The organism is Streptomyces sp. MspMP-M5 (assembly GCF_000373585.1).
Lineage (GTDB): Bacteria > Actinomycetota > Actinomycetes > Streptomycetales > Streptomycetaceae > Streptomyces.
In genome coordinates this window covers 57,672-110,291 of sequence record NZ_KB891889.1, presented here as the reverse complement: position 1 = coordinate 110,291, position 52,620 = coordinate 57,672, and the positions used below count along the sequence as shown (strand labels likewise).

Here is a 52,620-nt window from a genome sequence, read left to right as displayed (position 1 = left end):
ACCCAGTCCATCAGCACCCCGATCCCGGCCCGGTGCAGCGCGTCGATCAGGTACCGGAAGTCGTCGGGGGTGCCCATCCGGGCGGTGGGCGCGTAGAAGCCGGTGACCTGGTAGCCCCAGGAGCCGCCGAAGGGGTGCTCGGCCACCGGCATGAACTCGACGTGGGTGAAGCCCAGGTCCTTGACGTAGGCGGGCAGCTGATCCGCCAGCTGACGGTACGTCAAACCAGGGCGCCAGGACGGCAGGTGCACCTCGTAGACGGAGAACGGCGCGGTGTGCACGGGGCGTTCGCCGCGCCGGGCCATCCAGTCGGCGTCCCGCCAGGTGTGGTGCGAGGCGTCCACCACCGAGGCGGTGGCCGGCGGGCACTCGGTGCGCCGGGCCATCGGGTCGGCCCGGACCGTCGTCGAGCCGTCCGGCCGGGTGATCTCGAACTTGTACAGCTCGCCCTCGCCGAGCCCCGGCAGGAACAGCTCCCACACCCCGGACGAGCCCAGCGACCGCATCGGGGTGCCGGTGCCGTCCCAGTGGTTGAAGTTCCCCACCACGCGGACCCCCCGGGCGTTGGGTGCCCACACGGTGAAGCGGGTGCCGGCCACCCCCTGGTGCGTCATGACCCGGGCCCCGAGCGCCCGCCACAGCTCCTCGTGCCGGCCCTCGCGGAACAGGTGCAGGTCCAGCTCCCCGACCGAGGGCAGGAAGCGGTACGGGTCCGGCACGGTCGACGCGGTGTCGCCGTAGTCGACCAGCAGCTCGTAGTCGGGGATCTCGGCGAGCGCCAGCACCCCCGCGAACAGCCCGTCCTCCTCGGAACGCAGCGCCGCCCGCAGCCCCGGCGCCACCACCGTGACGCCCCGCGCGAACGGCCGCAGGGCCCGGAACAGCAGTCCGCCGGGCACCGGATGCGCGCCGAGCAGGGCATGCGGATCGTGGTGCGCGCCGGCCAGCAGCCGCCCGCGGTCCTCGGCGGAGAGCGGTGCGGCCGGCCGCGCCACGCGGTCCTCGGCCGCCGGGGGCGCCGGACGGGCGGTGCCGGGGGGCGGGGTGGCGGCGGGCGCGGGGGAGGGGGCGGGACGCCGGGACGGGGACGCGGCGGAGCGGGTGCCGTCCTGGCGGGTGGCGGGCGACGGGCGGGCGGTCACGGGTGGGGCCTCCTCGGGCGGGGGTCGGACGGTCGGTTACGGGCCGACGGCGGGCAGCGGGCGGCGGACGGTGTACGGGGCCGGGGCCGCCCCACGGGCACGGCTCAGCCGGCCCCCGGTTCCGCGCAGGCCGCCAGCCGCCGGATCGCCGCCATCGGCACCGCCAGCCAGTCGGGCCGGTGCCGCGCCTCGTACAGCACCTCGTAGACGGCCTTGTCGGTCTCGTAGGCCCGCATGAGCTCCGGGGCGGAGCGCGGGTCCAGGCCGCCGGCCTCGGCGTAGCCCAGGCAGTACGCGGCACGGGTGCGGCGGGCCCAGTCCAGCGCCCACGGGTCGCCGCCGGCCGGGCCGCTGCGGGCGGCGTAGTCGAACGAGCGGAGCATCGCGGCGACATCGCGCACGGCCGGCTGCGGGCGGCGCCGCTCGGCCAGCGGCCGGGCCGGCTCGCCCTCGAAGTCGATCAGCGCCCAGCGGCCCCCGTCGGCGGAGCGCAGCGTCTGCCCCAGGTGCAGATCGCCGTGGATGCGCTGGGCGGCCCAACTGCGGCCGTCGTGCCCCATCGCGGCCAGTTCGTCGAACGCGGTCCGCAGCCGCCCCCGGTAGGGCTGGAGCACCGGCACCGCGCGGGCGGTGGCCTCCAGGCGCTCGTTCATCTGGGCCGCGATCGCGTCCAGCTGCGGGCGGCGCAGCTCGGTGGTGGGGAGGGCCTGGGCGAGCGCGGTGTGCACCTCGGCGGTGGCGTGGCCCAGCGCCCGCGCGGAGCGGGTGAAGTCGGCGCGCACCGCCAGCGCGTTGAGGGCCAGCTGCCAGCCGTCGGTGGAGCCGGCGAGGAACGGCTGCAGGACGCCCAGCGTCGTCGCCTCGCCGCCGTCCCCGGGCGTCGCCGACTCGAACCACGCGGCGGGCGCCGGCACCCGTGCGCACCGGGCGCCGGCCAGCGCCCGCGGCAGCTCCAGATCGGGGTTCACCCCCGGCTCGATCCGCCGGAAGACCTTCAGGATGAACGTATCGCCAAAGACGACGGAGGAGTTGGACTGCTCCACCGCGATCGGCCGGGCGGACAGCCCCGAGGGGATGTCGGCGTCCGGCTCGCGGCAGAAGCGCAGCGCCCCGATCCGGCCCGGGACCCGCAGCCGCTCCAGCAGCAGCCCGCACAGCCGGTTGTCCAGCAGCGCGTCGTAGACCGTGCGGCCGCGCAGCGGGCCGCCGGCCGGGCACCCGATCACCGCGGGCGCCAGGTGTGGCGGCGGCGCGGGATGGGTGCCCAGCAGCAGCTGGTAGCAGTCGCCGCCGGCCGGGGTGCGGCTCGGCGGGGCGCTCTGCTGGGTGCGGACCAGCATCTGGAGCAGGCCGGGCGTGCCGCCGCGGTCGGTGCCCGGCAGCAGTTCGGTCGCCGCGACCAGCGTGAAGCCGGTGAGCAGCCGTCCCTTGCCGGCGAACCAGCGCTGCCGGGGCACCCATGCGGCCAGCAGCGGTGCCAGTGAGGAGAGCAGGTCGGGTGCGGTGACCGGCGAGCGGTCGGGGGCGTGGCGGGTGGCACGGGTCGAGGCGGTGTCCGACATGGCGTCGCGTCCTTTCCCCGGGCACACGACAGACAGGCAAAGTGTCCCGGAATGCGGCCTTTACGATGCTGCGGTGTGGGACGTGTCGGGCGAGATCGTCCGTACGGCGTGGCGTTTCGGCGGTTCTCGGCGTGCACTTCGTGCGCACTGCGCTGCGCGGCGGTGCCGCCCCGGCTCCGTCGAGCAGGGGCCCGTCCCGGACCGGGAGCCGGCCGTGATCCCGCGACCACCGGCCACCCGGCCCGTGCGGTAGTAGGGAGGTTGCCCGAGCCAAAGGTCGAAAAACGCCCGTACGCGCCGGGCGGTCGCGTACGGGCGTCCGGTGCCTGATGGCGGCACGCGCGCTAGTCGGGGGCGTGGTGCGGGTTCCTGCGGAGCCGGAACCAGTAGAAGCCGTGGCCGGCGAGGGTCAGCAGGTACGGCAGGGTGCCGATGGGCGGGAAGCGGACGCCGCCGATGAGTTCCACCGGGTGGCGGCCGTTGAACGCCTGGAGGTCGAGTTCGGTGGGCTGCGCGAAGCGGGAGAAGTTGTTCACGCACAGCACCAGGTCGTCGTCGGCGCCGTTCCGGCCCGGGGATTCCCGGAGGTAGGCCAGCACCGCGGGGTTGGACGACGGCAGCTCGGTGTAGCTGCCGAGTCCGAAGGCGGGGTTCTGCTTGCGGATCTCGATCATCCGCCGGGTCCAGTGCAGCAGCGAGGACGGCGAGCTCATCGCGGCCTCGACGTTGGTGACCTGGTAGCCGTAGACCGGGTCCATGATGGTCGGCAGGAAGAGCCGGCCGGGGTCGCAGGAGGAGAAGCCGGCGTTGCGGTCCGGGGTCCACTGCATCGGGGTGCGCACGGCGTCCCGGTCGCCGAGCCAGATGTTGTCGCCCATGCCGATCTCGTCGCCGTAGTAGAGGATCGGCGAGCCGGGCAGCGAGAGCAGCAGGGCGGTGAACAGCTCGATCTGGTTGCGGTCGTTGTCCAGCAGCGGGGCCAGCCGGCGGCGGATGCCGATGTTGGCGCGCATCCGCGGGTCCTTGGCGTACTCCGCGTACATGTAGTCGCGTTCCTCGTCCGTGACCATTTCGAGGGTCAGCTCGTCGTGGTTGCGGAGGAAGATGCCCCACTGGCAGCCGGACGGGATCGCCGGGGTCTTGGCGAGGATCTCCGAGACCGGGTAGCGGGACTCGCGGCGCACCGCCATGAAGATCCGCGGCATCACCGGGAAGTGGAAGGCCATATGGCACTCGTCGCCGCCGACGGCGTAGTCGCCGAAGTAGTCGACCACGTCCTCCGGCCACTGGTTGGCCTCGGCCAGCAGCACGGTGTCGGGGTAGTGCGCGTCGATCTCGGCGCGGACCCGCTTGAGGAACGCGTGCGAGGCCGGCAGGTTCTCGCAGTTGGTGCCCTCCTCGGCGTAGAGGTAGGGCACCGCGTCCAGCCGGAAGCCGTCGATGCCGAGGTCGAGCCAGAAGCGCAGCGCGGAGATCATCTCCTCCTGGACCGCCGGGTTCTCGTAGTTGAGGTCCGGCTGGTGGGAGAAGAAGCGGTGCCAGTAGTACTGCTTGCGGACCGGGTCGAAGGTCCAGTTGGAGCCCTCGGTGTCGACGAAGATGATGCGGGCGTCGGCGTACTGCTTGTCGTCGTCCGCCCAGACGTAGTAGTCGCCGTACGGGCCCTCGGGGTCGGTGCGGGACTCCTGGAACCACGGGTGCTGGTCGCTGGTGTGGTTCATCACCATGTCGATGATGACCCGCATGCCGCGGTGGTGCGCGGCGTCCACGAACTCCACGAAGTCGGCCAGGTCGCCGAACTCGGGGAGGACCGCGGTGTAGTCCGCGACGTCGTAGCCGCCGTCCCGCAGCGGGGACTTGAAGAACGGCGGCAGCCAGAGGCAGTCCACCCCCAGCCACTGCAGGTAGTCGAGCTTGGCCGTGATGCCCTTGAGGTCCCCGATCCCGTCGCCGTTGCTGTCCTGGAACGAGCGGACCAGGACCTCGTAGAAGACCGCCCGTTTGAACCATTCGGGATCGCGGTCCTTCGCCGGGGTGTCTTCGAACGTGTCGGGAACAGGCTCATTGACGATCAATTGGGTGACCCTCCGATCGGTGAGGACGGTCGCAGCGACAGCACATGAGCCGGCGCGGGTGGGCTGCCCGGCTCCAGGCGCACATAGTTGTCCCTGCCCCAGTGGTAGGTGTCGCCGGTGAGCTCGTCGCGCACCGGGAAGGACTCGTGCCGGCCGAGGCCGAGTTCCGGCATGTCCAACGACACCGTCGCCTCGTGGGTGTGGTGCGGGTCGAGGTTGACCACCGTGAGCACCGTGTCGGTCCCGTCGCCGTTTCCCGCGCGCTTGGAGTACGCGAGCACGGCGTCGTTGTCGACCTGGTGGAAGTGCAGGTTGCGCAGCTGTTGCAGGGCGGGATGGCGGCGGCGGATGCGGTTGAGCGTGGTGATCAGCGGGGCGATGGTCCGCCCCTCGCGGGCCGCGGCGTCCCAGTCGCGCGGCCGGAGCTGGTACTTCTCGGAGTCCAGGTACTCCTCGCTGCCGGGCCGCAGCGCGGTCCCCTCGCACAGCTCGTAGCCCGCGTAGACGCCCCAGGTGGGGGAGAGGGTCGCGGCCAGCACGGCACGGGTCTCGAAGGCCGGGCGGCCGCCCTCCTGGAGGTGGGCGTGCAGGATGTCGGGGGTGTTCACGAAGAAGTTGGGCCGCAGGTAGGCGGCGCTCTCGCCGGACAGTTCGGTGAGGTACTCGGTCAGCTCCTGCTTGGTGTTGCGCCAGGTGAAGTAGGTGTACGACTGCTGGAAGCCGATCTGGGCGAGGGTGTGCAGCATCGCCGGGCGGGTGAACGCCTCGGCCAGGAAGATCACGTCCGGGTCGGTGCGGTTGATGTCGCTGAGCACCTTCTCCCAGAACGCCACCGGCTTGGTGTGCGGGTTGTCCACCCGGAAGATCCGTACGCCCCTGGCCATCCAGAAGCGCAGCAGCCGCTCGGTCTCCCGGACCAGCCCGCGGAAGTCGGTGTCGAAGGCGAGAGGATAGATGTCCTGGTACTTCTTCGGCGGGTTCTCCGCGTAGGCGACGGAGCCGTCGGCACGGTGGTGGAACCACTGCGGGTGCAGGGCGACCCAGGGGTGGTCCGGGGAGCACTGGAGGGCGAAGTCCAGCGCCACCTCCATCCGCAGGTCGCGGGCGGTCCGCACGAAGTGGTCGAAGTCCTCGAAGGTGCCCAGGTCCGGGTGGAGCGCGTCGTGCCCGCCGGCCGGCGACCCGATGGCCCAGGGGGAGCCGACGTCGCCCGGGCCCGCCGAGAGCGCGTTGTTGGGGCCCTTGCGGTGGGTGGTGCCGATCGGGTGGACGGGCGGGAGGTAGACCACGTCGAAGCCCATCGCGGCGACCGCGGGGAGCCGTTCGGCGGCGGTGCGCAGGGTGCCGGGGACGACCGTGCCGTCCGGGCCGGCGACGGCGCCCTCGGAGCGCGGGAAGAGCTCGTACCACGAGCCGTACAGGGCCCGGCGGCGCTCGACGACCAGCGGCATCGGGCGGGAGACGGTGAGCAGTTCGCGCAGCGGGTGGCGGTCCAGCGCCTCGGTGACCTCCGGGGCGAGCGCGGTGGCCAGGCGGGCGGCGGCCGGCAGGGTGGTGTCGCGCAGCGCGTCGACGGCGGCCAGCACCGCCTCCCGGCCGTCGCTCTTGGGGACCTCGCCGGCGGCCCGTTCGTGCAGCGCGGCGCCCTCGGCCAGCACCAGCTCGGTGTCGATCCCGGCCGGGACCTTGACCCCGGCGTGCCGGCGCCAGGTGGCGACCGGGTCGGACCACGCCTCCACGGTGAACGTCCAGCGTCCCTCGACGTCCGGGGTGACCTCGCAGATCCAGCGGTCGGTGCCCGGTGCCCGCTCCCGCATCGGGGTCCACGGGCCGCAGCGGCCCGCCGGGTTGCGCAGCACCACGTTGGCGGCGACCGCGTCGTGGCCTTCGCGGAAGACCGTGGCGGAGACCTCGAAGGTCTCGCCCACCACGGCCTTCGCCGGGCGGCGGCCGCAATCGATCTGCGGGCGGATGTCCAGAACAGGGATGCGACCGATCATGGGCTCACCTGGGCTTGTGGTGCTTTGCGGGTTTTTGTCCTTTGTATCCGCTCCATAGCAGGGGGACGGGTCGCGGGCAGGGGCGCTCCGGTCCGCTTTCACTCTGCTGGCGGAGGGTACGGGGACCCGGATCGGGGCCCGCCGGCCGGGTGCGCGGAACGGCGTACCGGGTGAGGCTTCCCGTGCGCGGCGGCCGGGAAAGCCACGGGCGTGTGAACTACCGATACGTAACCGCTCACGCCGTGCGCTGGGCTGGGCAGGGGCCGTCGCCCTGGCGGGCGGCCGCGGCTCGGTGCTGACACGGTCGGCGTTCGCCTCCTCAACTCGGTGTGAACACAGCGGAGTTGCGGTGTGCGGAAGTCCGTTGCCGCGCCGGGGCCCGTCGGCGCACCACCGCAGCCTCTCGCCGCGCGGGGGCGTGGACAAGAGCGCCTGAGGGGGTGGAATCGGCCATATCGGCGGACCGGCCGGTACGGGGCGGGCGGACGCCGTGCCGTGGCCGAAAAACAGGCCGGCGTGGCCGGGGAGGGTGTTCCCCCGGCCACGCCGGTCGCCGCTGCGGCCAACCGGCCGCGGCGGTACATCTCCTGACGGAGCGTTACTTCACGTTCACGCCGGTCCAGGCCGACTCCACGCCCTTGACCTCGGCGCTGTCCTTGCCGTAGAGGTCGGTGGCCGCCTTGACGGTCGCCACGCGGGCCGCCTTGTAGTCGGTGGTCGAGGTCATGTACGTGGTCAGCGCCTTGAACCAGATCTTCTCGGCCTTGTCGCGGCCGATGCCGGTGACCTTGGAGCCGTCCGCGGTCGGGCTGTCGTAGTGGTCGCCGTTCGCGTCCTTCGGGCCGCTGCCCTCGGACAGCAGGTAGAAGAAGTGGTTGGCGATACCCGAGGAGTAGTGGACGTCCACGTTGCCGGCGTCCGCGCTCCAGTTGTCCAGGGACTGGCCGTCCTTGGAGGGCTTGTCCATGTAGCGCAGCGGCTTGCCGTCACCGTTGATGTCGATCTTCTTGCCGATGAAGTAGCTGCCCGGCTCGGCGGGGTTCTTGGCGTAGAACGCCACGGAGGCGCCGAAGATGTCCGAGGTGGCCTCGTTGAGGCCGCCGGACTCGCCGCTGTACTCCAGGCCCGCGGTGGCGGAGGTGACGCCGTGCGACATCTCGTGGCCCGCGACGTCGAGGGCGGTCAGCGGCTTGTTGTTGCCCTGGCCGTCGCCGTACGTCATGCAGAAGCAGCTGTCGTCCCAGAAGGCGTTGACGTAGTCCTTGCCGTAGTGCACGCGGGACGTGGCGCCCTTGCCGTCGCCCTTGATGCCGCTGCGGCCGTGCACGTTCTTGTAGTAGTCCCAGGTCTGCTGGGCGCCGTAGGCGGCGTCCACCGCGGCGGTCTGCGGGTTGCTCGGCTTGCCGTCGCCCCACGTGTCGGTGGAGTTGGTGAAGAGCTTGCCGTCGCCGCTCTCACTGCCGCTCAGGTCGAACGTCTTGTGGCCGCCGCGGGAGTCGTCGGTCAGCTCGTAGCCGCTGCCGCCCTTCTTGGACGCGAGGTCGACCTTGCCGGCGTACATGCTGTTGCCGACGCCGGTCTCGATGCCCTGGTACTGGAAGAGCTTCTTGCCGGTGTTGGCGTCGGTGATGACGTGCAGCTGGTTGGGCGTGCCGTCCTTCTGGACGCCGCCGACCACGGTCTCGTACGCCAGCACCGGGGTGCCCTTGGCGGCCCAGATCACCTTGCGGGGCGCGGGCGCGTCGACCTTCTTGGCGCCGATGGTCTTCGTCGCGGTCGACTCGGCGGCCAGCGCGGCGGCCTTCGGGGCGATCTTCGCGGTGGTGGAGGCGACCTTGACGTCCGCCTCGGCGGCCTTGGTGACGCCCTTGACGGCGCCGCCCTTGGCGCTGTGCACGACCAGGTCGCCGCCGAGCACCGGGAGGCCGGCGTAGGTGCGGTCGTAGCGGGTGTGCGTGGTGCCGTCCGCGTCCTTGATGACGTCCTTGACGACCAGCTTCTCCTGGGAACCGAGGCCCAGCGCGTGGGCGGTCTGCGCGGTGGCCGCGGTGGCGGCCTGGAGCAGCTCCGCGTGGTGCGAGGTGCTGAGCGCGAGCGGCGCGCCGCCGTGGGGGGCGGCGGTGGGGGCGGGCGAGGCGCCGGCCGTGCCGGCCGCGGTGATACCGGCGACGAGCAGGGCCGCCGCGGCTGCGGTGGCACCGGCCACACGGGTCTTGCGGGATATGTGGGGGGTCACGCGTGCTCCTTCAACTTTGCCAAGTGGTGGGGGTGCAAAGCGATGCGGGTGTGACATGCGTCGGGAAGACTGCCAGTTGACCGCGTGCATGTCAGTGGGGTGATCGGAGGTTGGCCGGAAATCGTCCGTAGAGGGGTGCACGTTGTCCGGATAACGGAGCGGGGCGCCGCCCCCGGGAAGATCCGGGGACGACGCCCAACTCGGGTGTGCGGTGGAGCGGTTGCGGTGATCCGCCGGAATCGTCCCGCCGGGGGTCCCGCTGTCTCACATCAGGATGAAGCGCGGATGAACGGCTCCTGTCAGAACGTCAGCTTCCAGCCGTTGAGGGTGCCGGAGTCGCCGGCGTAGACGTCCCGGACCCGCAGCTTCCAGGTGCCGGTGGCCGCCTTCGCCGAGGCGTTGACGGTGTACGTCGCCTTGACGTCGGCCGCCGAGTCGCCCGTGCTGGAGTTCTTCAGCCGGTACGCGGTGCCGTCCGGGGCCAGCAGGTCGATGACCAGGTCGCCGCGGTAGGTGTGGGTGATGTCCACGGCGACCTTCAGCGCGCTGGGGGCGTTGCCGCTGCGGCTGACGGTGATCGGTGAGGTGACCGCGGCACCGGCGTCCGGGATCGCGACCTTGGTGTTGTTCTCGTAGACGCTGTCGCCGCCGTCGCCCACCCGGGAGCCGACGTTCACCGCCGCCCAGGTGTTGGCGACCGTGTTGTACGTGGCGCTGCCCTGGCCGAAGAGGTCCGCGGCGGCCTGGAGGGTGGCGGTGCGGGCGCCGGCGTAGTCGGTGTTGGCGTTCATGTACTGGCTGAGCGCCTTGAACCACACCTTCTCGGCGTTGGCCCGGCCGATGCCCGGCACCGGCAGGTTGTCGGAGGTGGGGCTGTCGTAGTGGACGCCGTTGATGTCCTTCGGGCCGCTGCCCTCGGACAGCAGGTAGAAGAAGTGGTTGGCGACGCCGGAGGAGTAGTGCACGTCGAGGTTGCCGACGTCGCTCGACCAGTAGTCGGCCGAGGCGCCGTCCTTGGACGGCTTGTCCATGTAGCGCAGCGGAGTGCCGTCCCCGTTGATGTCGATCTTCTCGCCGATGAGGTAGTCACCGGGGTCGCCGGGGTTGTTGGCGTAGAACTCCACGGCGGTGCCGAAGATGTCCGAGGTGGCCTCGTTGAGGCCGCCGGACTCACCGCTGTACTCCAGGCCGGCGGTGGCCGCGGTGACACCGTGGGACATCTCGTGGCCCGCGACGTCGAGCGCGGTCAGCGGCCTGCTGTTGCCCTGGCCGTCGCCGTACGTCATGCAGAAGCAGCCGTCGTCCCAGAAGGCGTTGACGTAGCTGTTGCCGTAGTGCACGCGGGAGTAGGCGCCGACGCCGTCGCCGCGGATGCCGGTGCGGCCGTGCACGTTCTTGTAGTAGTCCCAGGTCTCCTGGGCGCCGTAGGCGGCGTCCACGCCCGCGGTCTGCGGGTTGTTGGTGGTGCCGTCGCCCCAGGTGTCGTCGGCGTCGGTGAACAGCGAACCGGTGCCGGACGAGCCGTGGTTGAGGTTGTAGGTCTTGTGGCTGCCGCGGGTGGTGTCGGTCATCGTGAAGTTCGGTGCCGAGCCGGACGTCCCGATGGTGACCTTGCCGCTGTACTGGCTGTTGCCGATGCCGTTCTCGATGCCCTGGTACTGGAAGATCTTCTTGCCGGTGGTGGCGTCGGTGATGACGTGCAGCTGGTTGGGCGTGCCGTCGTCCTGGAGGCCGCCGACGACCGTCTCCCAGGCCAGCCGCGGGGTGCCGTCGGCGGCCCAGACCACCTTGCGCGGCGCCCGGTCGGCCGCGGTCCTCGTCGAGCCGAGGGACTTGGCGGCGGAGACCGCCTTGGCCGCGGCGGCGGCCGGGGCCACCTCGGCGGTGGTGGACGCGAGCGTGAGGGCGGCCCTGGTGGCCTTGGTGGCGCCCTTGACCGCACCGCTGCCGGCGGTGTGCACGACGAGGTCGCCGCCGAGCACCGGCAGCCCCTCGTAGGTGCGCTCGTAGCGGGTGTGGGTGGTGCCGTCGGCGTCCCTCTCGACGTCCTTGACGACCAGCTTCTCCTTGGCGCCGAGGTGCAGTTGCCGGGTGGTGGCGGCGGTGGTGGCGTTCGCCTTGCGTATCAGCTCGGCCCGCTGGGACGGGCTGAGCTTGGCCGGCAGCGCACCGGCGAGCGGGGCCGCGTGCGGGCCCGGGCGGGCGGCGGGGGTGCCCTGCGGGCTGGCGGCCGCGCCGGTGCCGGCCTGGACGCCGACGGCCAGCAGCGCGGTGACCGCGACCAGCGCGCCGGTCGCCACGGCGCGCCGCTGCGGGGTGGGTCTGGCGGCTCTGGTGGGTCCATGGGGGGTGTGTCTCACACTGGCTCCTTCTGCGGGGCCGCACGAGCGGAGCGGCCAAGGGGGGACCGGGCGGCTGAGCGCCGTCCGGGCAGAGCGAGGCAGAACTCGTGGAGCGTGTGGGGGGAACGAGCTGGTGGAGCTCGGGGCGCGGCCCACCGGGGCGGTGCCGTGGGGTCCGGGGGCGGTTGCCGGGAAGAGTGCCACCACTGACGAATGGTTGTCAGGTGCTGTTCAACTAATTGGCCGGAAAACGTCCGTTGGGCGAAATCCAGGTCCGGAAACCGGACGACCGGCCGGTGCGAGCCCGCGGGTGATCAGGTGAGGAGCCTCGACGGAACGGTGCCGCGCGCCCGCTCGTACAGCGCCCGCGCGGCGGCGTTCTTCAGGTACGGGCGAAGGTGGCCGAACATGGCCTTGATCCGGTCGTCGGCACGGCCGGACTGCACCATGGGGTAGTCGTCCAGGGCCTGATGCCAGGTGGCGCAGGCGACTTCCAGGTGACCGATGGCCAGTTGGCGTTCCGCGAGCATGCCTCGTCGGTGTACTCGCGTACGCCGGTAGATGCTGAAACGCAGTCGGTCGGCCTGCTGCAACGCCCCGACGGCTCCACGTGCGTCACCGAGTTCGTGACGCACCTGGCTGATGTGGTAGTTGAGCGCCGCCGGGTCGTACGAGCCGAACGGCTTCCCTCTCGACTCGGCCTTCTCCATGGCCACCTCGGCTTCCCGGAGGTGCAGCAGGGCGTTACCGCGCTCGCCGATCTGCGCATACGCGTGCGCCTGCTGCCCGGCGAGGAACGCCCGCATCCGTGGTCCGGCCTGCGGAGAGGCGGCCGAAGCGGCGTCGGCCAACCGTGCCGCCTTCGCGCCGTGACCCAGATCGACGGCCTGAACGCTCATACCGCGCAGCGTCGTGCAGTACGTCAGATGGTCCTCGGATGCTCCGGCAAGCTCCAGGGCCTTGACGTAGTAGCGCTGGGCCAGCCCGTGCAAGCCTTCGTCAACGGCCATGTAGCCGGTGAGATAGCACAGGTCGGCGGCGGCCGACAGCATCGCCTTCCGGACGTGCTCCGCCGCTCCGGCCCGGAGGTACGGGGCCACGCTGTTCACCAGAAAAGACGCGGCCATCGGGCGCGCATGACGCCCCCCGAACTGGTCGTCCAGTTCCGAGATCCGCTCGGTCATGGCGATGACCATGTCGACCTCGGGCATTCCGATGCGCTGTGTCGCTCCGGTCTGCACGGCTTCCATCCGGCCCACGACATCCGGCCAGTTGGGCACCGCGAGTGCGACGGTGAAGAGGCTGGCTCCTATCACGCTTCGGCGTGAGGGGTCCATGTCGTGCCGGCCGAGATCGATGATCCCCTCGACGGTGCCCGGGCCGGCGTCCGACGTGTCGGCGGGCGTCGGGAGGCCGGCCTCGGCGTGCGTGACCGGACGTGCGAGCCGCCGCGACAGGGCTTCGACGACCAAGGGGCGCACCGCCTGTTTCGGCGTGTGCCCCTTGAGCCACTGGTGAACAGACGGTTCCCGGTATTTCAGCGGAGTTCCGCGCTCGGTGCCGATGCGGTTGATTTCCTGGGCGAACCGACGCAGCGTCCAGCCCGTCTCGCGAAACAGTCGTTCCAGGGCCCTGTTGGGTTCCGGCGTCTGCACTCGCCTTCAACTCCCTCGGCGGGTAGCGCACTTAAATCTCTTAACTCCTGCTGCTGTCGTAACGGTACCGCTGTCCGTAGCGGCGCGGTTGCCTAGAGCGAGAAGCGAAGACCCTCGCCGACTGAGGCACCACATGGAGGTAGTGCGCCGATGGCCCGTATGTGCCGTCCTGTTCACTTGGGCGAAGCGGCGTCGAGGCCGGATCCCGAGCCGGTCGCCGGGTGCGATGTGTGCGGGGCGTTGGCCCGGCAGCGCGCGGGGGCGTACACCATCGGGGACAGGTCCAGGGCGACCGACTGCAACGTCGAGATCCGCCGTCACCCGCATGTGAAGGGCGAGGAGCGATGACGACCGGGGGCGCGTGGCTGGACGGGCTGACCGAGGAGGAGCTGGCGGAGCTGCTGTGCGGTCTGGCCGAGTGCCTCGACGCCATGTGGGCGGCGGGCGGCGACGCCGTGGACGGCCCGGAGGGCACGGAACTCCCCTGACGAGTGCGGCGCCCCCGGGGTGTTGCGGTCCGGGGCCCGGCTGCCCGGCCGACGTGCCGTTTCGGCATAGTAGAGGGCGGCCCCGGCAGGGGCATGTCATTTGCGGCGCGTGCAAGCGCAGCCGGCGCCGCTACGTACGTACCTAGGGGGAACCGCTCCATGCCGTCCAAGTCGCCCACACCATCCATGCCGTCGGCACCGACCGCGTCCCGTCGCCGCCGGATGCGCCGTTCCGCGGCGACCGCCGTCGCGACGGCGGCGCTGCTCGCGTTCACCGCCACCGCCTGTGGCCCCAGCGACAGCAAGACCTCGGCGGCGTCGGGTGGTTCGTCCGCCACCGGCGGCTCGCACCTCCCCGGCTCCCTCCCGACCAGCCTCGACGCCCTGAAGAAGTGGAAGGACGGCGGCTGGCAGAATTGGGACAAGTGGGCGCGTAAGGCGCAGGACTTCACCAACCCGATTATCAAGGGGCACTGGGGGCAGAAGCGGCTGGCCCAGGCCAAGGCCGCGCCGGACGTCGGCTTGCGGGACGCCGCACTGGGTAGTGGGAACGGCGTCAGCAACCCGATGCCGCGGCCGGTGAACGCCCGTGAGGTCGCCCAGCCGTACCACCGCAACATGGCCCCGGTCGGGAAGATCTTCTTCGACAGCCCCCAAGGTGCGATGGTCTGCTCCGGCACGATCGTCGAGGATCCGGCGCACCCCGGGAAGTCCAACCTCGTCTGGACCGCGGGCCACTGCGTCCACTCCGGCAAGCGGGGCGGCTGGATGCGCAACACCATCTTCGTCCCGTCGTACAACGACAACGGCGTGCCGATGAGTCGGGTCGGCCGCACGTCCTCCCGGCAGATCACGCCGTACGGCAAGTTCTGGGCCGACTGGGTCATCACCTCCAATGAGTGGATCAACCAGGGCGAGGAGAGCGACGCCGGCTGGCCGTACGACTTCGCCGTACTGCACGTCAAGCCGGAGGACGGCGGCGGCAAGTCCCTCCAGGAGACCGTCGGCGCCGCCGCCCAGGTCTGGTTCAACGCCCCCACCGGCCAGGGCTTCAGCTCGCTGCAGGCGTTCGGCTACCCGTCCGCCGCGCCGTACGACGGTGCGCGGATGATGGGCTGCCTGGACCGGCCGGTCAGCTACACCGTGGCGCAGGGTACGCCCGCAATGGACCGCATCGGCTGCACGATGACCCCCGGTTCGTCCGGCGGCGGCTGGTTTGTCAACCGCGGTGGCAAGCTGACCCTGGTGTCCAACACCTCCATCGGCCCCAAGGGCGGTTCTGGCTGGCTGGCCGGCCCGCACCTGGGCCCGGAGGCGCAGCAGGTCTTCGAGACCATGAGCCGGAAGTTCGCGAACCAGTGAACAGGTAGGGCGCGTTGGTGACCGGCCGGTAGGCCGACGGCGCGGACCAAGGGGCCATCGGACCCGGCTGTTCCAGATGCGGGTGTGGCCGACCTGCAGGTGGACGCGAAACCGGCCTGATCCGGCGGGAGTTCGCCGTCGCCGTCGTATCGACCGAGGTGTCCACCAGGAACGCGTACGATCCGGTCCAGGGCGGGCCGGGCGGCACCGGCGTCAGGCAGCCCGGCGTCACCCGGAACGTCACCCCGGAACGCCACCCTGCCTCACCCCGGCACCGCCCGGAACAGCAGTACCGTCCGTCCCGGCACGGTGAGTTCGGCCCCGGCTGCCAACGTCCCGTGTTCCGGCGGGCGTTCGGCCTCCCCGTCCGGCGGCGGCTCCACCGAGGTGTCCACCAGGAGCTCGTACGATCCGGCCCAGGGCAGGCCGGGCAGCACCACTTCCAGGGGGCCGGCGCCGGCGTGCAGGACGACGAGGAAGCTGTCGTCGGTGACCCGGACCCCGCGGGCGTCGCGCTGCGGGATGTCGTTGCCGGAGAGGTACATGGCCAGGGTGGCGCCGGGGGCGTACCAGTCCTGTTCGGCCATCTCCGTGCCGTCCGACCGGAACCACGCCAGGTCCCGCAGGCCGCCGCGGCGCTGCGGGCGCCCGGAGAAGAACGCCCGGCGGCGCAGCACCGGATGGGCCCGGCGCAGCGCGATCAGCCGGGCGGTGAGGCCGGCCAGCGCGCGCCAGTGCGGATCCGCCAGCAGCGACCAGTCGACCCAGCCGACGGGGTTGTCCTGGCAGTAGGCGTTGTTGTTGCCGCCCTGGGTGCGGCCCATCTCGTCGCCGGCCACCAGCATCGGCACGCCGGTGGACAGCAGCAGGGTGGTCAGCAGGTTGCGCAGCTGGCGGCGGCGCAGCGCGGTGACGTCCGGGTCGTCGGTCGCGCCCTCGGCGCCGCAGTTCCAGGACCGGTTGTCGTGGGTGCCGTCGCGGTTGTCCTCGCCGTTGGCCTCGTTGCGCTTGTGCTCGTAGCTGACCAGGTCGCGCAGAGTGAAGCCGTCGTGCGCGGTGACGAAGTTGACCGAGGCGTACGGGCGGCGGCCGCCCCAGGCGTAGAGGTCGCTGGACCCGGAGAGCCGGTAGCCCAGGTCGCGGACGTCGTGGGTGGCGCCGCGCCAGAAGTCCCGGACGGTGTCGCGGTAGCGGTCGTTCCACTCCGTCCACAGCGGCGGGAACGCGCCGACCTGGTAGCCGCCCGAGCCGACGTCCCACGGCTCGGCGATCAGCTTGACCCGCCGCAGCACCGGGTCCTGGGCGATCACCGCCAGGAACGGGGAGAGCATGTCCACGTCGTGCATGGAGCGGGCCAGCGCGGCCGCCAGGTCGAAGCGGAAGCCGTCCACGCCCATCTCGGTGACCCAGTAGCGCAGCGAGTCGGTGATCAGCCGCAGTACGTGCGGCTGGACGACGTGCAGGGTGTTGCCGCACCCCGTGTAGTCGGCGTAGCGGCGGGCGTCCCCCGGGAGGCGGTAGTAGCCGCGGTTGTCGATGCCGCGCAGCGAGAGGGTGGGGCCCCGTTCACCGGCCTCCGCCGTGTGGTTGTAGACGACGTCGAGGATCACCTCGATGCCCGCGTCGTGCAGCGCCCGGACCATCCGCCGGAACTCGCCGACCTGCTGGCCGCGGGTTCCGGTGGCGGCGTAGCCGGCGTGCGGCGCGAAGTAGCCGATGGAGTTGTAGCCCCAGTAGTTGCGCAGGCCCCGGCGCACCAGGTGGTCCTCGTGCGCGAACTGGTGCACCGGCAGCAGCTCGACCGCGGTCACCCCCAGCCGGGTCAGATGCGCCAGCGCCGCCGGGTGGGCCAGCCCCGCGTAGGTGCCGCGCAGCCGCTCCGGGATGCCCGGGTGGCGCATGGTGAACCCCCGGACGTGCAGCTCGTAGAGGACGGAATCCGGCCAGGGCGTCTTGGGCCGCCGGTCGTCCTGCCACTCGTCCGCCCCGTCCGCCCCGTAGCCGTCGTCGCCGACCACCACCCCCTTGGGGACGTACGGCGCGGAGTCGCGGTCGTCCCGCACGGTGTCGGCGACCTGCTGCTCGGGCCAGTCCCGGACGTGCCCGTAGAGCTGGACGGGCAGTGCCGGACCGGTGGGCCCGGTCTCCGTGCGGGTGCCGAAGTCGCCGTCCACGGCCCGGGCGTACGGGTCGAGCAGCAGCTTCGCGGGGTTCCAGCGGGCGCCGGTCCACGGGTCCCAGCGGCCGTGCACCCGGTAGCCGTAGCGCTGCCCGGGGCGGACGCCGGGCAGGAAGCCGTGCCAGATCTCGTGGGTCAGCTCGGTGAGGGAGCAGCGGGTCTCCTGGCCCTCGTCGTCGAACAGGCACACGTCGACGGCCTCGGCGCCGCCCGCCCACAGGGCGAAGTTGGTGCCCTCGACACCGCCCACCCCGGTGCGGTAGCGGGCCCCCAGGGGCGTCGGGCTGCCGGGGCGGACGTCCGCGGGCGGGGCGAGCGGTTCGTCCGCCACCGCCTCCTGCTCGGGTGCGCTGGACACGTGCCGGCCTCCTGCGGCTCGGGGCTGGGGCCTGCGTCACCGGACAGGCCCTGGGCCGGGCGGCGGCGCCCGGGCACGGCGTCCCGGCCGGGCGCGGGGCCGCCGCCCGCGGTGCACGATGGTTCACCGTTCTTCTGCCCGCAACCGGGCGTTGCCTCACGCTTCCCGCGGCCGCGGGCCCGGTCGGCCGGGCGGCACGGCATGACATTGCTCTTCGCGGCATACCGTCCAACTTGCGAATTATCCGTCACAATCCGGGATATGACCGGCCATCAGCATCTTCGACCAGGGGGCGACACCGGAGGCCGCACCGCGGACCGCGCACCGGGGGGCGGCCCGGCGGCCCGCCGCGCGCCCCGGCCGCGCCGCCCGCGCCGCGCCGTCCGCGCGCTGCTGGGCGTGCTCACCGGCGCGGCGGCGCTGGCCGGCTGCGCCGAACGGGACCTCCTCGGTGGCGGGCCGCCCACCCCCGAGGAGGCGATCCGGATCGTCCCCGGCGACGGCGCCCGCGGCGTACGGGCCAACGGCCGGCTGGAGGTCCGGGCCCCGGCGGGCCGGCTGGAACGGGTGGAGGTCAACCGCACCGGCGGCAGCGGCCGGCAGCCGGTCGCCGGCCGGATCTCCCGGGACGGCACGATCTGGCGGCCGCTCTCCGCCTCCCTCGAACTCGCCTCCCGGTACACCGTCGACGCGGTCGCGGTGGACGACGCCGGCCGCCGCACCACCCGCCACACCGCCTTCAACACCTTCGCGCCCCCGCACCGCGTCATCGGCTTCTACTCGCCGGAGAGCGGCGCCACCGTCGGCACCGGCCTGATCTTCTCGCTGGTCTTCAACCGCCCGGTCCTCGACCGCGCGGCCGTCGAGCGCGCGGTCACCGTGGGCGCCCGGCCCGCCGTCGAGATCGCCGCCCACTGGTTCGGCCACCGGAGGCTGGACTTCCGGCCCCGGAACCGCTGGCGGCCGGGCACCCGCCTCACCGTCCACCTGCGGCTGCGCGAGGTCCGCACCGGCCCCGGCGCCTACGGGATCCAGCTCAAGACGCTCCAGTACCAGGTGGGCCGGGACCAGGTCAGCACCGTCGACGCCGCCCGGCACACGCTGACCGTCCGCCGGGACGGCAAGGTCGTGGCCACCCTGCCGGTCACCGCGGGCAACACCGCGAACCCCACCTACAACGGGACGATGGTGATCCTGGAGCGGCACGCGGTGACCCGGATGGACGGCGACACCGTTGGCTTCGGCGCCGAGTACGACATCCCGGACGTGCCGCACGCCATGCGGCTGACCCGCTCCGGGACCTTCCTGCACGGCAACTACTGGGCGCCGCGGGCGGTCTTCGGCGGCCTGAACACCAGTCACGGCTGCGTCGGGCTGCAGGACGTCCGGGGCGGCGGCCCGGACACCCCGGCCGGCTGGCTCTACCGGAACTCGATCGTCGGCGACACCGTGGAGGTCCGCAACTCCCCGGACCGCACGGTCGCCCCCGACAACGGCCTGGGCGGCTGGAACATGCCCTGGGCGGCCTGGCGGGCGGGCAGCGCGCTGCGCTGAACCGGGCGCGGCCCGCGCGCCCGCGGGGCACCGCCCGGCGCTCGTACGCATGCCCGCGCACCCACCCCGCCGCCGGTGACTAAACAGCGTCCTCCGGGGGGAGTTGACTGTCGGTGCGGTGTGGTTGCCTGGAGGTACGGACCCGGTCGAGGGCGCCCGGGCGTCGGACCGCCGGCCGTGCGAGGGGGAAGGGGCCAGTCGTGTACGTCCAGCCGATGGCGGGGGAGCCGGTGCGCCGGCGGCGGGTGCGCCGCGCGAGCGCGCCGCTGGTCCTGCTGCTCGCTCCGCTGCTGCTGCTCGTCGCCGCCTGCGGCGGTGCGGGCGGCACCGCGCCCGGCCGGGGGCCGGACACCGCCGCCTCGCAGGCCGCCGTGGTGATAGCGCCCCGGGACGGCGCCCGGGAGGTGGCCACCAGCGGCGCCCTGAAGGTGACCGCCCGGCGCGGGCGGCTGAGCTCCGTCAAGGTCACCGACGCCAAGGGCAACGAGGTCGACGGGAGGATATCCGGCGGCGGCGCCCTCTGGCGGCCCGACGGCCACCTCGGCGCCTCGACGCGGTACACCGTCGACGCGGTGGCGGTGGACGCCCGCGGCCGGCAGGCCGCCGAGCACACCACGTTCACCACCCTCGTCCCGAAGAACACCTTCATCGGCCAGTACAGCCCCGAGAACGGCCAGCGGGTCGGCGTCGGGATGCCGGTCTCGATCCGTTTCACCCGCGGCATCACCCGCCCCGGGGCCGTCGAGCGGGCCGTCACCGTCACCGCGCGCCCCGCCGTCCCGATCGCCGGCCACTGGTTCGGCAACGACCGCCTCGACTTCCGCCCCGAGAAGTACTGGGCGCCCGGCACGAAGGTCACCCTCCGGCTCGACCTCGACGGCGTCGAGGGCCGCCCGGGCGTCTACGGCACCCAGGCCAAGGAGGTCTCCTTCACCGTCGGCCGCAGCCAGATCAGCACCGTCGACGCCCGGACGAAGCAGATGACGGTGGTCCGCGACGGCCGGACCCTGCGGACGGTCCCGATCACCGCGGGCGCCCCGGGCACCGAGACCTACAACGGCCGGATGGTGATCAGCGAGAAGCACCCGGTGACGCGGATGAACGGCGACACCGTCGGCTTCGGCGGCGAGTACGACATCAAGGACGTCCCGCACGCGATGCGGCTGAGTACGTCCGGCACCTTCATCCACGGCAACTACTGGTCCGGCCGCGCCGCGTTCGGCACCCGCAACGCCAGCCACGGCTGCGTCGGCCTCTACGACGTGCGCGGCGGCGGCGACCCGGACACCCCCGCGGCCTGGTTCTACCGCAACTCCCTCATCGGCGACGTGGTCGTCGTCCAGAACTCCCACGACCGCACCGTCCAGCCCGACAACGGCTTCGGCGACTGGAACCTCTCCTGGGACCGGTGGCGGTCGACGTAGCGCCGCGGACCGGGCGGAAGGACGGCCGGGGGCGGGGCGGCGCACCGCGTTAACGCGTACTAACCTGCCCGGCATGACTGTGCATCTCGAGGTCGCCGACGGCGTCGGCACCATCCGCCTGGACCGCCCGCCGATGAACGCCCTGGACATCGCCACCCAGGACCGGCTCCGTGAACTCGCCGAGGAGGCCGGCAGTCGCGACGACGTCCGCGCCGTCGTGCTCTGGGGCGGCGAGAAGGTGTTCGCGGCCGGCGCGGACATCAAGGAAATGCAGGCCATGGACCACGCGGCCATGGTCGTCCGGTCCAAGTCCCTGCAGGACTCCTTCACCGCGGTGGCCCGGATCCCCAAGCCGGTGGTCGCCGCGGTCACCGGCTACGCCCTCGGCGGCGGCTGCGAGCTGGCGCTCTGCGCCGACTTCCGGATCGCCGCCGACAACGCCAAGTTGGGCCAGCCGGAGATCCTGCTCGGCCTGATCCCGGGCGCCGGCGGCACCCAGCGGCTGGCCCGGCTGGTCGGCCCGTCCAAGGCCAAGGACCTGATCTTCACCGGCCGCCATGTGAAGGCCGACGAGGCGCTGGCCATCGGGCTGGTGGACCGGGTGGTGCCCGCCGACGAGGTCCATGCGCAGGCGCACGCCTGGGCGGCGCGGCTGGCGGCCGGGCCGGCGCTGGCGCTGCGGGCCGCCAAGGAGTCCGTCGACGCGGGCCTGGAGACCGACCTCGACACCGGGCTGACGATCGAACGCACCTGGTTCGCCGGGCTGTTCGCGACCGAGGACCGGGAGACCGGGATGCGCAGCTTCGTCGAGGAGGGGCCGGGCAAGGCCAAGTTCCGCTGAGGCGACTGGTGTTGACGGGGCGGATGGGGTTTGGCCGGTACACCATGCCTCGTGTGGGCGAATTGCGGAAAACCTCGTCACACCGTGACGGGGCCGCGCCGGCGGCTCCCATCGCCCCGTCGTACGCGGGGAGTTGTCGCAGGTCAGCGCGGTAGGGCCGAGCCTGTGCTGCCGTTGGCATATGTCGTCGGGGAGGCGCGGAGGCCATGATTCCGGACAAGGGATTCCACGGGTTCCGTCCCCCGACGCGACCGCGAACGGTCATCATGGGGGGCATGGCGGGCCTCGATGGAACGGAGCAGCCGCGGCCGCGGAGCGGCGCGGCCCCGCACTGGGGAACCCCCGGCGCGGACGGGGAGACGACCCCGGCTCCCGTGGAACCGGCGCCGGCCGCCCGGCCACCCGGCGGGCCCGGCCTGGTCGGGGACCCGACCCTGGGCGAGGTCCGGCTCCCCTCGCGCCCGCAGTCCGCGCGGACCGCGCGCCGGCTCACCGCCGCGATCCTGCTCCGCCAGTGGTCCCTCTCGCCGCAGCTCGCCGAGCACTCGGTGCTGCTGGTCTCGGAGCTGGTCGGCAACGCCGTACGGCACACCGGCGCCCGGACGTTCGGGCTGCGGATACTGCGCCGCCGCGGCTGGATCCGGGTGGAGGTGCGCGACCCCTCGCGCGGTCTGCCGTGCCTGATGCCGGTGCAGCCGATGGACGTCAGCGGACGCGGCCTCTTCCTCGTCGACAAGCTCTCGGACCGCTGGGGCGTGGATCTGCTGCCGCGCGGCAAGACGACCTGGTTCGAGATCCGGGTCGGCGACCGCTGAGCGCGCCCGCGCGGCCCGGCCCGTAAGCCTCCCCGGAGACGGGACTGGGGCCCGCCCGCGGGTGCCGCGGGGTGAGCCCCAGTACCCGGCCGCCCACGGGCGGAAGGGGGGTGCCCGCGCGGCCGGCGGCGGCCGGCCCCGCCATCGGCAGGGACCACCTCCCGCGCCCTTGGGGCAAGGGGGCCGCCGCGGACGACTATGGCAGGCCGGGCCACCCGCGGCCAAAGACCGCAAAACGGAAATCACCGGAAGTTCCGCCATCAAAGGAAGGGTGTGCCCGGGGTGACCTATGCCACCGCGATGGCTGTCGTTCGGGCGATCCGTAGGATGGGACGTTCCGAACGAAACGGCCCGACGGCAAAGGGGGGACCATGCACCGGCTGCGCCGCTCGGCGACGCTGACCCTGCTGCTCCTCCTCGCCGTCGCCTTCGGGCCGCTGCTCTGCCGGATCGGCGGCGACCAGGCATGGCTCGCCGGTCGCGCGGCGGCCGCCGCCGAGATCTGGCGGAGCGGCCCCGCGGGCCCGGCCGCGGCGTCCGCCGCGCACCCCGATGCCACCGCCCCCGTCGCGGTGGCCGACGGCGTCAAGAACTGCTCCGGCCGCCATGCGCCGAGCCCCGGCGAGGGCGCCCCGCTGCCCGCCCCGCACCGCGCCGAGCCGCTCGCCGCGGACGTCACCGCGCCCGGGCCGCTCGCCGCCGACCTGCCCCACCGGTTCGCGCTGGCCCGCCCGCCCACCGGCGGCGCCCCCGTTCCGGACCGCACCGCGCTCCTGCCCGTACTGCGGATATAGGCCGCCCGGACCCACCCCCGGCTGCCCTCTTTCCCGTACCTCCGCACCTCAGGAGCTTCCGCATGCCCGCTTCCGCCTCCCCTGCCCGCAAACTCGCCGCCGTCGGCGCGGTCCTCGCGCTCGTGGTGGCCGTGATCGCCATCGCCGTCGCGGTCGGCAAGACCGTCGAGAACGGCCGGGACACCACCGCCTCCGCCACCGCCCAGGACGGCGGCGCCTCCGCCGCACAGCAGGAGGACCCCGCCCAGCAGAAGCTGTACGACGAGCTGGCGAACCGCACCAGCCGCCGCACCCCCGGCGACCCGCTGGCCGTCGGCAAGCCCGACGCCCCGGTCGTCCTCGTCGAGTACGCCGACTACCAGTGCTCGTTCTGCGGCCGCTTCACCCGGGAGACCCAGCCCGCGCTGGTGAAGAAGTTCGTCGACGCCGGCACCCTGCGCATCGAGTTCCGCAACTTCCCCGTCTTCGGCGCCGACTCCGAGCGCGCCGCCCGCGCGTCCTGGGCGGCCGGCCGGCAGGGGAAGTTCTGGCAGCTGCACGACGAGCTCTACGCCAAGACCCGCAAGGGCGACGCGCTCGCCGAGGACAAGCTGGTCGACCTGGCCCGCACCGCCGGCGTGCCGGACCTGGAGAAGTTCCGCACCGACCTCGGCGGCCCGGCCGCCGCACAGGCCCTGAAGAAGGACCAGGACGAGGGCTACCAGCTCGGCGTCCAGTCCACCCCGTCCTTCCTGGTCAACGGCCGGCCGATCGCCGGGGCGCAGGACACCGCGGTCTTCGAGCAGGCCGTCGAGCAGGCCGCCGCGGCGGCGAAGAAGCACGGCGCGGGGGCCGGCAAATGACCTCCGACATCGGCTACCTCGCCGCCTTCCTGGGCGGCGCGCTGGCGCTGGTCAGCCCGTGCAGCGCCCTGCTGCTCCCGGCGTTCTTCGCCTACTCGCTGGCCGGCGCCGGCCGGCTGCTGGCCCGCACCGGGGTCTTCTACCTGGGGCTGGCCACCACCCTGGTGCCGCTGGGCGCCGCCAGCACCGCCGCCAGCCGGCTCTTCAACGGCCACCGCGACCTGCTGATCGCCGTCGGCGGCTGGCTGGTGATAGCCCTCGGCCTGGCCCAGATCCTCGGCCTCGGCTTCGCCTCCCGGCGCGCCCAGGCCGCGGCCGCCCGGATCACCCCGCGCACCGCGCTCTCCACCTTCCTGCTCGGCTGCGTCTACGGCCTGGCCGGTTTCTGCGCCGGGCCGATCCTCGGCGCGGTGCTCACCGTGACCGCGGTCAGCGGCTCGCCGCTCTACGGCGCCTCGATGCTCGCCGTCTACGCGCTGGGCATGGCGCTGCCGCTGTTCCTGCTGGCACTGCTGTGGGACCGCTTCCGGCTCGGCACCCGGGGCTGGCTGCGCGGCCGCGAGCTGACCCTCGGCCGGCTGCGGCTGCACACCACGTCCCTGGTCTCCGGCCTCTTCTTCATCGGCATCGGCGTGCTGTTCCTGCGCTTCAACGGGACCAGCGCGCTGCCCGGAATCCTGAGCCCGGAGACCGAGGCCCGGCTGGAGGAGTGGGCGGCCCGGCTGGGCAACGGCGTACCGAACGCGCTGCTGCTGGCGCTGGCCGCGCTGGCCGTCGCCGCGGTACTCGGCCGGCTCGCCCTGCGACCGGCCCGGCCGAACCGGAAGCGGGACACCGCGCCGGACCACGACGCGGCCGGCCCCGGCACCCGGGACCGCACGTCAGAGGCGCCCTAGCCGTCGCTACGCGCTCAGCCGGCGGTGCCAGCCCGGGTGCGGGCGGGGGCGGGTGCACGGGCGGACGTGCGGCTGCTGCGCGTCCGCCCGGCGACGGCGGTCGTTGCACAGCAGGCACTTGCCGTACCCCGGCGGCAGCGGGTCGTCCGGGTCGCCGTGGAGGGGGTCCACCGCGCCGTGCGGATGCAGGGCGCAGCCGGTCGGGCCGGCGGTCCCGCCCAGCGAACCGGCCACCGTCAGCGCCTGGCGCAGGACGTCGACGAGTCGGTCGGCGTCCCGCCGGGTCGGCGCGGCGCGGAGGGCGGAGGCGAGGTCGGAGGCAGTGGTCAGCGCGGTCTGGATCTCGGTCAGGCGTGCGTCACCCATGCCGTGGAGAGTAGGCGGCCCCACTGACAGTTGATCTTCCGATCGCACTTCGTGGCTTCCCATGGCCGGATGCATGCCCGCTCCGGCCCATGGTTTAGCACCGGGCCGGTGACCGCTCCCTTGCCGGCGCATGGCCGGACGGTGCCGGGGCGCGTCCGGTGGGGGCCGCGCCCCGCTCCGTTCAGGGCGCGATCGGCAGCGCCCGCTTGTGGGCGGTGAGGCGGTAGCGCCGCACGATCGATGCAAAGGCGGCCTGCGCGACCGGCTCGCCCTCCAGGAAGTCGTCGATCTGGTCGTAGCTGACGCCGAGGGCGTCCTCGTCGGGCTTGCCCGGGTCCAGGGTCTCCAGGTCGGCCGTGGGGACCTTCTCGACCAGCTCGGCCGGGGCGCCCAGCGCCCGGGCGAGAGCGCGCACCCGGCGCTTGGTCAGGCCGGTCAGCGGGACCACGTCGGCCGCCCCGTCGCCGAACTTGGTGAAGAAGCCGGAGACCGCCTCGGCGGCGTGGTCGGTGCCCACGACCAGGCCGTGCTCGGCGCCGGCCACCGCGTACTGGGCGATCATGCGCTGCCGGGCCTTGATGTTGCCGTGGACGAAGTCCTGGTGGTGGGCGTCGCGGAAGACGACGCCGGCGTCGACGGCGGCGGCCAGCGCGGCGTCGGCGGCCGGGCGGATGTCGACGGTCAGCAGGCGGTCGGCGCGCAGGAATTCCACCGCACGCTGCGCGTCCTTCTCGTCCGCCTGCTCGCCGTAGGGCAGCCGCATCGCGAAGAAGGCCGCGTCGTGGCCCTCGGTGCGGGCCCGCTCCACGGCGAGCTGGCAGAGCCGGCCCGCGGTGGTGGAGTCGACCCCGCCGCTGATGCCCAGCACCAGGGCGCGCAGCCCCGTCGACGTCAGCTGCGCTGTGAGGAAGGACACCCGGCGCTCGATCTCCCACTCGGCGTCGAACTCCGCGGGCACCTGGAGTTCGCGGGCTATCTCCTGCTGCAGGGCCTTGGCCGCCGGGTCCGTCACGGGTGCTCCTTACGCGATTGCGTCACGCACTGTGCGTCCGCCGCGGGATCGTGTCACGCGGAGTGTCCGCCAGGCGTGTCCGGTTACTGCCGGAGAAGTTTATGCCGGGTGCGCCCACTTCTTGAGCTCGGCCTTGCTGCCGAAGGCCATGACGTCCTTGTCCAGCGGCGAGTCGGTGTACTGGTGGATGCGCCACTTCGCCTTGATCCGCGGGTGGCCGGCGGTGACGTAGTCGGCGATCCACAGCCCGTCCGCGGCGTACGAGGTGCTGTCGCGGTGCAGCCAGAAGTCGCGGTTGCAGTAGAGCAGCACCCGGTGGGTGGGGCGCAGCTTCTTGACCTCGCGCAGGAACTCGTCCTTCTGCGCGTTGCTGGCGTAGGTGCCGGAGCCGGTGGTCTCCCAGTCGGCGGCCAGGAGGTCGCCCCGGAGCGAGGCGCACTTCTCGACGAAGTAGCGGGCCTGGGCGGCGATGTTGCCCGGCCACAGGAAGTGGTAGAAGCCGACCACGGCACCCGCTTCCCGGGCGCGTGCGGCCTGGGCCGACTGGTGCGGGTTGGTGTAGGAGCGGCCCTCGGTGGCCTTGATGAAGACGAAGTCCAGCCCCTTGGCCGAATAAGCGGTGTTGTAGGCGCTGACATCGACACCGTGCAGCATGAGCGGCCTCCTGCCCGTCGGACCTGCGGAATGCGAAGCGCCATCTGCTCGAAGCGGCTGCCGCCCCCTCAGCAGTTCAGCATGTTCACGACCGGAGACGCCAGATCGCCGCGCCGAAGTTCCCGGCGGCACAGGGGAGTTGGTGACGGATGGCGTGCGTGGGGCGGGTGGTGCGGGTGGGGTGGAGCATCGCGGCGGCCGGATGCACCCGGCCGTTACGGGCCCGCGTGTGCCCCCGTGCGTTTCAGGCCCGCGTGCGCCCGGCCGATTCAGGCCCGTGCCCCGTGCGTTTCAGGCCCGTGCGTGCCCCCGGGCCAGTGTCCGTACCCGGTGCCCGGCCAGTCCGAGGGTGCGGCGCACCGCCCGGGAGCGGCGGGTGGCCCGCAGCTCCTCGAAGAGCCGCAGATAGCGTTCGGCGACCGGCCCGGGGCCGTGCCGGCGGGCGCTCTCCCGGGCGGCCGCGCCCATCGCCCGGCGGCCCGCCGGGTCCCCGGCCAGGTCCAGCAGCGCCCCGGCCAGCGCCCGCCCGTCGTCGCACGGCACCAGCACCCCGCCCCCGCCGGCCCGGATCAGCTCGGTGGGGCCCGGCGGGCGGCCGGTGCCGACGACCGGGACGCCCCGCCGCATCGCCTCGACCAGGGCCGGTCCGGACGTCCCGGTCTCCGAGGCCGACGCGGCGATCGACGCCCCGGCGAACTCCGCCCCGTCCGGCGTCCGCGGCCCGCCCAGCTCCGCCCGGCCGCCCAGCCCCAGCCCGTCGATCAGGCTGTGCAGCCGGGCGCGTTCCGGGCCCTCGCCGTGGATCCGCAGCCGCCAGCCGGGGTGCTTGGCGCAGACCGCGGAGAACGCCTCGACCAGCAGGTCGAAGCGCTCGCCGGGGACCAGCCGGCCGGCCGCCGCGATGGTCTGTCGGCCGTCGCCGTCGCCGTCGCCGTCGCCGGTGTCCGGAGCGGGGGCGAGGCCGGCGGGCGCGGAGGCCGGGTCGGTGGGCGCGGAGGTCTCGGGAACTGTGGGGGGCGCGGGGACTGCGGGGACAACGGGTGGCAGGGCCAGCACCCGTACCCCGGGCAGCGGCAGCCGCGCCCGCCAGCGGGCCGCCGCCGCCTCCTCGGGGGCGACCAGTGCGTCCAACGCCCGGTAGGGACCGGCGAGTTCGGCCCCCAGTGCGGCCTCGCAGACGTCGTACCGCAGGGGCTCCTGGGCGATCCGCAGGGCCCGGCGGGGGCCGAAGCGCGCCAGCTGGACGTTGACCCCGGTGCGGGTCCCGACGAGGACGTCGGCGTCGGTGCCGCGCAGGAACTCCGCCGCCCGCAGCTCGACCAGCCGGCTGTACTGGTGGTGCTGCCCCTCGGCGCGCGGGACGTCCGGCGCGGGCTCGCCGAACAGCGGGTGCGCCATGTCGTCGCTGCCGATCCGGGTGTCCACCAGCGGCACCAGCCGCAGCCGCGGGTCCACCGCGCACCGCGGGACCTCGCGGTGCCGCAGCATCGAGACCAGCTCGACATCGTGCCGGTCGGCGAGCGCCGCGGCGAGGGCGAGGGTGCCGCGCAGGGCGGGGCCGGCGGCGTACGCGTTGTGCAGCAGCAGGGTGATCTTCATGGGGTGTCTTCCGGGTGTCGCGCCCAGGGGCGCCCGAACCGCGCCCCGGAGGCGCCGGGTGTCCGTGCCGCCGGCCGGGCCGGGCCCGCGGCCGGTCCCCGCGGGCGGCCCGTCCGGCACCGGCCACCGTGGCCCCACCGGGTAAGCCGCGGGCGTGCCCCGGGTGAGAGACCGGTAAGAAAGCGCCCGGCGGACCGGCCGCCCGTCGGCCCCGCGCAGCGCCTTGGCAGACTTGCCGGGTGACCCACTCCGTGCTGCTCGCCGAGGACGACCGCCCGATCCGCACCGCGCTGGAACGTGCCCTGACCCTGGAGGGGTACCGGGTCACCGCCGTCGCCGACGGCATCCAGGCGCTGGCCGCCGCCCACCGCGAACGGCCCGACGTGATCCTGCTGGACGTGATGATGCCCGGCATCGACGGGCTCCAGGTCTGCCAGGTGCTGCGCGCCGAACAGGACCGCACCCCGGTCCTGATGCTCACCGCCCGGGTCGAGACCGCGGACCGGATCGCCGGCCTGGACGCCGGCGCCGACGACTACGTCGTCAAGCCCTTCGAGGTCGAGGAGGTCTTCGCCCGGCTGCGGGCGCTGCTGCGCCGCACCGCCGCGCCGCCGGCCGCCGACGGCACCGGGCCCGGCGAGCCCGGCGAGGGGTACGATGGCCGGGACAGCGGCGTCGTCGAGGCGGCCGACCTGCGGATCGACGGCCCCTCCCGGCGCGCTTGGCGCGGGCAGCGCGAACTGGAGCTGACCCGCACCGAGTTCGAGCTGCTGGAACTGCTGGCCCGCAATGCCGGGATCGTGCTGGACCACTCCACCATCTACGACCGGATATGGGGCTACGACTTCGGGCCCGGCTCCAAGAACCTCGCGGTCTACGTCGGCTATCTGCGGCGGAAGGTCGACGTGCCGGGCAGCCGGCCGCTGATCCACACGGTGCGCGGCGTCGGCTATGTGCTCCGCGAGGACTAGATGAGCGGGTCCGGGCGCCGCGGCCTGTTCGCCCGGCTGTCGGCGGCCCGGTGGGCCGTACGGCGGCCGGCCTGGCTGCGCGCCCGCAAACCGGCCAGTCTGCGCACCTCCTTCGCGCTGGCCTTCGCCGCCGGCGCCGCCGGGGTGACCGTCCTGGTCGGCTTCCTCAGCTACGACGCGGCCGCCCGACTGGTGCGGCTGGACGAGAAGTCGGTCTTCACCCAGGTCGTCCGGGACCTGCGGGCCCAGGTGCGGGAGCGGCCGCACACGCCGGCCGACTACACCACCGGCCGCGGCCGCGGTGACGACGGGCCGCGCGACGAACTGACCGGCGCCACCCGCACCGACGTCCAGGTGCTGGCCGCCGACGGCCGGATCGCCGAGGCCGGGCACCCCGCGCTGCCGGCCGGCGACCGCGCCCGGCACCTCGCCGCCGGGCAGCGGGCCGGGGACTGGGAGGAGCGGGTCGCCGACCTCGGCGACACGGAGTACCACGTCGCCACCGTGGCGCTCGGCGGCGGGCGCGGCGCCGTCCAGGTGGCCCAGAAGTTCAGCGGCACCGAGGACCTGCTCGCCGCGCTCCAGCAGCGCACCGTACTGCTGGCCGCCGGGGTGGTCGCGCTGGCCGGGGCCGTCGGCTGGTGGCTGGCCTGCCGGATCACCGGGCGGCTGGTCCGGCTGACCGCGGCCGCCGAGCGGGTCGCCGCGCACGGCCGGACGGACGTGGTGGTGCCGGTCGCGGGCCGGGACGAGGTCGCCCGGCTCGGCCGGGCCTTCGACGACATGCTGGGCCGGCTGACCACCGCGGTGCGCGACCAGCAGCGGCTCGTCCAGGACGCCGGACACGAGCTGCGCACCCCGCTGACCTCGCTGCGCACCAACATCTCGCTGCTCAAGCGCTTCGACGAGCTGCCGCCGGACGCCCGCGGGGAACTCCTGGCCGACCTGGCCGGCGAGGCCCGCGAGCTGACGGACCTGGTCAACGAGCTGGTCGACCTGGCGGCCGGGCAGCGCGACGACGACCCGCCGGCGGACGTCCGGCTGGCGGAGGTCGCCGAGCGCGCGGCGGCCTCGGCCCGCCGCCGGACCGGCCGCGAGATCACCGTGCGGGCCGACCGCCCCGCGCTGGTCGCGGGCCGCCCGGCCGCTCTGCACCGGGCGGTCAGCAACCTCCTGGAGAACGCCGCCAAGTTCGACGCCGAGGGCACCGCGCCCATCGAGGTCGTGGTCACCGGCGCCCGTGTGGAGGTCCTCGACCGCGGCCCGGGCATCGCCGACTGCGACCGCCCCTATGTCTTCGACCGCTTCTACCGCGCCCCGGCCGCCCGCGGCCTGCCCGGCTCCGGCCTGGGCCTGGCCATCGTCCGGGAGATCGCGACGGCGCACGGCGGCCGCGCCTACGCCGCCGCCCGGCCCGACGGCGGCGCCCGGCTGGGATTCACGGTGCGCGCCACGGGGGCGGACGGGACGGACGGCGGGACGGACGGCGGGACGGACAAATAGCGGGGTGGCCGACGGGGAGGGCGAGGACGTGGGCGGGGTGGCGTTGCCGTGACGGCGGCGGGCCGGCGGGGCCGGGGACGGCAGGGCGCCACGGCGGGGCCTCCGCGGCCGCGGGGCCGGCCCTAGCGGCCCACCGGCTCCCCCTGGGCCGATTCCACCGTGCGGTGGAGGTCGGCCGCGGCGTCCACCGCGCCGGCCGCGGAGACGGTGACGCAGGCCAGCAGGGCGGCGGCTATCAGCCGATGGCCGACCGGTGCGGCGCGGCCGCGGGGGCGGCCCGCCGGGCGGTCGGGGGTCAGCAGGGCGGCGACCCGGCGGGGTACCGGGCCGGTCGTCGCGGCGAGCGCCGTGCTCGGGCGGGGCGCGGCCGCGGTGTGCGTGCGCGCGGCCAGCGCGGCGCGGCCGATGGCCCGGGCGGTGACCTGCCGGTCGCCCACCCGGGAGGCGGCGGACTCGTCGGCCCAGCGCTCCAGCGCGTACGCCAGCGGGGAGCGCAGGCCGCGGAGCAGCGGATGGCAGGCCGCGGCCAGCGCGGCGGTCAGCAGGAAGAGGTGGTGCCGGCCCGCGAGATGGGCGCGCTCGTGGGCGAACAGCGCCTCGCGTTCGGCCGGTGGCAGCGCCCGCAGCATCCCGACGGTGACCACCACGCGGCCCGGCCGGCCCGGGAGGGCGTAGGCGTCGGGCACCGCGTCCGGCAGGACGCACAGGTCGCCGGCCCGGCCGTGCGCGTCGGCGGCGCGCCGGGCGGTGCGCAGCTCGGCGCGGTGCCGCAGGGCGCGGCGGGCGACCGCGCATGCGCAGAGGGCCAGCAGCGCGCCGGCGACCGGGGCGGCAGGGACCGTCACCGCCGCGTCGGTGCCCCGCAGCGCCCGCTCCAGATGGCCGAAGGCCGCGACCGGCGGCAGCCGCAGCGCGCCAGCGGCGGTGAGCAGGCACAGCGCCGCGACCGTGCAGGCGGCCAGTACCGCGGCGCAGCCGGCCAGCAGCCAGGCCGCGGCGCGCGGCGGCAGCGACTCGGCCAGCCGCCGCGCGGTGGGCACGGCCAGCAGCGGCACCAGCAGCGGGATCCAGACCGCGAAGATCATGGCGTCGTCCCGGGGCCGGAACCGGGGGCCGGGCCGGGCGCGTCCGTCTCGTCCAGCAGCGAGCGGAGCAGCCGTTCGTCCTCGGTGGTCAGCTCGGAGACGAAGCGGGCGAGCGCGGTGGTGCGGTCGTCCTGCTTGTCCAGCTCGCTGCGCATCCGCCGGGCCGTCAGGCCGGCGGAGTCGTGTATCGGCGAGTAGGCGAAGCCGCGGCCGGCCCGGGTGCGGGAGACCGCGCCCTTGTCGTACAGCCGGCTGAGGATGGTGGTGACCGTCGTGCGGGCGAGCTCGCCGCCCAGCTCGCCCTGGACCTCGGCGGGCGTCAGCGGCCCGTCGGCCGCCCACAGCGCCGCCAGCACGCTCGCCTCCAGCTCGCCGGCGGGGCGGCGGGCCGCGGGGGATGCCTCCGACATGGAACGCCCTCCACCCTTCCGTCGTCTACAGTTCCGTAGACCGTCTACGTGGCTGTAGACGGTCGGGCCGGTCGCTCGGCAGGCCCGAGACCCATTATGGGAGGGGCCACCGACATGGCCGTAGCGGCCGCCGCACTGTCCGCCACCGCCGTCACACAGGCGGTCAACGTCCTCGACGCCGGCTCACTGCTCGCCGCCTTCGGCGCGCTCGGCGTCGCCGTCGTCCTCTTCGCCGAGACCGGCCTGTTGGTCGGCTTCTTCCTGCCCGGCGACTCCCTGCTGTTCACCGCCGGGCTGCTGTGCGCGCCCGGCGTCGGCGGCGCCGTCCACCTCGCGCTGCCGCAGGTCCTCGCCGCCGCGGCCGTCGGCACCCTCGCCGGCTCGCAGACCGGCTACTGGATCGGCCGCCGCGGCGGCCGCGCCCTGCTCGCCGGGGGCCGTTCCCGCAAGCTCCGCGAGGGCGCCGCCCGCGCCGAGGAGTACCTGGCCCGCTACGGCCACGCCAAGGCGATCGTCCTGGCCCGCTTCGTGCCGATCGTCCGCACCGTGCTCAACCCGCTCGCCGGCGCCCTCAACGTGCCGGCCCGCACCTTCGCCGTGTGGCAGGCGGCCGGCGGCCTGGGCTGGACGCTCGGCCTCACCTTCGCCGGATACGCCCTGGGCTCCTCGGTGCCCAACGTCGACCGGTATCTGCTGCCGGTCGTCGCCCTGGTCGTCCTGATCTCGCTGAGCCCGATCGCGCTGGAGGTGCTCCGCTCGCGCGCCGGGCGCCCGGCCCGCGAGCCGGACGCGGCGCCCGGCGATGCGCCGGATCACGCCTCCGCGCCACCGGCACCCCGACCGACCCGGCACACTTAGGGAGCACGACGGGCGGCCGGCGCACCACGCGACCCGCCCGGCACCCGGCCCGCGCACCCCGCGCCGACCCGCCAAGGAGTAAGCCCAGTGACCGACCTCGCCTTCGGCGGAGCCTCGATCGACGGCGGCCTGTACACCTCAGTGACCGGCTTCGCCCAGGACATGCCGCACTTCCTCAACGTCCTGGTCTCCTACTGGACCGACCTCGGACTGGGGGTCTTCGCGCTGCTGATGCTGGTCGCCTGGTGGCGCGCCCGGCAGCGGCTCGGCGGCAGCTCCCGCCGCCGGCTGGCGCGCGGCGAGGGCCGGCACACGCCACCGGTGGCGATGGCGATGGCGCTCGCCGTCCCGGTCGTCGTCGTGCTGGCCTACGTGGCCAACGACGTGGTCAAGAGCTTCTTCCACGAGCAGCGGCCCTGCCAGACCCTGCACGTGGTCACCGTCGAGCCGTGCCCGGGGCTGGGCGACTGGTCCTTCCCCAGCAACCACTCGGCCATCGCCGCCTCCGCCGCGATCGCGCTGCTCCTCCTGGACCGCCGGATCGGCGCCCTCGCCGTCCCGGCCGCGCTCCTGATGGGCGCCTCCCGGGTCTGGGTCGGCGCCCACTACCCGCACGACGTCGCCGTCGGCCTGGTCGTCGGCACCCTGGTCGCCGCGGTCTGCATGCCGCTCGCCCGGCGCGCCGCGCCGCTCGTCGAACGCGTCCGGGAGACCCCGCTGCGCCCCCTGGTCGCCACCCGGTGACGCCGCCGGGGGCGCCGCCGGAGCGGGCCCCCGGCCCACCGTGCGACGGCGCGCGCCCGGCCCCCGGCCGCGGCCCGCGCCTCGGCGCGCCCCCCGGCCGCCTCCTCGTCCTCGCGGCGCTCGCCGCCGCCCTGTTCACCGCCGCGGCCGTCACCACGGCCCTGCGGCACGGCGCCCCGCTCGCCCCCGAACGGGCCGCCCTGCACTGGTCCACCGCCCACCACGGCGAGCCGCTGCGCTCCCTGGCCGGCGCCCTGACCGCCACCGGTACCGGCGCCGTCCCCTACCTGATGGCGCTCCTCGCCGGCCTCCTGGCCGGCCGCGGCACCGCCGGCCGGCTCCGCGCGGCGGCCTGCGCGCTGCTCGTCCTCGCCGCCGGCCAGGCCGTCCGCGGCGGCCTGATGGAACTGCTCGCCCGGCCCCGCCCGCCGCACGCCGACTGGGCCGCGCACGCCTCCGGCCACTCCTTCCCCTCCGGCCACGCCACCACCGCCGCGCTGGCCGCCGGCATCCTGGCCTGGGGCGTGCTGCGCCGCGCCCACCCCGGCACCGGCCGCTTCTGGTGCGCCCTGCTCGCCCTGTGGGCCCTCGGCGTCGGCCTGACCCGCGTCTACCTGAGCGTCCACTGGGCCGGCGACGTCCTGGCCGGCTGGCTGCTGGCCGCCGCCCTGCTGCCGCTCGCGCTGCTCCTCGACCCCCTGGCCGTCCCCCGCCCGCCGGCCCCCGAGGAACCTCCCCCCAGCGCTTGACCATGATTGGCCGACGAACGCCCCAGGTCTTCGCCAAGGCCGCATGGACCCCCACCGGGGCGAGCACCACTGTCCTGGGCACCGGTGAGCGCGCCCGAACGCCGCCGGCGCCGCGCCCGTATCCGCACCAGCGCAGCACCGAGGGGGACCGCAATGACCCAGCAGACGAGCGCCCCGCCCACCCGCCGCCCGGCCGGCCCCCGCGGCCGCTGCCCCGCCGCCGCGGCCGCCGATCCCACCCCGTGCGACGGCCCGCCCGACGCCGCCACGCTGGTCGACCGCCACGGCCGCGAGGTGGCCGGCTGCGTCCGCCACTGCGCCCGCCTCCTCCCCGGCCTCGACGGCGGCCGCGTCCACCCCTTCGTCCCCGCCCCGCAGGCCCTGGACATCTACTTCCGTGCCTGCGAACTCCCGCCGTTCGCCTGGGAGATCGGCCGCTGACGGCGCCGGCCCGCGCAAACGCCCCGGGCGCCGGCGAGACACTGCTCGCCGGCGCCCGGGGCGCGGAGTCCGGGTGGGACTCAGCACTCGATGATGTTCACCGCCAGCCCGCCGCGGGCGGTCTCCTTGTACTTGACGCTCATGTCGGCGCCGGTGTCCTTCATGGTCTTGATGACCTTGTCGAGGGAGACGTGGTGGCGGCCGTCGCCGCGCAGGGACATCCGGGCGGCGGTGACGGCCTTCACCGCGGCCATGCCGTTGCGCTCGATGCACGGGATCTGGACCAGGCCGCCGACCGGGTCGCAGGTCAGGCCGAGGTTGTGCTCCATGCCGATCTCGGCGGCGTTCTCGACCTGCTCGGGGGTGCCGCCGAGGACCTCGGCGAGACCGCCGGCCGCCATCGAGCAGGCGGAGCCGACCTCGCCCTGGCAGCCGACCTCGGCGCCGGAGATGGAGGCGTTCTCCTTGAAGAGCATGCCGATGGCGCCGGCCGCGAGGAGGAAGCGCACCACACCGTCCTCGTCGGCACCAGGGACGAAGTTGACGTAGTAGTGCAGCACCGCGGGGATGATGCCGGCCGCGCCGTTGGTGGGGGCGGTCACCACCCGGCCGCCGTCGGCGTTCTCCTCGTTGACGGCCATGGCGTAGAGGGTGACCCACTCCATGGCGCGGGCCGCCGCGTCGCCCTCGGAGCGCAGTGCGCGGGCGGCGTTGGCGGCCCGGCGGCGGACCTTCAGACCGCCGGGGAGGATGCCCTCGCGGGACATGCCGCGGTCGACGCAGCCCTTCATGACCTGCCAGATCTCCAGCAGGCCGGCCCGGATCTCCTCCTCGGTGCGCCACGCCTTCTCGTTCTCCAGCATCAGCGCGGAGATCGACAGGCCGGTCTCCCGGGAGAGCCGCAGCAGCTCGTCGCCGGTGCGGAAGGGGTGGGTCAGGACGGTGTCGTCGAGCTTGATCCGGTCCTCGCCGACCGCGTCCTCGTCGACGACGAAGCCGCCGCCCACCGAGTAGTAGGTCTTCTCCAGCAGGGGCGCGCCCGCCGCGTCGTAGGCGAAGAGGGTCATGCCGTTGGCGTGGTACGGCAGCGACCGGCGGCGGTGCAGGATCAGCTGGGTCGGCTCGTCGAAGTCGATCTCGTGCGCGGTGCCTATCTCGGCACCGAGGAGCCGCAGCCGGCCGGTGGTGCGGATGCGCGCCACCTCGTCGTCGGCGGTCTCGACGTCGACGGAGCGCGGGGAGTGGCCCTCCAGGCCCAGCAGCACCGCCTTGGGGGTGCCGTGGCCGTGGCCGGTGGCGCCCAGCGAGCCGAAGAGCTCGGCGCGGACCGAGACCGTCTGGGCGAGCAGACCGTCCTTCTTGAGCCGGCCGGCGAACATCCGGGCGGCCCGCATGGGGCCGACGGTGTGGGAGCTGGACGGGCCGATGCCGATGGAGAAGAGGTCGAAGACGGAGATGGCCACGGGGGCTGACTCCCTTGTCTGCTCGTGGTGGACGGGTGGAGCACATCGGGGCAGGACGGGGTGATTCCGGCCCGACAGTCGAGCGTAACCCGCTCGCGGGGGAATGCCGCCGGACGGGAGGCGGCGGGTAGGGGAAGCCCTCGGGGCGGGAGGGAGAACGGGGATCGGGGGAGCTGCGGCCGGACGGCGGCGCCGGTGGGCGGGGGACGGGCGTCCGCGCAGGCGGAAGGGGCCCCGGGGCGGCTCTCCGGCCCGGGGCCCGGTGGGGCGGCGGGCCGGAGAGCCGGTCCGCCGCCCGCGGCTACCGGGGGCCGCGGCGCCCCGGCGGCCGGCCCGTCACAGCGACGGGTACAGCGGGTACTTCTCCGCCAGGGCCGTGACCCGGGCCTTGAGCGCCTCGCGCTCGTAGGTGGGCTTGAGCGCCTCGGCGATGATGTCGGCGACCTCGCGGAAGTCCTCGGCCTGGAAGCCGCGGGTGGCCAGCGCGGGCGTGCCGATCCGCAGGCCGGAGGTGACCATCGGGGGCCGCGGGTCGTTCGGGATCGCGTTGCGGTTGACGGTGATGCCGACCTCGTGGAGGCGGTCCTCGGCCTGCTGGCCGTCGAGCTGCGAGTCGCGCAGGTCGACGAGGACGAGGTGGACGTCGGTGCCGCCGGAGAGCACCGAGACGCCGTGCTCCCGGACGTCGTCCTGGACCAGGCGCTCGGCCAGGATGCGGGCGCCCTCCAGGGTGCGCCGCTGGCGCTCCTTGAACTCCTCCGACGCGGCGACCTTGAAGGACACCGCCTTGGCGGCGATCACATGCTCCAGCGGGCCGCCCTGCTGGCCGGGGAAGACCGCGGAGTTGATCTTCTTGGCCAGCTCGGCGGTGGACAGGATCACACCGCCGCGGGGGCCGCCCAGCGTCTTGTGCGTGGTGGTGGTCACGACGTGGGCGTGCGGCACCGGGGAGGGGTGCAGCCCGGCGGCCACCAGGCCGGCGAAGTGGGCCATGTCGACCATCAGGTACGCGCCGACCTCGTCCGCGATCCGGCGGAAGGCGGCGAAGTCGAGCTGGCGCGGGTAGGCGGACCAGCCGGCGACGATCAGCTTGGGGCGGTGCTCCTTGGCGAGGCGCTCGACCTCCTCCATGTCGACCAGGTTGGTCTTCTCGTCGACGTGGTAGGGCACCACGTTGTAGAGCTTGCCGGAGAAGTTGATCTTCATGCCGTGGGTGAGGTGCCCGCCGTGCGCGAGGTTCAGGCCCAGGATGGTGTCGCCCGGCTTGATCAGCGCGAACATCGCGGCGGCGTTGGCCTGCGCACCGGAGTGCGGCTGGACGTTGGCGGCCTCGGCGCCGAAGAGCGCCTTGATCCGGTCGATGGCGATCTGCTCGACGACGTCGACGTGCTCGCAGCCGCCGTAGTAGCGGCGGCCCGGGTAGCCCTCGGCGTACTTGTTGGTGAGGACCGAGCCCTGGGCCTCCATGACGGCGACCGGGGCGAAGTTCTCCGACGCGATCATCTCGAGGGTGGACTGCTGGCGGTGCAGCTCGGCGTCGACGGCGGCGGCGACGTCGGGGTCGAGCTCGTGCAGGGAGCTGTTCAGAAGCGACATGGGACTTCCTGGAGAGAGGGGGAGGGGGCGGGGCGCCGCGGCCCCGCCCGGGCGGTGGCGGGCGCCGGCGCGGGGCGTCAGCCGGCGGCGAAGGCGGTGTACTCGTCGGCCGTGAGCAGGTCCTCCGGCTCACCGCTGATCTTCACCTTGAACAGCCAACCGCCCTCGAACGGGGCGGAGTTCACCAGCGAGGGGTCGGCGACGACGTCCTCGTTGACCGCGGTGATCTCGCCGTCCACGGGCGAGTAGAGGTCGCTGACCGACTTGGTCGACTCCAGCTCACCGCAGGACCCGCCCGCGGTGACGGTGGCCCCGACCTCGGGGAGCTGCACGAAGACGACGTCGCCGAGCGCGTTCGCCGCGTGCTCGGTGATGCCGACCGTCGAGACGCCGTCCTCGGCGGCCGACAGCCACTCGTGCTCCTTGCTGTAGCGCAGCTGCTGGGGGTTGTCCATGGCTCGATTCTCCTGTACGCGGGGGTGTGATCGTGAATGGGGGGCGCCTCCCGGACGGCGTCCGCGAGGGTTGTCTCGCCCTGTGAGACACGCGGCGCCGGACGCGACGGCACGGGCCCGTGGCGGGCGCCGCGGACGGCCCGGCGCCGGCCGCTACTTCTGCCGCTTGTAGAAGGGCAGCGCGACGACCTCGTACGGCTCGTGGGTGCCGCGGATGTCCACCCGGACGCCCTCGGTGCCCGGTGCGGCGTGCGCCGCGTCGACGTAGGCCATGGCGATCGGCCGGCCGAGGGTGGGGGAGGGCGCCCCCGAGGTGACCTCGCCGATCACCGTGCCGTCGGCGGCGACGACCGGGTAGCCGGCGCGCGGCACCCGGCGGCCCTCGGCGAGCAGGCCGACCAGCTTGCGCGGCGGGTTCTGCTCGGCGCGCCCGGCGGCCGCCTCCAGCGCCGCGCGGCCGACGAAGTCGCCCTCCTTCTCGAACTTCACGACCCGGCCCAGGCCCGCGTCGAAGGGCGTGAGCGCGGTGGTCAGTTCGTGCCCGTACAGCGGCATCCCCGCCTCCAGGCGCAGGGTGTCGCGGCAGGACAGTCCGCACGGGACCAGTCCGACGTCCCTGCCCGCCTCGGTCAGCGCCTCCCACACGGTGACCGCGTCGGCCGGCCGGACGAACAGTTCGAAGCCGTCCTCGCCGGTGTAGCCGGTCCGGGCGATCAGCGCCTCGACGCCGGCGACCGTGCCGGGCAGGCCGGCGTAGTACTTCAGTCCGTCCAGGTCGGCGTCGGTCGTTTTCTTCAGGATGCCGGGGGACTCCGGGCCCTGGACCGCGATCAGCGCGTAGGCGTCCCGGTCGTCGCGGACCGCGGCGTCGAAGCCCGCCTGCCGGTCGGCCAGCGCGTCCAGCACCACCTGGGCGTTGGCGGCGTTGGCGACGACCATGAACTCCCGCTCGGCCAGCCGGTAGACGATCAGGTCGTCGAGGATGCCGCCGTCGGCAGCGCAGATCATGGTGTAACGGGCCCGGCCGACCTTCAGGGCGCCGATGCTGCCGACCAGCGCGTGGTCGAGCAGCGCGCCCGCCTGCGGGCCGGTGACGGTGATCTCGCCCATGTGGGAGAGGTCGAACAGGCCGGCGCGGGTGCGCACCGCGAGATGCTCCTCGCGTTCGCTGCTGTAGCGCAGCGGCATGTCCCAGCCGGCGAAGTCGGTCATGGTCGCGCCGAGCGCGCGGTGCGTGGCGTCCAGCGCGGTGTGCCTGGCGGCATTACTGCGTTGACGGCGGGGGGCATCAGTCATCGTTCTGGGCTCCCAGGCATGGGTGACAAGACGGTCTCCCCATCTGTCATCGGAACCTGAGAGGTTCACCGGGAGCCCACGAACGGGCCCGGTTTGCACCTTGGGTGGAGCCGTCCCTCTTCAGCCGGGCAGGGGCTCGCTTTTCAGATCTGCCTCGCCCGCGCGGTATAGGGGCCTGAGAGATTCAAGGGAGGACTTGCTCCTTCGGCGCCCCGCCGTGGCGGCCGGGGACTCTCCCGCGCGGATTCAAGCGGCCGGTATGGAGTTGGCTGGCTGCGCACGAGTGACCAGTGGTGTGCCCGTGGCGGCCACATCATTACACGGGATCGCCGGATACAGGAGCCCCGGATACCGGAGCCCGGCCGCCGCTCGGTGGACGACCGCCCCGCCGCACCCCTCGGCCGCCTCCCGGATCCGGTGGCGCACCTGGCCGTCACTTGCTGCTTATTACCTTTTCTTGACACTCTGCGGGCAGGCGGGTTCACGAACCCGGCCCGATCCGAGGGGGAGGGGCGATCACGTGCACAGCGAAGCGGCGTACGCGACGACGGCGGGGGTGGCGGGGGCGGCACCGCCGGGGCTCGCACCGGCGGCACCGGCCCCGCCCCGGGCGACGCACCGCCCGCGCCCCGCGGCCCGGCCCGCCCGGCCCCGGATCACCGACCTCCGGCTCCGGGACGGCGCCCGTACCGCCCGCACCGCCTCCCGCACCGCCCTCCGTTTCCCGCCCGGTGACCTCGTCGTGGTCTCCGGACTGCCGGGCAGCGGCAAGAGCACCCTGATGCGGCGGGTGCTGCCGGAGCGCGACGGCCGCGGCGCCCCGGTGCACCGCCTCGACTCCCAGGACACCCGCGCGCGTTGGGAGCGCGGCCGGCTGCGCCGCCTCCCGTACGCGCTCTACCGCCCGCTGGTCCGGGCCGCGCACTACGGCGCGCTGCGCCGCGCGGTCCGCTCCGGCGGGAGCGTGGTGGTGCACGACTGCGGGACGCTGGCGTGGGTGCGCCGCTGGCTCTCCCGGGCGGCCCGGCGCGACGGCCGGGCGGTGCACCTGGTGCTCCTCGACGTGCCGCCGGAGGCGGCGCTGACCGGCCAACGGGCCCGCGGCCGCAGGGTGTCGAGGTACGCCTTCGCCCGGCACCGCCGTGCGGTGCGCCGGCTCCTGGCCCGGGCCGAGCGGTCCCGGCTCCCCGCGGGCTTCGCCTCCGCGGTGCTGCTGGACCGGCCCGCCGCCGCGGCCCTGGAGCACGTCACCTTCGGGTGAGACCACCGGCTTCGGCGTGCGCCGCTCCGCCCGTTAGGGTCTGATCCACCGGCGGGTGAGCGGGCCCGCCGCCAGGGTCAGGGGCCGGGCAGCGCGGCCAGTAATGGGTGGGTGAGATGAACTATCCGGACGATTACCCGCAGCACGGCGGTGCGGTTCCGGGGCAGATGCCGGACGCGGGGATACCGCAGTCGGCCTGGCCGGCCAACGAGCTGGAGCAGGTGCTGGCCGCGTCGGTCGGGCACCCCGGGGCCGGCGGCCGGATCGTCGAGGTGCTGGGCCGCAGCCCGGTGTGGGTGCCGCTGCCCGAGGGCGGCGGCCCGGACAGCGCCGGCCCCGGGGCGGCCGGCCTGGACCTGCCCACCGTCGAGATCGGCGGCGCCGCCTACGTCCCGGTCTTCAGCTCCGAGCAGGAGTTCCTGAAGGTCGTCGGCACCCACCTGTCGTACACCGTCGCGCCCGCCGTGGAGTTCGCCCGTGGGCTGCCGCCGATGCTGGGCATCGCGGTCAATCCGGACGGCACCGTCGGCGTCCCGCTGCCGCCGCCCGCGGTGGCCGAACTGTGCCGCGCGGGACGGACGGAACTGGACGGCCCGCAGGCCGCCGGCGCCCGGGTGCGGCTCTTCGAACCGGACTGGCAGGACGAGCCGGTGGACTTCCTGGCCGCCGCCGGCCTGGAGTTCTCCGGCACCGGTTCGGTGCTCGGCGCCCGGCGCGCGCTGGCCAGCGTCGAGGGCGACACGCCGGCGCTCTTCGTGGGCGTGCAGCTGGACGCCGCTCCGGAGCGGCTGTACGACGGCAGCGCCCGCGACGAGGTGCTCGCGGCGCTGGGCCGGGCGCTGGGCCGGGTGCCGGTGCCCTGGCCCGTCCAGCTCGTGCTGCTCGACGTCGCCCAGGGCGACCCGGTCGCCGACTGGATGCTGGAGCGCGTGCGGCCCTTCTACACCCGGGACCACTCGTAGGGGCTGCCACCGGGCAGACCCTAAGCTGGTGGCGCGACGGCCGGGCGCAGGCCCTGCCGGGAGAAGGGACGGACCACGTGAGCGCGGGTGCGCATCAGGGAGCGGCGGCGGCCGACCACGTCGAGCAGATGCTGCGGCAGGTCGCGCCCGGGCGCTATGACGCCTACGAGGCACTGCTGCAGGCCCTCGCGCACGGGCAGGTCTGGATGCTCCTGTGGCACGGCCGGGCCGGTCAGCCGGACGCCCAGTACGGCAACATGGAGGTCGACGGGCTGGGCTACGCCCCCTGTGTGACCTCCGCCGCCGAACTCGCCGCCTCCGGCTGGACCCGCGACCACGAACTCCTCAGCGGCCCCGAGATCGCCGCCTCCCTCTTCCCCGACCGCTGGGGCCTGTGGCTGAATCCGCACGCCCCCGGCGGCGGCGTCGGCATCCCCTGGCTCGACCTGCGCCGGATCGCCGCCGGCCTGGACCGGCTGCCCGCCGGTCCGCTGCGGATCTCCGAACCGGTCATCGACATCCCGCAGTTCTACGCCCTGCTCGCCCAGAACGCCCACCGCACGCCCCCGGTGCGGTCGTTGCGCCGGGCATGGGTCCAACCCGCCCTCGGCGCCCCGTATCTGGCGATCGGGCTGGATCTGTACGACACTGGGCAGCCGGCGGTGGACGCCGCGCGGCTGATGATCCAGCAGTCGATGGGCGCCGTACCGGACGGCCTGCCGGTCTCCACGGTCGCCATGAACGACGAGTACGACCCGGTCGGGATGTGGATGCGGGCCTGCGCCCGCCCGTTCTTCGACCGCGACGGCTACGCCCAGCCGCCCGTCCCCGGCCCCACCTACGGCTACGGCCACCCGCGCCCTTACTGATCCCCGCGGATCGTTCCGACCGGTCTCCACCGCTCCCCGCGCCCGCCCGCGGGGCCTTTGCGCACCGTCCGCCTCGCGGTGAATTCCCCCCGTCCGCCCGGCAGTTGACGGCTCCGCCGCCCGCCGCGCGCACCGCTCAGTCCGCATCGTTGTTCGTATAACGGAAGCCTGCGGGCCACATCACAGTTACGCATCCATTCCACGCCAGGGCTGGTTTGTGATCGCGACTCGGATGAAGACTCCCGGCATCGAGGACCCTCGGTCCTTTGTACGAGCGCCATCCGCCACCGGAGTCCTGCACTTTTCAGCCGTCCGCAGGGCCGACTCCCCGCGAGAACCACGGGAGACGGCGGCAGGGGAACACCAGTGAGGTAGCGACAGGCCGCCGCCGCGGCCGGGCACAGGGCCGGGCTCCAACGGCCGGGAGGGGTTCTGAGGCACCGTGACCGCACCGATCGAGACCACCGCGGCAGCTGCTGAGGCGCAGCCGGAGGCGGTGCTGAAGGGCGTCGAGAGCAAGCGGATCGAGGGGCGCTCGCTCGGCCAGATCGCCTGGCTGCGCTTCCGCCGCGACAAGGTCGCCATGGCGGGCGCCGTCGTCGTCGTCCTGCTCATCCTCGTCGCCGCGCTCTCCCGGCCGCTGCAGCACCTTTTCGGCCTGGACCCCAACCAGCCGCACCAGGACCTGATCGACCCCAACACCACGCTCCCCAAGGGGGACTTCGGCGGGATGAGCGCCGACCACCTGCTGGGCGTGGACCCCAAGTTCGGCCGCGACCTGCTCTCCCGCATCCTGGAGGGCTCGTGGGTGTCGCTGCTGGTGGCGTTCGGCGCGACGCTGCTGTCGGTGGCCATCGGCACCGTCCTCGGCGTGGTCGCCGGCTTCTACCGCGGCCGGGTGGACGCCTTCATCAGCCGCCTGATGGACGTCTTCCTGGCGTTCCCGCTGCTGCTGTTCGCCATCGCCATCTCCGCGTCGCTGCAGGGCGGCGCGTTCGGCCTGGACGGCCTGCCGCTGCACATCTCGGTACTGATCTTCGTGATCGGCTTCTTCAACTGGCCCTACATGGGCCGGATCGTGCGGGCCCAGACCCTGTCGCTGCGGGAGCGGGAGTTCGTCGCCGCCGCCCGCGGCCTGGGCGCCCGCGGGCCGTTCATCCTCTTCCGGGAACTCCTGCCCAACCTCGTGGGACCGGTCATCGTCTACTCGACGCTGCTGATCCCCTCCAACATTCTCTTCGAGGCGGCGCTGAGCTTCCTGGGCGTCGGCATCCAGCCGCCCCAGTCGTCCTGGGGCGGCACGCTGACCCAGGCGGTCAAGTACTACGAGGTCGACCCCCAGTACATGATCGTCCCCGGCCTCGCGATCTTCGTCACCGTGCTGGCGTTCAACCTGCTCGGTGACGGCCTGAGGGACGCGCTGGACCCGCGCAGCCGCTGACCGGCCGCCGGCCCCGGACACCTCACCACCTGCCGTTTCGAACTGACGTTTCTCGACGAACGAGGGGACACCGAGCATCATGCGCAGGTCACTTCCGGTCGCGACGCTCGCGGCCATCACCAGTGCGGGCCTCCTGCTGGCCGGCTGCAGCGGAAAGGGGTCCGCCGACAGTTCGGCCGGGGCCAACGCCGCCACCAAGAGCGTCGTCAACGCCTCGGACGAGAAGGGGGGCACCGTCACCTACGCGATGAGCGACGCCCCCGAGTCGTTCGACCCGGGCAACACCTACTACGCCTTCGTCTACAACTTCAGCCGCCTGTACGCCCGTCCGCTCACCACCTTCAAGCCGGGTCCCGGCACCAAGGGCAACGAGCTGGCCCCGGACCTCGCCGAGTCGCTCGGCAAGTCCAGCGACGGCGGCAAGACCTGGACGTACAAGCTGCGCAAGGGCCTGAAGTTCGAGGACGGCACCCCGGTGACCTCCCAGGACGTCAAGTACGCGGTGGAGCGCAGCAACTTCGCCCGCGACGTCCTCTCGCTGGGCCCCAACTACTTCCAGCAGTTCCTGGTGGACAACGACGGCGGCTACAAGGGCCCGTACAAGGACAAGAGCAAGGAAGGGCTCAAGTCCATCGAGACGCCCGACGCCCAGACGATCGTCTTCCACCTGAAGAAGCCGTTCGCCGAGTTCGACTACCTCGTCAGCGCCCCGCAGACCGCGCCGGTCCCGCAGGCCAAGGACAAGGGCGCGGACTACACCAAGTCGGTGGTCTCCACGGGCTCGTACAAGTTCGAGAGCTACCAGGAGGGCAAGCAGCTCACCCTGGTCCGCAACCCGAACTGGTCCGCCGCGAACGACCCGCTGCGCAAGCAGCTGCCGGACAAGATCGTCCTCAACCTCAAGGTCGCTCAGTCGACCATCGACAAGGACCTCCAGTCCGGCAACACCCTGGTCGACATGGCCGGCCGCGGCGTGGACGGCCAGACCCAGGCCCAGCTGCTGACCGACCCCAAGGAGAAGTCGAACACCGACAACGCGCCCGGTGAGCGCCTGGTCTACACCGCGATCAACACCAAGGTCGCGCCGTTCGACAACGTCGAGTGCCGCAAGGCCGTCGAGTACGCCGTCGACAAGAAGGCCGTGCAGACCGCGCTGGGCGGTCCGATCCGCGGTGACATCGCCTCCACGGTCCTGCCCACGGACCTCGCCGGCTACCAGAAGTCCGACCTGTACCCGCAGAAGTACAACGGGGACAACCTGGACCTGACGGAGGCCCGGGCGCACTGGAAAAAGTGCGGCGCCGGCAACGTCACCACCACCATCCTGGCCCGCAACGACCGCCAGGACGAGATCGACGCGGCCACCTCGGTCATCGGCTCGCTGAAGAAGATCGGCATCAACGCCAAGATCCAGTCGTACCCGACCAGCAAGTACTTCTCGGACTACGCCGGTGTGCCGGCCTTCGACAAGTCCAACAACGTCGGCCTGATGATGATGCAGTGGGGCGCCGACTTCCCGACCGGCTACGGCTACCTCCAGCAGATCCTGCACGGCAAGGCGATCAGCCAGTCCGGCAACAGCAACCTCTCGCAGCTGGACGACCCCGAGATCAACAACCTGCTCGACACCGCCATCGCCAACACCGACCAGGCGGCCCGCGAGAAGGCGTACGGGGACATCGACCGCAAGGCGATGGAGCAGGCGGCGATCGTCCCGCTGACCTACTTCAAGGTCCTGCTGTACCGCTCGCCCAAGGCCACCAACATGGTGTCCAGCTCGGCCTGGAGCGGTGAGTACGACTACCTCAACATCGGCGTCAAGAAGTAGCAGCCCTGGAAGGAAGGTGAAGGCATTGGTGCCCGCGGGCCGGTCGCTCCCGGCCCGCGGCACCGGCGCCGCATCCCCGTGTTCTCGTACATCATCCGCAGGTTGATCAGCGCGGTGATCCTGCTGCTGATCGTCAGCGCGGTCACCTTCGGCATCTTCTTCCTGCTGCCGAAACTGGCCGGGCAGTCCACCGACCAGCTTGCCCAGCAGTACATCGGAAAGGCCCCCACGCCCGCGGACATCGCCGCGGTGAAGCACAACCTCGGCCTGGACAAGCCCGTGTACGAGCAGTACTGGGACTTCCTCAAGGGCATCTTCGTCGGCGTCGACTACAAGTTCGGACCGGACGCGGCCACCTGCCATGTGCCGTGCTTCGGTTACTCCTTCAAGACCCACCTGGAGGTCTGGCCGGAGATCCAGTCCCGGCTCCCGGTGACGCTGTCGCTGGCCGCCGGCGCCGCGGTGCTCTGGCTCCTCTCCGGTGTCGCCACCGGCGTGCTCTCCGCGCTCCGCCCCGGCTCGTTCTTCGACCGGCTGGCGATGGGCGTGGCGCTGGCCGGCGTCTCGCTCCCGATGTTCTTCACCGGTGCGCTGGCGCTGGCGCTGTTCACCTACCAGTGGCCGCTCTTCGAACGCAGCGACTACATACCCCTGCTGGACGACCCGGCGGGCTGGGCCCGCACCCTCGTCCTGCCCTGGGTGACCCTGGCCTTCCTCTACTCCGCGCTCTACGCCCGGCTCACCCGGGCGGGCATGCTGGAGACGCTGAGCGAGGACTACATCCGCACCGCCCGCGCCAAGGGCCTGCGGGAGCGCCGGGTGGTGGTCCGGCACGGTCTGCGGGCCGCGCTCACCCCGATCATCACCGTCTTCGGCATGGACCTGGGCCTGCTGCTCGGCGGTGCGCTCATCACCGAACAGGTCTTCTCGCTCAAGGGAGTCGGGGCCTTCGCGGTCGACTCCATCAACGCCAACGACCTGCCGAACATCCTCGGCGTCACCCTGCTCGCCGCGTTCTTCATCGTCCTGTGCAACCTGGTGGTGGACATCCTGTACGCCGCCGTCGACCCGCGGGTGAGGCTCACGTGACCGACTCTTCCGAGGACAAGACCACGGCGGCCGAGGCCCCCGCCGCCTTCCTGGAGGTGCGGGACCTCAAGGTGCACTTCCCCACCGACGACGGCCTGGTGAAGTCCGTCGACGGGCTGACCTTCAGCCTGGAGAAGGGCCGGACGCTCGGCATCGTCGGCGAGTCCGGCTCCGGCAAGTCGGTGACGTCGCTGGCGATCATGGGCCTGCACCGGGCCTCCCGCCGGCAGCGCGGCACGGTGCGGATGTCCGGCGAGATCCGGCTGGACGGCCGGGACCTGGTCGCCGCCGACCCCGACGAGGTGCGCCGGCTGCGCGGCCGCCGGATGGCGATGATCTTCCAGGACCCGCTCTCCGCGCTGCACCCCTTCTACACCGTCGGCAACCAGATCGTGGAGGCGTACCGCGTCCACCACGACGTGAGCAAGAAGACCGCGCGCAAGCGGGCCGTCGAGATGCTCGACCGGGTCGGCATCCCGCAGCCCGACAAACGCGTCGACGACCATCCGCACCAGTTCTCCGGCGGGATGCGCCAGCGCGCCATGATCGCGATGGCGCTGGTCAACAACCCCGAGCTGCTGATCGCCGACGAGCCGACCACCGCGCTGGACGTCACCGTCCAGGCGCAGATCCTGGACCTGATCCGCGATCTGCAGAAGGAGTTCGGCTCGGCGGTCATCATCATCACCCACGACCTGGGCGTGGTCGCCGAACTCGCCGACGACCTGCTGGTGATGTACGGCGGCCGGTGCGTCGAGCGGGGCCCCTCGGACCAGGTGTTCGCCACCCCGCAACACCCCTACACCTGGGGCCTGCTCGGCTCGATGCCACGGATCGACCGCGACCAGACCGACCGGCTGATCCCGGTGAAGGGCTCGCCGCCCAGCCTGATCAACGTGCCGTCCGGCTGTGCCTTCAACCCCCGTTGCCCGTACGCCGACGTCCCCAAGGACGACGTCACCCGCACGGTGCGCCCCGAACTGCAACAGGTCGACGGCCGGCACTTCTCCGCCTGCCACCTGTCGCAGGAGGAGCGCGAGCGTATCTGGACCGAAGAGATTGCGCCGAAGCTGTGACCGAGACGAACGAGCCGAACGAGACGGCCGAGAAGAACGAGACGGCCGCGGCGACCGCGAAGACCGGGCAGCCCGACGAACCGCTGTTGCGGGTGCGTGGGCTGGTGCGGCACTTTCCGATCACGAAGGGGCTGCTCAAGCGCAAGGTCGGCGCCGTGCAGGCGGTCGACGGGATCGACTTCGACGTCTTCCCCGGTGAGACGCTGGGCGTCGTCGGGGAGTCCGGCTGCGGCAAGTCCACCATGGGCCGGCTGATCACCCGGCTCGACGAACCGACCGGCGGCACCGTCGAGTTCGGGGGGCAGGACATCACCCACCTCTCCCCGGGCCGGCTGCGCCCGCTGCGCCGCGACATCCAGATGATCTTCCAGGACCCGTACGGTTCGCTGAACCCGCGGCACACCATCGGCGGGATCGTCTCCACCCCCTTCCGGCTCCAGGGCGTCGAGCCCGAGGGCGGGATCAAGAAGGAGGTGCAGCGGCTGCTGGAGCTGGTGGGCCTGAGCCCGGAGCACTACAACCGCTATCCGCACGAATTCTCCGGCGGCCAGCGCCAGCGCATCGGCATCGCCCGGGCGCTGGCCCTCAAACCCAAGCTGGTGGTCGCCGACGAGCCGGTCTCGGCCCTCGACGTCTCCATCCAGGCCCAGGTCGTCAACCTCATGGACGACCTCCAGGAGGAGCTGGGCCTGACCTACGTCATCATCGCCCACGACCTCTCGGTCATCCGGCACGTCTCGGACCGGATCGCGGTGATGTACCTCGGCAAGATCGTCGAACTGGCCGACCGCGACGCGCTGTACGCCTCGCCGCTGCACCCGTACACCAAGGCGCTGCTCTCGGCCGTACCGGTGCCCGACCCCAGGCGGCGCACCCAGCGCGACCGGATCCTGCTCAAGGGCGACGTCCCCTCGCCGATCGACCCGCCGTCCGGCTGCCGGTTCCGCACCCGCTGCTGGAAGGCGACCGAGGAGTGCATCACCACCGAACCGCCGCTGGTCCAGCTGCGGACCGGGCACCAGGTGGCCTGCCACCACCCCGAGGAGGCAGCCGACAACGCCCCCTCGGACAGCGGAAGTTCGGCACGTCAGGCATCAACTGACCAGTGACGCCTGACGACTTGGTAAAGTCGCTGGTGAAATGGGGCGGGAGAGTGCAGAGTCGGCGCGGTTGTTGTACTCGCATCCGCGTACCTGAAGGGACGGCTCATGGCACTCTCCCGTTCTGCCCGTCGCTCCTCCCGCTGGCTCGCCCTGGCCACCGCGGTGGCCTCGGCCGCCACCATCGCCGCGGCCCCCGCGGCCACGCCGGGCGCCCCCGGCATCGGCGACCCCTACTTCCCCGGACTGGGCAACGGCGGCTACCGGCCCCTCCACTACGACCTCGGCGTCAGCTACCACCCCGACTCGGGCCGGCTCGACGGCCGGGCGACGCTGACCGCCCGGGCCACCCAGGACCTCTCCGCCTTCGACCTGGACCTGCAGAAGCTGACCGTGGACCGGGTCCTGGTCGACGGCCACCGCGCCGGCTTCTCCAGAGCCGGCGACGAACTCGTCATCCGGCCCGGACGGACGCTCGCCCGCGGCCAGCGCTTCGCGGTCACCGTCGTCTACCACGGCGTCCCGCAGCCGCTCAGTGGCCCGATCGTCTTCGGTTCGAAGTACGGCTGGATGAAGACCAAGGACGGGGTGTTCGTCGCCTGCGAGCCCAACGCCGCCTCGACGTGGTTCCCCTCCAGCGACCACCCGGACGAGAAGGCCACCTACGACATCCGCATCGACGCCCCCAAGGGCCTGACCGGGGTGTCCAACGGGCGGCTGGTAGGCACCGGCGAGCACGGCGGCCGGGCGTGGTTCCACTGGCGCGAGAGCCGCCCGATGGCGCCGTACCTGGCCACCGCCACCATCGGGAAGTTCGACGTGCGCACCGGCACCACCCCCGGCGGCACCCCGATCTACGTCGCCACCGACCCGACCCTGCCCGCCGGCAAGGTCGACGTCTACGGCGTCACCGCGGCGGCCACCGACTACTGGTCGAAGGTCTTCGGGCCGTACCCCTTCGAGGAGACCGGCGCGATCGTCGACGACATGCCGCAGGCCGGCTTCTCCCTGGAGGTGCAGTCCAAGCCGGCCTACTCCGCCGTCCGCAACGAGACCACCATCGTCCACGAGCTGGCCCACCAGTGGTTCGGCGACTCGGTCTCGGTCCGGCAGTGGAAGGACATCTGGCTGAACGAGGGCTTCGCCACGTACGCCCAGTGGCTGTGGGCCGAGCACAAGGGCACCGCCACCGCCCACGACTCCTTCCGCAAGGCGTACCAGGGCATACCCGCCGACGACCCCTTCTGGAAGATCAAGGTCTCCGACCCGCAGCGGGACACCATGTTCGCAGGCGCGGTCTACGAGCGCGGCGCGATGACGCTGCAGGCGCTGCGCGAACGCATCGGCGACAAGGCGTTCTTCAAGCTGCTGCCCACCTGGACCGCGCAGCACCGCTACGGCAACGCGGACACCGCCGATTTCATCAGGCTCGCCGAGAAGGTCTCCGGCCGACGGCTGGGCGACCTCTTCCACACCTGGCTGGACACCCGGACCCGGCCCGCCCTGCCGGGGAAGTGACCGGCCGGACGCCGGGCCGCCGCTAGCCGGCGTCGGCGTCGGCGTCCTTGCGCCGCCGGTCGCGCAGCTGCTGCGGCCGCGGCAGGTGCAGCCCCAGGTACACCGCGCCCATCCGCAGCCCGAACACCACCCCCGCCGAGACCGCCGCGGCGGGGGTGGCCCCGCTCCCGAGACGGTCCATCAGCAGATAGCAGCAGGCGCCGGCCAGCGCCGCGATGGCGTAGACGTCCTCGCGCAGCAGCAGCGGAGGGAACTCCCCGCACAGCACGTCGCGGAGGACCTCACCGGCGACGCCGGTCAGCACCGCCAGGATGATCACCGCCAGTGGGGTGGCGCCCGCCGAGATCGCCGCCCGGGCCCCGATCACCGTGACCACGGACAGCCCGATGGCGTCCACCACCAGCAGCGACTTCCGCGGCAGCGACCAGAAGCGCAAGTAAAGGATGGTGCCCACGCCGACGCAGATGATCACCGTCAGCAGCACCCAGTCGTGCGTCCAGTACAGCGGCCGCCGGTCCAGGATCAGATCGCGCAGCGTGCCGCCGGAGATGGACGCGGCGAACGCGAGCACCAGACCGCCGAACGGGTCCATGTTGGCGCGGTAGGCCGCCAGCACGCCGCTCGCCGCGAAGGCCGCGACCCCGACCAGGTAGAGCACATGAAGCATGCGGTCATGATGACAGCCGCGGATTCGGGCTCTCCGGCCGCGCTCCCGGTCCACCTCCGCCCGTTCCTTGAAACTGGCACTACCGGTCGGTAACAAAGCCGTGTAGCGTGCCGCCATGGCAACGGTGACCGCAGGAAACAGCGAGTTCGACCGCGACACCGCGGTCACCCGGCGCGCCCCGGGCGTCTACGACGCCCACCTCTCCGCGGGCTGGACGATCATCAACGCCGTCAACGGCGGCTACCTCCTCGCCCTGATCGGCCGCGCCCTCGGCGACGCCCTCCCGCACCCGGACCCGCTCACCCTCACCGCGCACTACCTGACGGCCTCCGTCCCCGGCCCCGCCGTCGTCCGCACGGACGTGGTCCGCACCGGCCGCACCCTCTCCACCGGCACCGCCACCCTCGTCCAGTTCGCCGACGACGGCACCGAGGTCGAGCGGATTCGCGTGCTGGCCACCTACGGCGACCTCGCCGCGCTCCCCGACGACGTCCGCACCACCGCCAAGCCCCCGGCCATCCCGCCCTACGAGCACTGCCCGGGCCCGGACAGCGCCCCCGGCGGCCGGCCGGCCATCCCCGGCAGCACCGCGATCGCCGGGCGCCTGGACCTCCGGCTCGACCCGGCGACGGCCGGCTGGGCGGTGGGCGCGCCGTCCGGCAACGGCGAGATGCGCGGCTGGTTCGGCCTGGCCGACGGCCGCGACCCCGACCCGCTCTCCCTCCTCCTGACGGTCGACGCGCTGCCGCCCACCGCCTTCGAACTGGGCCTGCGCGGCTGGGTCCCCACCGTGGAGCTGACCTGCCACGTCCGCCACCGCCCGGCCCCCGGCCCGCTCCGGGTCGCCATCACCACCCGCAATCTGGCCGGCGGCTTCCTGGAGGAGGACGCCGAGGTCTGGGACTCCGCCGACCGCCTGGTGGCCCAGTCCCGCCAACTGGCCCGCACGATCCTGGTGCCGTAACCGGGGCCGCGTCGGATACCCCGGTTACCCCATGAACTCCCGCAGTGCCACCGCCAGTTCGCCCGACGTGCTACGGAA

Annotated in this window: 44 protein-coding genes and 1 riboswitch; of the genes, 25 read left to right on the top strand and 19 right to left on the bottom strand. The window is 73.3% G+C overall.

Translation table 11 applies throughout. From position 1 onward, the window contains the following. The 7 genes from B073_RS0116825 to B073_RS0116795 all read right to left on the bottom strand — a co-directional run. Window positions 1-1,142: GlgB N-terminal domain-containing protein (locus B073_RS0116825; protein ID WP_018539255.1), on the bottom strand; the 1,142-nt coding region annotated here is incomplete at its 3' end. Window positions 1,143-1,246: 104 nt separating this feature from the next. Then, window positions 1,247-2,704 (bottom strand): maltokinase N-terminal cap-like domain-containing protein, encoded by a 1,458-nt coding sequence (locus tag B073_RS0116820; RefSeq protein ID WP_018539254.1) that lies wholly within the window; start codon window positions 2,702-2,704, stop codon window positions 1,247-1,249. A 344-nt stretch (window positions 2,705-3,048) separates the two neighbouring features. Next, a complete protein-coding gene (gene treS / locus B073_RS0116815) occupies window positions 3,049-4,779 on the bottom strand; it encodes a maltose alpha-D-glucosyltransferase (RefSeq protein ID WP_018539253.1) in 1,731 nt (576 codons plus the stop codon). Further along, window positions 4,776-6,779, bottom strand: coding sequence for an alpha-1,4-glucan--maltose-1-phosphate maltosyltransferase (locus B073_RS0116810; RefSeq protein ID WP_018539252.1), 2,004 nt, complete (start codon window positions 6,777-6,779; stop codon window positions 4,776-4,778). The genes treS and B073_RS0116810 overlap by 4 nt, the downstream gene beginning before the upstream one ends. Before the next feature lie 598 nt (window positions 6,780-7,377). Beyond that, window positions 7,378-9,015, bottom strand: coding sequence for a M4 family metallopeptidase (locus B073_RS0116805; RefSeq protein WP_018539251.1), 1,638 nt, complete (start codon window positions 9,013-9,015; stop codon window positions 7,378-7,380). 299 nt (window positions 9,016-9,314) lie between these two features. Beyond that, on the bottom strand, window positions 9,315-11,375 hold the full coding sequence (locus B073_RS0116800) for a M4 family metallopeptidase (RefSeq protein ID WP_051094029.1): 2,061 nt from the start codon (window positions 11,373-11,375) through the stop codon (window positions 9,315-9,317). A gap of 296 nt (window positions 11,376-11,671) precedes the next feature. Next, on the bottom strand, window positions 11,672-13,012 hold the full coding sequence (locus B073_RS0116795) for a hypothetical protein (RefSeq protein ID WP_018539249.1): 1,341 nt from the start codon (window positions 13,010-13,012) through the stop codon (window positions 11,672-11,674). A gap of 344 nt (window positions 13,013-13,356) precedes the next feature. On the opposite strand from B073_RS0116795, the gene B073_RS46405 reads away from it, so the two are divergent. Continuing rightward, window positions 13,357-13,500, top strand: coding sequence for a hypothetical protein (locus tag B073_RS46405; protein ID WP_018539247.1), 144 nt, complete (start codon window positions 13,357-13,359; stop codon window positions 13,498-13,500). Window positions 13,501-13,686: 186 nt separating this feature from the next. After that, window positions 13,687-14,862 carry a hypothetical protein gene (locus tag B073_RS0116780; RefSeq protein ID WP_018539246.1) on the top strand — a complete coding sequence of 392 codons (1,176 nt, stop codon included), beginning with the start codon at window positions 13,687-13,689 and terminating at the stop codon, window positions 14,860-14,862. Window positions 14,863-15,125: 263 nt separating this feature from the next. Here the strand turns inward: B073_RS0116780 and glgX are convergent, their stop codons facing one another. Next, a complete protein-coding gene (gene glgX, locus B073_RS0116775) occupies window positions 15,126-17,399 on the bottom strand; it encodes a glycogen debranching protein GlgX (protein WP_018539245.1) in 2,274 nt (757 codons plus the stop codon). Between the two features lie 261 nt (window positions 17,400-17,660). Here glgX and B073_RS0116770 point away from each other — a divergent pair, with 261 nt between their 5' ends. The 7 genes from B073_RS0116770 (at window position 17,661) to B073_RS0116740 (ending at window position 24,565) form a co-directional block, all read left to right on the top strand. Continuing rightward, a complete protein-coding gene (locus tag B073_RS0116770; protein WP_018539244.1) occupies window positions 17,661-18,953 on the top strand; it encodes a L,D-transpeptidase in 1,293 nt (430 codons plus the stop codon). Between the two features lie 215 nt (window positions 18,954-19,168). Then, window positions 19,169-20,377: a L,D-transpeptidase gene (locus B073_RS0116765; protein WP_026247456.1), complete on the top strand. Its 1,209-nt coding sequence runs from the start codon at window positions 19,169-19,171 to the stop codon at window positions 20,375-20,377. Between the two features lie 73 nt (window positions 20,378-20,450). Beyond that, a complete protein-coding gene (locus tag B073_RS0116760; RefSeq protein WP_026247455.1) occupies window positions 20,451-21,218 on the top strand; it encodes an enoyl-CoA hydratase/isomerase family protein in 768 nt (255 codons plus the stop codon). 275 nt (window positions 21,219-21,493) lie between these two features. After that, entirely contained in the window at window positions 21,494-22,033 is a 540-nt protein-coding gene (locus tag B073_RS0116755; RefSeq protein ID WP_237550472.1) for an ATP-binding protein, read from the top strand. A 371-nt stretch (window positions 22,034-22,404) separates the two neighbouring features. Further along, the gene (locus tag B073_RS0116750; RefSeq protein WP_026247453.1) at window positions 22,405-22,827 is read left to right on the top strand and encodes a hypothetical protein; all 423 of its coding nucleotides are present in this window, start codon (window positions 22,405-22,407) and stop codon (window positions 22,825-22,827) included. Between the two features lie 62 nt (window positions 22,828-22,889). Continuing rightward, window positions 22,890-23,669 (top strand): DsbA family protein, encoded by a 780-nt coding sequence (locus B073_RS0116745; protein ID WP_018539240.1) that lies wholly within the window; start codon window positions 22,890-22,892, stop codon window positions 23,667-23,669. Then, window positions 23,666-24,565, top strand: a complete 900-nt coding sequence (locus B073_RS0116740) for a cytochrome c biogenesis CcdA family protein (RefSeq protein ID WP_018539239.1) — start codon at window positions 23,666-23,668, stop codon at window positions 24,563-24,565. The genes B073_RS0116745 and B073_RS0116740 overlap by 4 nt, the downstream gene beginning before the upstream one ends. Before the next feature lie 6 nt (window positions 24,566-24,571). Here the strand turns inward: B073_RS0116740 and B073_RS0116735 are convergent, their stop codons facing one another. From B073_RS0116735 to B073_RS0116720, 4 genes are all read right to left on the bottom strand, one after another. After that, window positions 24,572-24,931 (bottom strand): hypothetical protein, encoded by a 360-nt coding sequence (locus B073_RS0116735; protein WP_018539238.1) that lies wholly within the window; start codon window positions 24,929-24,931, stop codon window positions 24,572-24,574. 181 nt (window positions 24,932-25,112) lie between these two features. Continuing rightward, the gene (nadE, locus tag B073_RS0116730) at window positions 25,113-25,943 is read right to left on the bottom strand and encodes an ammonia-dependent NAD(+) synthetase (RefSeq protein WP_018539237.1); all 831 of its coding nucleotides are present in this window, start codon (window positions 25,941-25,943) and stop codon (window positions 25,113-25,115) included. A 99-nt stretch (window positions 25,944-26,042) separates the two neighbouring features. Continuing rightward, window positions 26,043-26,597 (bottom strand): GH25 family lysozyme, encoded by a 555-nt coding sequence (locus B073_RS0116725; RefSeq protein WP_018539236.1) that lies wholly within the window; start codon window positions 26,595-26,597, stop codon window positions 26,043-26,045. Between the two features lie 291 nt (window positions 26,598-26,888). Next, window positions 26,889-28,196, bottom strand: coding sequence for a glycosyltransferase (locus B073_RS0116720; RefSeq protein ID WP_018539235.1), 1,308 nt, complete (start codon window positions 28,194-28,196; stop codon window positions 26,889-26,891). Between the two features lie 239 nt (window positions 28,197-28,435). Here B073_RS0116720 and B073_RS0116715 point away from each other — a divergent pair, with 239 nt between their 5' ends. Then, entirely contained in the window at window positions 28,436-29,167 is a 732-nt protein-coding gene (locus B073_RS0116715; RefSeq protein WP_018539234.1) for a response regulator transcription factor, read from the top strand. Continuing rightward, entirely contained in the window at window positions 29,168-30,670 is a 1,503-nt protein-coding gene (locus B073_RS0116710) for a sensor histidine kinase (protein ID WP_018539233.1), read from the top strand. 122 nt (window positions 30,671-30,792) lie between these two features. Here B073_RS0116710 and B073_RS0116705 read toward each other — a convergent pair whose 3' ends face one another. Continuing rightward, a complete protein-coding gene (locus B073_RS0116705; RefSeq protein WP_018539232.1) occupies window positions 30,793-31,755 on the bottom strand; it encodes a M56 family metallopeptidase in 963 nt (320 codons plus the stop codon). After that, window positions 31,752-32,165 carry a BlaI/MecI/CopY family transcriptional regulator gene (locus B073_RS0116700; protein WP_018539231.1) on the bottom strand — a complete coding sequence of 138 codons (414 nt, stop codon included), beginning with the start codon at window positions 32,163-32,165 and terminating at the stop codon, window positions 31,752-31,754. Before B073_RS0116700 ends, B073_RS0116705 begins: the two co-directional genes overlap by 4 nt. A gap of 114 nt (window positions 32,166-32,279) precedes the next feature. Here B073_RS0116700 and B073_RS0116695 point away from each other — a divergent pair, with 114 nt between their 5' ends. The 4 genes from B073_RS0116695 (at window position 32,280) to B073_RS0116680 (ending at window position 34,957) form a co-directional block, all read left to right on the top strand. Further along, the gene (locus B073_RS0116695) at window positions 32,280-33,023 is read left to right on the top strand and encodes a DedA family protein (protein WP_037811901.1); all 744 of its coding nucleotides are present in this window, start codon (window positions 32,280-32,282) and stop codon (window positions 33,021-33,023) included. Between the two features lie 87 nt (window positions 33,024-33,110). Then, window positions 33,111-33,767 (top strand): phosphatase PAP2 family protein, encoded by a 657-nt coding sequence (locus tag B073_RS0116690; protein WP_018539229.1) that lies wholly within the window; start codon window positions 33,111-33,113, stop codon window positions 33,765-33,767. After that, a complete protein-coding gene (locus tag B073_RS48780) occupies window positions 33,764-34,516 on the top strand; it encodes a phosphatase PAP2 family protein (RefSeq protein WP_018539228.1) in 753 nt (250 codons plus the stop codon). The genes B073_RS0116690 and B073_RS48780 overlap by 4 nt, the downstream gene beginning before the upstream one ends. Before the next feature lie 153 nt (window positions 34,517-34,669). Further along, window positions 34,670-34,957 (top strand): hypothetical protein, encoded by a 288-nt coding sequence (locus B073_RS0116680; protein WP_018539227.1) that lies wholly within the window; start codon window positions 34,670-34,672, stop codon window positions 34,955-34,957. 80 nt (window positions 34,958-35,037) lie between these two features. Here B073_RS0116680 and B073_RS0116675 read toward each other — a convergent pair whose 3' ends face one another. The 4 genes from B073_RS0116675 to gcvT all read right to left on the bottom strand — a co-directional run bounded on the left by B073_RS0116675 (window position 35,038) and on the right by gcvT (window position 39,767). After that, complete coding sequence (locus B073_RS0116675; protein ID WP_018539226.1) at window positions 35,038-36,420, bottom strand: L-serine ammonia-lyase; 1,383 nt, start codon at window positions 36,418-36,420, stop codon at window positions 35,038-35,040. Window positions 36,421-36,756: 336 nt separating this feature from the next. Further along, on the bottom strand, window positions 36,757-38,016 hold the full coding sequence (gene glyA / locus B073_RS0116670; protein ID WP_018539225.1) for a serine hydroxymethyltransferase: 1,260 nt from the start codon (window positions 38,014-38,016) through the stop codon (window positions 36,757-36,759). 77 nt (window positions 38,017-38,093) lie between these two features. Beyond that, window positions 38,094-38,471 carry a glycine cleavage system protein GcvH gene (gcvH, locus tag B073_RS0116665; protein ID WP_018539224.1) on the bottom strand — a complete coding sequence of 126 codons (378 nt, stop codon included), beginning with the start codon at window positions 38,469-38,471 and terminating at the stop codon, window positions 38,094-38,096. 153 nt (window positions 38,472-38,624) lie between these two features. Next, window positions 38,625-39,767, bottom strand: coding sequence for a glycine cleavage system aminomethyltransferase GcvT (gcvT, locus tag B073_RS0116660; protein ID WP_051094027.1), 1,143 nt, complete (start codon window positions 39,765-39,767; stop codon window positions 38,625-38,627). A gap of 153 nt (window positions 39,768-39,920) precedes the next feature. Next, window positions 39,921-40,016, bottom strand: a riboswitch (glycine riboswitch). A 271-nt stretch (window positions 40,017-40,287) separates the two neighbouring features. Here gcvT and B073_RS0116655 point away from each other — a divergent pair. The 9 genes from B073_RS0116655 (at window position 40,288) to B073_RS0116615 (ending at window position 50,911) form a co-directional block, all read left to right on the top strand. After that, complete coding sequence (locus B073_RS0116655; RefSeq protein WP_018539222.1) at window positions 40,288-41,028, top strand: AAA family ATPase; 741 nt, start codon at window positions 40,288-40,290, stop codon at window positions 41,026-41,028. 116 nt (window positions 41,029-41,144) lie between these two features. Next, entirely contained in the window at window positions 41,145-41,990 is an 846-nt protein-coding gene (locus B073_RS0116650; RefSeq protein WP_018539221.1) for an enhanced serine sensitivity protein SseB C-terminal domain-containing protein, read from the top strand. A gap of 77 nt (window positions 41,991-42,067) precedes the next feature. Next, window positions 42,068-42,859, top strand: a complete 792-nt coding sequence (locus B073_RS0116645; protein WP_018539220.1) for an enhanced serine sensitivity protein SseB C-terminal domain-containing protein — start codon at window positions 42,068-42,070, stop codon at window positions 42,857-42,859. A 442-nt stretch (window positions 42,860-43,301) separates the two neighbouring features. Beyond that, the gene (locus B073_RS0116640) at window positions 43,302-44,300 is read left to right on the top strand and encodes an ABC transporter permease (protein ID WP_018539219.1); all 999 of its coding nucleotides are present in this window, start codon (window positions 43,302-43,304) and stop codon (window positions 44,298-44,300) included. A 79-nt stretch (window positions 44,301-44,379) separates the two neighbouring features. Next, window positions 44,380-46,128: an ABC transporter substrate-binding protein gene (locus B073_RS0116635; protein WP_018539218.1), complete on the top strand. Its 1,749-nt coding sequence runs from the start codon at window positions 44,380-44,382 to the stop codon at window positions 46,126-46,128. Between the two features lie 78 nt (window positions 46,129-46,206). Beyond that, window positions 46,207-47,217, top strand: coding sequence for an ABC transporter permease (locus B073_RS0116630; protein ID WP_018539217.1), 1,011 nt, complete (start codon window positions 46,207-46,209; stop codon window positions 47,215-47,217). After that, window positions 47,214-48,293, top strand: coding sequence for an ABC transporter ATP-binding protein (locus B073_RS0116625; RefSeq protein WP_018539216.1), 1,080 nt, complete (start codon window positions 47,214-47,216; stop codon window positions 48,291-48,293). The genes B073_RS0116630 and B073_RS0116625 overlap by 4 nt, the downstream gene beginning before the upstream one ends. A gap of 83 nt (window positions 48,294-48,376) precedes the next feature. Continuing rightward, entirely contained in the window at window positions 48,377-49,402 is a 1,026-nt protein-coding gene (locus B073_RS0116620; RefSeq protein ID WP_272921538.1) for an ABC transporter ATP-binding protein, read from the top strand. Window positions 49,403-49,501: 99 nt separating this feature from the next. Further along, window positions 49,502-50,911 carry a M1 family metallopeptidase gene (locus B073_RS0116615; protein WP_018539214.1) on the top strand — a complete coding sequence of 470 codons (1,410 nt, stop codon included), beginning with the start codon at window positions 49,502-49,504 and terminating at the stop codon, window positions 50,909-50,911. 22 nt (window positions 50,912-50,933) lie between these two features. Here the strand turns inward: B073_RS0116615 and B073_RS0116610 are convergent, their stop codons facing one another. Then, window positions 50,934-51,578 carry a trimeric intracellular cation channel family protein gene (locus B073_RS0116610; RefSeq protein ID WP_018539213.1) on the bottom strand — a complete coding sequence of 215 codons (645 nt, stop codon included), beginning with the start codon at window positions 51,576-51,578 and terminating at the stop codon, window positions 50,934-50,936. Between the two features lie 115 nt (window positions 51,579-51,693). Here B073_RS0116610 and B073_RS0116605 point away from each other — a divergent pair, with 115 nt between their 5' ends. Continuing rightward, entirely contained in the window at window positions 51,694-52,542 is an 849-nt protein-coding gene (locus B073_RS0116605; RefSeq protein WP_018539212.1) for a thioesterase family protein, read from the top strand. Window positions 52,543-52,620 lie beyond the last annotated feature (78 nt).

Coding starts and splice junctions, on each gene's coding strand:
- B073_RS0116820 (WP_018539254.1), bottom strand. CDS start 2,704: ATGTCGGACACCGCCTCGACCCGTGCCACCCGCCACGCCCCCGACCGC.
- B073_RS0116810 (WP_018539252.1), bottom strand. CDS start 6,779: ATGATCGGTCGCATCCCTGTTCTGGACATCCGCCCGCAGATCGATTGC.
- B073_RS46405 (WP_018539247.1), top strand. CDS start 13,357: ATGACGACCGGGGGCGCGTGGCTGGACGGGCTGACCGAGGAGGAGCTG.
- B073_RS0116780 (WP_018539246.1), top strand. CDS start 13,687: ATGCCGTCGGCACCGACCGCGTCCCGTCGCCGCCGGATGCGCCGTTCC.
- B073_RS0116770 (WP_018539244.1), top strand. CDS start 17,661: ATGACCGGCCATCAGCATCTTCGACCAGGGGGCGACACCGGAGGCCGC.
- B073_RS0116765 (WP_026247456.1), top strand. CDS start 19,169: ATGGCGGGGGAGCCGGTGCGCCGGCGGCGGGTGCGCCGCGCGAGCGCG.
- B073_RS0116760 (WP_026247455.1), top strand. CDS start 20,451: ATGACTGTGCATCTCGAGGTCGCCGACGGCGTCGGCACCATCCGCCTG.
- B073_RS0116755 (WP_237550472.1), top strand. CDS start 21,494: ATGGCGGGCCTCGATGGAACGGAGCAGCCGCGGCCGCGGAGCGGCGCG.
- B073_RS0116750 (WP_026247453.1), top strand. CDS start 22,405: ATGCACCGGCTGCGCCGCTCGGCGACGCTGACCCTGCTGCTCCTCCTC.
- B073_RS0116745 (WP_018539240.1), top strand. CDS start 22,890: ATGCCCGCTTCCGCCTCCCCTGCCCGCAAACTCGCCGCCGTCGGCGCG.
- B073_RS0116740 (WP_018539239.1), top strand. CDS start 23,666: ATGACCTCCGACATCGGCTACCTCGCCGCCTTCCTGGGCGGCGCGCTG.
- B073_RS0116735 (WP_018539238.1), bottom strand. CDS start 24,931: ATGGGTGACGCACGCCTGACCGAGATCCAGACCGCGCTGACCACTGCC.
- B073_RS0116725 (WP_018539236.1), bottom strand. CDS start 26,597: ATGCTGCACGGTGTCGATGTCAGCGCCTACAACACCGCTTATTCGGCC.
- B073_RS0116720 (WP_018539235.1), bottom strand. CDS start 28,196: ATGAAGATCACCCTGCTGCTGCACAACGCGTACGCCGCCGGCCCCGCC.
- B073_RS0116710 (WP_018539233.1), top strand. CDS start 29,168: ATGAGCGGGTCCGGGCGCCGCGGCCTGTTCGCCCGGCTGTCGGCGGCC.
- B073_RS0116705 (WP_018539232.1), bottom strand. CDS start 31,755: ATGATCTTCGCGGTCTGGATCCCGCTGCTGGTGCCGCTGCTGGCCGTG.
- B073_RS0116700 (WP_018539231.1), bottom strand. CDS start 32,165: ATGTCGGAGGCATCCCCCGCGGCCCGCCGCCCCGCCGGCGAGCTGGAG.
- B073_RS0116695 (WP_037811901.1), top strand. CDS start 32,280: ATGGCCGTAGCGGCCGCCGCACTGTCCGCCACCGCCGTCACACAGGCG.
- B073_RS0116680 (WP_018539227.1), top strand. CDS start 34,670: ATGACCCAGCAGACGAGCGCCCCGCCCACCCGCCGCCCGGCCGGCCCC.
- glyA (WP_018539225.1), bottom strand. CDS start 38,016: ATGTCGCTTCTGAACAGCTCCCTGCACGAGCTCGACCCCGACGTCGCC.
- gcvH (WP_018539224.1), bottom strand. CDS start 38,471: ATGGACAACCCCCAGCAGCTGCGCTACAGCAAGGAGCACGAGTGGCTG.
- gcvT (WP_051094027.1), bottom strand. CDS start 39,767: ATGACTGATGCCCCCCGCCGTCAACGCAGTAATGCCGCCAGGCACACC.
- B073_RS0116650 (WP_018539221.1), top strand. CDS start 41,145: ATGAACTATCCGGACGATTACCCGCAGCACGGCGGTGCGGTTCCGGGG.
- B073_RS0116635 (WP_018539218.1), top strand. CDS start 44,380: ATGCGCAGGTCACTTCCGGTCGCGACGCTCGCGGCCATCACCAGTGCG.
- B073_RS0116615 (WP_018539214.1), top strand. CDS start 49,502: ATGGCACTCTCCCGTTCTGCCCGTCGCTCCTCCCGCTGGCTCGCCCTG.
- B073_RS0116610 (WP_018539213.1), bottom strand. CDS start 51,578: ATGCTTCATGTGCTCTACCTGGTCGGGGTCGCGGCCTTCGCGGCGAGC.
- B073_RS0116605 (WP_018539212.1), top strand. CDS start 51,694: ATGGCAACGGTGACCGCAGGAAACAGCGAGTTCGACCGCGACACCGCG.